This window comes from Curtobacterium oceanosedimentum, assembly GCF_020297365.1.
Taxonomy (GTDB): Bacteria; Actinomycetota; Actinomycetes; order Actinomycetales; family Microbacteriaceae; genus Curtobacterium.
Map to the genome: position 1 here is coordinate 1 of NZ_JAIXIG010000013.1, position 57,671 is coordinate 57,671.

Below are 57,671 nucleotides of genomic sequence, written 5' to 3' on the forward strand. Positions count from 1 at the left end.
CGGGCTCGGTGGGCTCGGGGGCCGGGGTCTCGGCCTCCTGCTCCGTGCTCGGGGCTGCCTCGGGCTCCTCGGCGTCTGCTGCGGCGGCGTTCGCGTCACCGGACTCGGACGACTCCGAGCCGGAGTCGGACGAACCGGAGTCCGACGAACCCGAGCCGTCGCCGATCTTCACGAGCGGGGTGCCGACCTCGACGGTCTCGTCCTCCGGCACGAGGATCTCCTCGACGACGCCGGAGATCGGAGACGGGATCTCGGTGTCGACCTTGTCGGTCGAGACCTCGAGCAGCGGCTCGTCGACCTCGACCCGGTCACCGACGTTCTTCAGCCATCGGGTCACCGTGCCCTCGGTGACGCTCTCGCCGAGCGCCGGGAGGTTGACGGATTCGCTCATCGGGTGGACTCCTCTTCGCGGGGGATTGCAGTGGTGGTTGGTGTCATTGTCACAGTGCGCGGACCGGTGCCGGTCACAGCGCGTGCAGCGGCTTGCCCGCGAGGTGCAGGAACGCCTCGCCGAGGGCTTCGTTCTGGGTCGGGTGGCCGTGCACCAGGGGCGCGACGTCCTCCGGGTAGGCCTCCCAGTTCACGGCGAGCTGTGCTTCGCCGATGAGCTCGCCGACGCGGGCACCGATCATGCTGACGCCGACGACGGGGCCGTCCACGACGCGCACGACCTTGACCGAACCGGAGGTCCCGATGATGTGGCTCTTGCCGTTGCCGGCCAGGTTGTACTCGTAGGAGTCGACCTTGTCGGCGCCGTACTGCTCCTCGGCCTTGGCCTGCGAGAGACCGACCGACGCGACCTCGGGGTCGGAGTAGGTGATCTTCGGGATGTTCTTGTCCTCGATGACGACCGGGTTGAGCCCGGCGATCTCCTCGGCGACGAAGATGCCCTGCTGGAAGCCGCGGTGTGCGAGCTGCAGGCCGGGGACGATGTCGCCCACGGCGTAGACGTTCGGCAGGTTGGTGGCGAGGCGCTCGTTCGTGGTGACGAACCCGCGGTCCATCGCGACGCCGACCTCGTCGTAGCCGACGTTCTGCGTGACGGGGCCACGGCCGACCGCGACGAGCAGGACGTCGCCCTCGAAGGTCTTGCCGTCCTCCAGGGTGACGACGACGCCGTTCTCGTGCTGCTCGACGCCCTGGAACCGGACCCCGAGCGAGAACTCGATGCCACGCTTGCGGAACGCGCGCTCGAGCTGCTTCGACATGGACTCGTCCTCGGCGGGGACCAGGTGCGGCAGGCCCTCGACGATGGTGACCTCGGCGCCGAACGACTTCCAGACGCTCGCGAACTCGACGCCGATGACGCCGCCGCCGAGGATGACGACCTTGTTCGGGACGTAGTCCATGCGGAGCGCGGTCTCGGACGTGATCACGCGGCCGCCGATCTCGAGCCCGGGCAGGGACTTCGAGTACGAACCGGTGGCGAGCACGATGTTCTTGCCGGTGACGGTCTGGTCGCCGACCTGCACGGTGTTCTGCGAGGTCAGGCGGCCCCAGCCGTTCACGACGGTGATGCCGCGGGCCTTGATCAGGCCCTGCAGGCCCTTGTACTTCGAGTTGATGACGCCCTGCTGGTAGTCGATCACCTTCGGCACGTCGACGCCGGCGAACTCGGCGATGACGCCGTACTTCTCGGCGTCCCGCGTGCCGTCGGCGATCTCCGCCGCGTGCAGGAGCGCCTTCGTGGGGATGCACCCGCGGTGCAGGCACGTCCCTCCGAGCTTGTCGCCCTCGATGAGCGCGACGCTCATGCCGAGCTCGGCGGCCCGGAGCGCTGCGGCGTATCCACCGCTCCCGCCACCGAGGACCACGACGTCGTAAGTCTGTTCCGTCACCTGGTGCAACTCCCTCGTGCGTGTCGGGCCGATCGGGCCCACTGGACACCGCGGGGAGCGGCGTCCGACGGTCGGACCGCATGGTTCCGGTCCCGTCCCGTGCAGTACCGGTGGGCGGCGCGTCGGTGCGCCGGTCCCACCGGTACCAAACCTACTACTCGGACTGGAGGTCTTCTGCGAGGGCCACGAGGGTCCGGACCATCACGCCCGTCGCGCCCTTGCCCAGCCAGCCGTAGCCGCCGCCCTTGTTCTCCGACGGACCCGCGATGTCGAGGTGCGCCCAGGGGACACCGTCGCCCACGAAGCGCTCCAGGAACTTGCCCGCCAGGAGCATGCCGCCGGCCGGGTTGCCCACCGTGGCGTTGACGATGTCGGCGACCTCGCTGGCCAGCCGGGCGTCGAGTTCCTCGGGGAGCGGCATCGGCCAGATCGGCTCGGCCACACGCTCGGCCACCGCGCGCAGCGTGGCGACGAGGTCGTCGCTGCCCATCAGGCCCGTCGTGCGGTCACCGAGTGCGACGACCTGGGCGCCCGTGAGCGTCGCCACGTCGACCAGCGCGTCGGGCTGCTCGAGGGACGCCGCGGCCATGCCGTCACCGAGGACCAGGCGGCCCTCGGCGTCGGTGTTCGTGACCTCGACCGTGGTGCCGTTCTTCAGCGTGAGGACGTCACCCGGGCGGGTCGCGGTGCCGGACGGCATGTTCTCGGCCAGGGCGAGCCAGGCGGTGACGCGCACGTCCAGCCCCAGGCGCGCGGCGGCGACCGTCGCGGCGAGCACGGTGGCGGCGCCGGTCATGTCGGTCTTCATGCCGAGCATCGAGGCGGCGGGCTTGAGCGAGAGGCCGCCCGAGTCGAAGGTGATCCCCTTGCCGACCAGGGCGAGGTGCTTGGTGGCCGACTCCGGCGCGTACCGCACGACGACCATGCGGGGCGGGCGGGCCGAGCCGCGACCGACGCCGAGGATGCCGCCGAAGCCCTGCTCCTCGAGTGCGTGCTCGTCGAGCACCTCGACGGTGAGCGGCAGGTCCGAGGCGAAGCCGGTCGCGACGTCGGCGACGTCCTGCGGTCCGAGGTCGCCGGCCGCGGTGTTCACCAGGTCGCGCACGAGCGACGCGGCGTCCGCCACGATCGCGGGGCGCACGGCGGCGTCGGCGGCGACGTCGGCCGGGGCGACGACCTCGATGCGCTGGTCACCGCGGGCGGGTGCCTTCGTGCCGGCGCCCTTGTGGCGGGTGAAGGCGTAGGCGCCGAGTGCGGCACCCTCGAGTGCGGCGTCGACGAGCTCGGCGGAGTCCGTCGGCAGCGCGAGCGTGATCGAGTCGACCTGGGGGAGCTGGCGGACGGCGCTGCCGGCGGCGGCACGGATCGCCGCCGCACCCGTCGCGGACCCGAGGCCGATCAGCGCGACCGACCGCGCACCGACGCCGGTGGCGGGCAGGCGGACGAGCTGGTCCTTCGCCCCGGTCACGCCGATGGCGGCCAGGTCGAGGCCCGCGAGGGCGTCGACGGCTCCAAGCGCGCTCGGCGCGAGCGAGGCGCCGGAACCGGTCGCGTCGCCCGACCCGGTCGGTGCCGGATGCACCCCGACGACGAGCACGTCGGCGGTGGTGGTCTCGGGGGCGGAAGTGGTGGTGGAGAGCGTCGGTCGGACCATGCCCCAACCCTACCGACGGGCTGTTCGCTGTCGGCGTCGTCACCACGCACCGGGGACGTCAGGGGGCCCGCCTAGCATGGGGACGGTGAACCACCCCGAGGAGCTCTACACGTTCGACGCTGACGCCCCGACCGTGCCCGCCGGGCTGCACCTGGTCGCCGGGCTCACCGGCTTCGCCGACGCCGGATCGGCCGTCGCGCAGGTCACGACCGCGGTCCTCGAGGACCTGGAGACCGAGCTCGTGGCCGAGTTCGACCCCGACGCGCTGCTCGACTGGCGGGCCCGTCGCCCGGTGATCACCTTCGAGCACGACCACATCGCCGCCGTCGAACCGCCCCGACTGGCCCTGCACCTGGTGCGCGACGAGATCGGTCAGCCGTTCCTGTTCCTGTCGGGCTACGAGCCGGACTTCCAGTGGAACCGCTTCGTCGACGCCGTCACCGGACTCGCCGCCGAGCTGCAGGTCGCCGACACCACGTGGGTGCAGTCGATCCCGATGCCGGTCCCGCACACCCGGCCGATCAGCCTCACGGTCTCCGGCACGCGTGCCGATCTGGTCGAGCAGATGAGCGTCTGGAAGCCCGAGACCCAGGCACCGGCGAACGTCCTGCACCTGGTCGAGCACCGGCTCGCCGGCTCCGGTGCGCAGGTCACCGGGCTCGTGCTGCTCGTCCCGCACTACCTGTCCGACACCGAGTTCCCCGACGCCGCGGTCGCCGCGCTGTCGGGCATCGCCGCCGCCACCGGGCTCATCTTCCCGACGGACGCCCTGCGCGAGTCGGGCCGCGAGTTCCGCAACCGCGTGGACGAGCAGGTGCTCGGCAACGCCGAGCTGCAGCGCCTGGTCTCCGTGCTCGAGGAACGGCACGACACCTACATGGAGGGGAACCCGGTCGCGTCGCCCCTGACGGGCGTCGACGGCGAGGTCCCCACCGCCGACGCGATCGCCGCCGAACTCGAGCGCTTCCTGGCCGACCGCCGGACCCAGGGCGACACGACCGACTGACGGTCGGGGTCCCAGCGTCCCCACGGGGCGGTCTGGAGGCGCGGTGCGGGCCCGCGCCGTGCCTCCAGACCGCCCTGCGGTCGCCTGCACGACGCGACGCGCGTGGGCGACGGCCGTCGCGTATCGACGTCGGCGGCGTCGGTAGCCTGGTGCGGTGAACTCCCGTCGTGCCTTCCTGATCTGGGGCGTCGCGGTGCTCGCCTACGTCCTCGCCGTCGTGCAGCGGTCCTCGCTGGGGGTTTCGGGTGTCGACGCGCAGGACCGGTTCGCCGTGTCCGCCGCCGTGCTGTCCACCCTGGCCGTCGTGCAGATCGCCGTCTACGCGGGACTCCAGATCCCGGTGGGCATCGCCCTCGACCGGGTCGGCCCGCGCCGCCTGGTCCTGCTCGGCGCCGCGCTGCTCGTCGTCGGGCAGGCGGTCGTCGCGGTCTCGCCGTCGATCGCACCGGCCATCGTGGGGCGGGTGCTCGTCGGCGCCGGCGACGCGATGACCTTCATCTCCGTGATCCGCCTGGTGCCGATGTGGTTCAGCGGGCGCATCCTGCCGCAGATCTCGCAGTGGACGGGCAACCTCGGACAGATCGGGCAGGTCCTGTCGGCGTTCCCGTTCGCCGTGCTGCTCCACTCGGTCGGCTGGACGCCGGCGTTCGGCGTCGCCGCGGCAGCGAGCGCGGTCGGACTCGTGCTCGCCGCGGTGTTCGTGCGGAACGGTCCCGTGCCCGTCCGGACCGACACGATCCCGCTGCCGCACTCCTGGGGCGCGGCCTTCGGCACGTTCGGGCACGCGCTGCGCCGTCCCGGCACGCAGCTCGGGTTCTGGTCGCACTACGTGACGCAGTCGTCCGGCACGGTGTTCTCGCTGCTCTGGGGCGTGCCGATGCTCCGCGGGCTCGGGTACACGCCGGGTGAGGCGGCGGGGTTCCTCACCGTCATCGTGGTCGTCGGGTTCGTCGCCGGTCCGGTGCTCGGGGTGCTGTGCGCCCGCTTCCCGATGCGCCGCTCGAACCTGGTGCTCGGCGTGGTCGTGCTGCTCGCGGTCATCTGGACGGCGATCCTGCTGTGGCCAGGGCACCCCCCGACGTGGCTGCTCGTCCTGCTCGTCGTCGCGATGGGCATCGGCGGTCCGGGTTCGCTCATCGGGTTCGACTTCGCCCGCACCTTCAACCCCGTCGGCTCGCTCGGGTCGGCGAACGGCGTCGTCAACGTCGGCGGCTTCCTGGCGGCCTTCGTGATGATGTACCTGATCGGCGTCCTGCTCGACCTGACCGCGCGCGCCACCGGCCAGACGGTGTTCGCCTGGGACAACTTCCGGATCGCCCTCACCGTGCAGTACGTCGTGGTCGGGTTCGGGGTCGGGATGCTGCTGCACGCACGGCGCCGGACCCGCCGCGTGCTGCACGCCGAGGAAGGAATACGTGTGGGCCCGCTCTGGGTTGCACTCGTTGCACGCCTGCGGAAGCGGCACGTGCAATAATGAACCCGGACCCGTTCGGGACCCCTGTCTGTCGGAACACTTCGGTGCGCCGGTGAACTCGGGGGACTTGACATGGGTCCTCGTGCTGCCCGGAACGGTGGACTCGTACGACGCGGGGGACTGCGCCGCGGGACCTGGGCGGCGAGGGAGGCCACGACCCCACGAACGTGGCACGACGAGAGAGGTGATCGCATGGCTGCCCGGAGCACGACGATCGATCCCACGAAGGACACCGAACCCGAGGGCGCGGTGGCGCAGGACGCCGCCGACGCCGAGGGGACCGCCGCGCCGAAGAAGCGCGCCACCAAGGCGCCCGCCGCGAAGGCCCCTGCCAAGAAGGCCCCCGCCAAGAAGGCTGCCCCGAAGGCGAAGAAGACCGACGCCGTCGACGAGGCCATCGCCGCCGACGAGCCCGTCGAGGAGCCGGTCGACGAGACCGAGGAGTCCGACGACAAGACGGCGAAGCCGGACGCCGCGGCCGCAGTCGCCGCCGGCGCGCTCGTCATCTCGCAGACCGACGACGACGAGGCGCCGGTCTACTCGACCACCATCACGGGTGCGACCGCCGACCCCGTGAAGGACTACCTCAAGCAGATCGGCAAGGTCGCGCTGCTCAACGCCGAGCAGGAGGTCGAGCTCGCGATGCGCATCGAGGCCGGCCTGTTCGCGGAGGACAAGCTGCAGCACGCGACGGGGCTGTCGAAGCCCGCCGAGCGTGAACTGCGCTGGGTCGCCCGCGACGGTCAGCGTGCGAAGTCGCACCTGCTCGGCGCGAACCTCCGACTGGTCGTCTCGCTCGCGAAGCGCTACACCGGTCGCGGCATGCAGTTCCTGGACCTCATCCAGGAGGGCAACCTCGGTCTGATCCGTGCGGTCGAGAAGTTCGACTACACCAAGGGCTTCAAGTTCTCGACCTACGCGACGTGGTGGATCCGCCAGGCGATCACCCGCGCCATGGCCGACCAGGCCCGCACGATCCGCATCCCCGTGCACATGGTCGAGGTCATCAACAAGCTCGCCCGCGTGCAGCGCCAGATGCTGCAGGACCTCGGCCGCGAGCCCACTCCGGAAGAGCTCGCCCGCGAGCTCGACATGACCCCGGAGAAGGTCGTCGAGGTGCAGAAGTACGGCCGCGAGCCGATCTCGCTGCACACGCCCCTGGGCGAGGACGGCGACTCGGAGTTCGGTGACCTCATCGAGGACACCGAGGCGGTCGTGCCGGCCGACGCGGTGGGCTTCACGATGCTGCAGAAGCAGCTCGAGAGCCTGCTCGACTCCCTGTCCGAGCGCGAGGCGGGCGTCATCCGCATGCGCTTCGGCCTGGGCGACGGCCAGCCGAAGACCCTCGACCAGATCGGTGACACGTTCGGCGTGACGCGTGAGCGCATCCGCCAGATCGAGTCGAAGACGATGGCGAAGCTCCGCCACCCGTCGCGGTCGCAGTCGCTGCGCGACTACCTCGAGTAAGCCGGCATGCGCTTCTTCATCCCGATCCTGATCGGGCGGATCCTCCGTGCCCTCGCCCGTGCGCGGGGCGGCGGGTCCGCCTACCCGGGCTTCATCGTCCTCAAGCTCGTGCCGGACTTCCTGCAGCACGTGACGAAGCAGTTCCCGAACGGCGTCGTCTTCGTGCTCGGGTCGAACGGCAAGTCGACGACGACGCACATGATCTCGGACATCGTCCGGGCGCACGGGCTCCGCGTCTTCACGAACCCGTCCGGGGCGAACCTGCCGCAGGGCATCGCTTCGGCGCTGCTCTCCGAGGTCTCGCTGACCGGCAAGCTCAAGGCGGACATCGGCATCCTCGAGGTCGACGAGGCCTTCGCGGTCGAGCTCGCCGGCATCCTGTCGCCGTCCACGGTGACCATGCTCAACGTGCAGGTCGACCAGCTCTACCGGTTCTTCGAGACCGAGCGGGTCGCGACGATGATGCTCGACACCGCCGCACTGTCGACGGCGAACGTCATCACGAACCGCGACGACCAGTTCCTCGACGCCTACGCGGGCGTCGCCGGTCAGCGGGTGCTGCGCTTCGGTGCGAGCGCCGAGGTCGTGGCCGCGGCCCCGAACGGGCTGCAGAACGCCGACGACTTCGACCGGCGTGACGCCGTGCCGAACACCGCCGACGCCGAGGTCGTCGTCAACACCGGCGACGGCGCCACACTGCGCTTCGCGGGCACCGACATCCCCGTGCGCCTGCCGGCCCGCGGCCTGCACTACGCGGTCGACGCGGCAGCGGCCACGGCGACGGCGAGTGCCGCGCTGGGCGAGCAGTTCCGCGCCGACGCCGTGACGAAGGCCTTCGGCACCATGAAGCCGGCCTACGGCCGCGGCGAGCGGCTGCCGATCGCCGGCGAGTCCGCCGAGTTCACGATGTTCAAGAACGCCGCGAGCCTGCAGCTCAACCTCGACGCCCTGCCCGACCAGCCCGAGCAGGTCCTCATGGCGATCGACGAGGGCACGCCGGACATCTCGTGGATCTACGACATCGACTTCTCGAAGCTCGACCACGTCGACGTCGTCTCCGGCGACAAGGCCTGGCAGATCGCGATCGCGCTGGAGCACGCCGGCGTCCGCATCGGCCGCGTGGAGCCCGACGTCGAGGCGGCGATCCGCCACATGGAGCAGCTGGGTTCGACGACCCGTGGGACGAAGAACTTCATCGTCAACTACGAGATCATGATGATCGCCCGGAAGGCCCTCGGCCACCCGGACATGGAGAAGACCGCATGACGGCCGACCGGCTGACCATCCTGCACGTCTACCCGCGCCAGATGGGTGTGTCGGGCGACCGGGGCAACGTCGCGGCGCTCGTGCGGCGTGCCGAGGCCGCCGACATCGCGACCGAGGTCGTCGAGTACGCCCCCGGTGACGTGCTGCCCACCGAGGCCGACGTCGTCGTGATCGGCAACGGTCCGCTCAGCGCCATGCGCTCGCTCGGCGCCGACGTCACGCGCGTCGGTGCGGCGATCCGCGAGTTCGCCACCGCCGGGGTGCCCGTCGTCGCCGTCGGGGGCGGGTTCGACCTGGCCACCAACGCGGTCGTCCCGACCGAGGGCACGCCGATCGACGGGTTCGGCGTGTTCGACGCCCGGGCCGTCCGCGGCGCGGAGCGCCGGGTGAACTACTTCGTGCTCGAGACCCGGTACCCGCTGCTCCCCGGAGCGCCGAAGCGCCTCGCGGGCTTCGAGGACCACGCCACCCGCATCGAACTGGCGCCGGGCGTCAGCCCCTTCGCCGACGTCATGTCCGGTGGTGGCAACCAGGCCGAGACACCGGTCGAGGGTGCGATCGTCGGGAGCGCCTTCGGCACGCACACGCAGGGCCCGATCCTGCCGCTCAACCCGCAGTTGACCGACGCCGTGCTCGCCGCGGCGACCGCGCGGCTCGGACGTTCGTACGAGCCCGACCCGGAGCGGACCGCGACGATCGACCGGTACGCGCGCGAGGCGCGGGCGACGGTCGACCGCTACGTCGACAAGGCGTTCAAGCGCATCGCCTGACGGTGGTCGGTCCCGACCACACGACAGACGGGAGGCCCGGTGCCAGCTGGCACCGGGCCTCCCGTCTGTCTGCGGTCGCGTCGGCGAACGCTACTTCGACTCGTAGAGTCGGCTGCTCTCGTCGTGCCACTCGATGGCGGTCGCCGCGAGCTTGTCCTTGAACTCGGCGCCGTGGTGGGCGCAGAAGTACAGTTCGCCGCTGGCCATGGTGGCGCGGATGTAAGCCTGTGCCCCGCAGCTGTCGCAGCGGTCGGCAGCCGTGAGCTGGTGGCTGCTGACTTCGTCGATGGAGAGGTCCTGCACGGTCTGGGTCATTGCTGTGCTCCTCACGGATTGCAGGTGGTGCGGGTTGGTTGGACCATTTCAACACGTGATGCCTGGGAGTGGCGCATTGTGGTGCCCCGTTTCGCTCAGCGCGGATCGGCTGTCCCCAGTGCGAGTGTCCCCGCGCTGGGTGTCGGTGCTGCTCGGTAAACTCGCCCGGTGAGCTCCGACTACTCCGCACGCCATCTCTCCGTCCTCGAGGGGCTCGAGGCGGTCCGGAAGCGTCCCGGCATGTACATCGGGTCGACCGACTCCCGCGGGCTCATGCACTGCCTGTGGGAGATCATCGACAACTCGGTCGACGAAGCCCTCGCCGGACACGGTGACGAGATCGGTGTCGTGCTGCACCCGGACGGCTCGGTCGAGGTCCGCGACACCGCGCGCGGCATCCCGGTGGACGTCGAGCCGAAGACCGGTCTGACCGGGGTCGAGGTCGTGTTCACGAAGCTGCACGCCGGGGGCAAGTTCGGGTCCGGTTCGTACGCGGCGTCGGGTGGTCTGCACGGCGTCGGCGCCTCGGTGGTGAACGCGCTGTCCGAGCGCCTCGACGTCGAGGTCGACCGCGGCGGCAAGACCTACGCCATGTCGTTCCACCGCGGCGAGCCCGGCACGTTCGACGACTCGGCGGGTGTCGGGCCGGACGCGCCCTTCTCGCCCTTCACCTCGGGCAGCGAGCTGCGCGTGGTCGGCAAGGTCAAGAAGGGCGTCACGGGCTCACGGATCCGGTACTGGGCCGACCGGCAGATCTTCACGTCCGACGCGCGGTTCAGCACCGACGACCTGGTGACGCGCGCCCGGCAGACGGCGTTCCTCGTGCCGGGGCTCGGCATCACCATCACGGACGCGCGCCCGGCGTCGATCGAGGCAGCGGCCACCCGCGCCGAAGCGACCGGCACGCAGGTCGCGGCGGGTCCGGTGGTCGAGCGCTTCCGGTACGAGGGCGGCATCGGCGAGTTCGTCGAGCACCTCGCCGTGGACGCCCCGCTCACCGACGTCTGGCGCATCCAGGGCACCGGGACCTTCACCGAGACCGTGCCGATGCTCGACGACAAGGGCCACATGGTCTCCACGTCGGTCGAGCGCTCCTGCGAGGTCGACCTCGCCCTCCGGTGGGGCAGCGGGTACGAGACCGTGTTCCGCAGCTTCGTCAACATCATCGCGACGCCGAAGGGCGGCACGCACCAGGCCGGCTTCGAGTCCGGTGTGGTGAAGGCCGTCCGCGCCCAGGTCGAGGCGAACGCCCGCAAGCTCAAGGTCGGCCAGGACAAGCTCGACAAGGACGACGTGCTGGCCGGGATGACCGCCGTGCTCACCGTCCGGCTGCCCGAACCGCAGTTCGAGGGGCAGACGAAGGAGATCCTCGGCACCCCAGCGGTCCGCAAGATCGTCGACCAGGTCGTGTCGAAGCGCATGACCGAGATCCTCACCTCGACGCAGCGGACCGAGAAGGCGCAGTCGGCCGCCCTGCTCGAGAAGGTCGTGTCCGAGATGAAGACCCGCATCTCGGCTCGGGCGCACAAGGAGACGCAGCGACGGAAGAACGCGCTCGAGAACTCCTCGCTGCCGACGAAGCTCGCGGACTGCCGCTCCCAGGAGACCGAGGGCACCGAGCTGTTCATCGTCGAGGGGGACTCGGCCCTGGGCACGGCGAAGCTCGCCCGCAACAGCGAGTACCAGGCGCTGCTGCCGATCCGTGGCAAGATCCTCAACGTGCAGAAGGCGTCCGTGTCGGACATGCTCTCGAACGTCGAGTGCGCGTCGATCATCCAGGTCATCGGCGCCGGCTCCGGCCGCACGTTCGACATCGACCAGGCCCGCTACGGCAAGATCATCATCATGTCCGACGCCGACGTCGACGGCGCCCACATCCGCACGCTGCTGCTCACGCTGTTCTTCCGGTACATGCGCCCGATGATCGAACAGGGCCGGGTCTTCGCCGCGGTGCCGCCGTTGCACCGGGTGGTCGTCGTGAACCGTGGCAAGCCGAACGACACGCTGTACACGTACTCCGAGCAGGAGCTGCAGACCGTGCTGAAGAAGCTCGAGCGGACGGGCAAGAAGTACCAGGAGCCGATCCAGCGCTACAAGGGCCTGGGCGAGATGGACGCCGACCAGCTGGCGGAGACCACGATGGACCGCGCGCACCGCACCCTGCGCCGGGTGAACGTGACCGATGCCGAGAGCGCCGCGAAGGTGTTCGAGCTGCTCATGGGCAACGACGTGGCCCCGCGCAAGGAGTTCATCCTGGCCGGCGAGGGTCTGGACCGCGACCGCATCGACGCCTAGCGCGCGCAAACTCACGCGCTGAGCGACAGCCCACGCGGCCGCGAGCCCGTGAGGTGTCGCTCAGCGCGAAACCGCGCCGCGACCGCCGCGACGCCGCAGCCGCGGCCACGGCCGGCGCCGCCGCCGCCTACGCCTCGCCGGCGGTGCCGTCGAGCGTCGCGGCGCTGCCGCCGATCGAACCGATGACGGCCTCGAGCGGCGCTCCCGACCCGTCGCGCTTCGACAACCAGTCGGGCAGGGTCCGAGCGGCCCCGTCGGTGCCGACGGCGTGCGGCGGCGCGATGCCGGCCCACGCCACGGTCAGGCCGTCCTCGCCCTTCAGGAAGGCGTGGGCCCGGACACCCTGGGTGGCACGGCCCTTCGCGGGGAACTCCGACAGCGCGGAGACCTTCGCCCGGCCGGCATCGGTGCCCGGCAGCGCGGTCGAGGTGGTGGACACCGTGGCGACCACGGCGTCGTCGGAGCGGGCGACGGAACCGAACCAGATGATCGACGCTCCGGACGCCACGGCGACCCCGGCGACGCCACCGGCGGGCAGCCCCTGCGCGCGGACGGCGGACGCGGGGAACCGCAGCAGCTGCGCGTTCGAGGTGATGAACACCAGGTCGTCGGACTCCGGCGCCTGGGCAGCGCCGACGACGTGGTCGCCGGGCTTCAGCCCGATGGCCACGAACTCCGGCTTGTCGGGCCACGCACCCGGCACGACGCGCTTCACGACACCCTGCGCGGTGCCGATCGCCAGCGAGTCGTCGGACGCGCCGGACAGGTCGACCAGGGCCACGACCGTCTCGCCCTTGGTGAGCGCGAGGAAGTCGGTGACCCGGACGCCGGCGTCGAGTCGGACCGCTGCGGGCGGCACGGCGGGGACGTCGACGGGGGAGAGCCGCAGCACCCGGCCGGTCGACGTGAGCGCGCCGATCTGCCCGCGCACGGTGCTCACGACGGCGGAGCGGACGGCATCGTGCTTCGAGCGCTTCGGCACCCGCACGATGCCGAGCTCCGAGGTCGGGATGTCGACGCGGATGAGCCGCCCGGTGGTCGAGAGCAGCACGCGGCAGGGGGAGTCGGCGATCTGCAGGGACTCCGGGTCGACGGCGGCCTTGCGACCGCCCTTCACCGGGGCGTCGGCCTCGGTGAGCAGCGTGCGGCGCGGGGTCGCGAACCGGTCCGACACCTCGGTGAGCTCGAGCGCGACCTGCGCGCGGAGCCGCTCGTCGGACGCCAGCAGCTCTTCGAGGGCGGCGATGTCGGCGAGCAGCTGGTCGCGCTCGGCCTCGAGCTCCATGCGCGAGAACTTCGTCAGGCGGCGCAGGCGCAGCTCGAGGATGTACTCGGCCTGCACCTCGGACAGGTCGAAGACGTCGCGCAGGCGGTTGCGCGCCGCTTCGGAGTCGTCCGAGGTGCGGATGACCTGGATGACCTCGTCGATGTCGAGGATCGCGATGAGCAGCCCCTCGACCAGGTGCAGCCGCTCCTTGCGGCGTGCCAGCCGGTACTGCGACCGGCGGGTGACCACGTCGAGCCGGTGCTGCACGTAGACGTCGAGCAGTTCGCGCAGCCCGAGCGTCCGCGGCGACCCGCCCACGAGCGCGACGTTGTTGATGCCGAAGCCGTCCTCGAGCGGGGTGTGCTTGTAGAGCTGCTCGAGCACGGCCGTGGGGTTGAAGCCGCTCTTGATGCCGATGACGAGCCGCAGCCCGTGGTTGCGGTCGGTCAGGTCGTTGACGTCGGAGATGCCGACGAGCTTCTTGCTCTGGACACCGTCCTTGATCTTCTCGATCACGCGCTCGGGACCGACCAGGTACGGCAGCTCGGTGACGACGAGGCCGACCTTGCGCGGCGTGAGGTTCTCGACGCTGACCTTCGCGCGGGTGCGGAACGAGCCGCGGCCGGTGGCGTAGGCGTCGCGGACGCCCGAGAGCCCGACGATGGTGCCGCCGGACGGCAGGTCCGGACCCGGCACGAACTCCATGAGCTCTTCGAGGCTGGCCTGCGGGTGCAGGAGCAGGTGCTTCGCCGCCTCGACGACCTCGCCCAGGTTGTGCGGCGCCATGTTCGTCGCCATGCCGACCGCGATGCCCGAGGCGCCGTTGACGAGCAGGTTCGGGAACGCCGCCGGCAGCACGCCGGGCTGCATGATCTGGTTGTCGTAGTTCGGGACGAAGTCGACGACGTCCTCGTTCAGGCCCTCGGTCATCGTCATCGACGGTTCGGCGAGCCGGGCCTCGGTGTACCGGGCGGCCGCGGGGCCGTCGTCGAGCGACCCGAAGTTGCCGTGGCCGTCGACGAGCGGCACACGCATCGTGAACGGCTGGGCCATGCGCACCAGGGCGTCGTAGATCGCGCCGTCGCCGTGCGGGTGCAGCTTGCCCATCACCTCGCCGGTGACGCGGGCGCTCTTCACGTGCCCGCGATCCGGCCGGAGCCCCATCTCCGCCATCTGGTACAGGATGCGACGCTGGACCGGCTTCAGGCCGTCGCGGGCGTCGGGCAGCGCCCGCGAGTATATGACGGAGTACGCGTACTCGAGGAAGGAGCCCTGCATCTCCTCGGAGACGTCGACGTCCTCGATGCGCTCACCGTCGGGCAGGCCGACTGCGTCCGTGCGTGCCATGGCACCTTTCTGGGAGAATCGGTGGAATGGGAACCAGCGTACCGACGGCCCCCGACGCCGCCGCGAACCTCGCCGACGTCTTCCCGAGTTGCCTCGTGGCACTCGGCGCCGCGGACGGCGCGTGGGTCCGGGACAACGGCCTGGAGGCCCGGATCGCCCTCCGCCCCGCCCGTTCCGCGATCGTCGTGCTGGTCGACGGCCTCGGCTCGGTCGCGCTGTCGGCGCGCGCGGGGCACGCCCGCTGGCTCGTCGCCGCGAGGGGCACCGGCACGGCGAAGAAGCTGCGGAGCGGGTTCCCGACGACGACCGCGGCAGCGCTGAGCACCCTGACGACCGGACGTCCGCCCGGCACGCACGGCGTCGTCGGCTACAGCGGCTGGAACCCGGGCACCGGGGCCGTCATGAACCTCCTCGCTGGCTGGGACACCGAGGTCCCGTCGGACTGGTTCCTGGCCGAGACGCTGTTCACCCGCGCGGCGGAGCTCGGTCTCGACCCCGTCGTCGTGGGGCCCGACCGCTACCGCACGTCCGGCATGACCGCGAACGTGCTCGGGGGTGCACGGTACGTGTCCGCCGACTCGATCCCCGACCGCATCGACGCCGCGCTGACCGCGACGGCCACCGGTCGCGCGCTCGTGTACCTGTACGTCCCGGAGCTCGACTCCATCGGGCACAAGCACGGCTGGCAGTCCGACCGGTGGACGGCGGCGCTCGAGCTGCTCGACGGCGAGCTCGCACGGCTCGACGCCCGATCGGCCTCGGACGTCGGGCTGCTCGTGACGGCTGACCACGGCGTGCTCGACGTGCCCGAGCACGCGAACATCGCCATCGACCCGATCCTGCTGACCGACGTCGTCGGCGTCGCGGGCGATCCACGGTGCCGGCAGCTGACCGTCGCGCCCGGCACCGACGTGCGCGGCCTCGTCGGTGCCTTCCGTGCCCGCTACGGCAAGAAGGCGTACGTCGCGAGCCGCGACGAGGCGATCGAGGCCGGCTGGTTCGGGCACGTCGACCCCGCGGTGGTCCCGCGCATCGGCGACGTCGTCGTGGTGGCGCGGGGTTCGTGGGCGTTCAACGACGACCGCGACGTGCGCGAGGGTGACGTGCCGCGGCGCATGGTCGGCCAGCACGGAGCCCTGTCGGACGAGGAGACCATGGTGCCGCTCCGACTCGCGGGCGCGTTCGCGCAGTAGGTCCGACGCCGGACCTCCGTGCGGCCGTGGAGTGGGTGCCGGCTCAGGCGGGGTCGTCGTCCGGGCGGGTGCCGAAGACGATCTCGTCCCAGCTCGGCATCGACCGGCGGCTGCGCTTCTTGCGCTCCGACCGGCTCTCCGGCTCCGGCGCGGACGCCGGGCGGGTGTCGGCCGACTGCGGCGCGGTGTCGCCGTCGGTCTCGTGCTCGAAGCCCTGCAGCGGCACGTCGACGACGCTGATCGAGGTCCCGCGGGCGGGTTCGTCGCGCTGTTCGCCGAAGGACGCGGCCTCGCGCTCCCCGCGGCGACGACGGAGCGCCTCGAGCAGGTCGGCGGTCTCGTTGCCCGGCGCACGCTCCTCGACCGCGGCCTGGCCGATGCGGGGCAGCGGGGCGCGGAGGGGTGCGCGGTCGGCGGGCTCGGCCTCGGCAGCCGGCTGCTCCGGCTCGTCGACGCGGAAGGCACCGGAGTCGAAGCGCGTGCCGTCGTCGTCCTGCTGCTCGTACTCGACCGCACGCAGGCGCGGCGCGATGCCCTCGTCGTCGGTGTGCGACAGCCGGTGGGCGTCCCCGTTGTCCGGGACGAGCGTCGACGTCTTCGGGTCGAAGCGCCACTGGGCGTCGTGCTCGACCTCGGCGGCGGTGTAGCGGACGCGCACCTGCCAGCCGCTCTCCGGGTGCTTCCAGGAGCCCCAGGTGATCGCGGTGGCCTCACCGGCCTCGAGCTTCGCGGTGATCGCGGGGCCGAAGGTGTCGGGCGACTCCTCGTCGACCGGCGTGACCGGGACGCGGTGCGAGGCGTCGAGGATGAACGCGCGCTCCGCCAGGACCGGGCCCTCGAAGCGGCGGACGTACTCGACGTCGACGTCCAGGGCGGACGCGACGTCCGCGGCGTCGGCTCCGCCGCGGATGCGCGCCTGCACGTCCTTGGGGGAGACACGCTTCTGCGGTCCGGCGTCCGGGTTCGCCTGGCGCACCTGTCCGGCCAGCGACGACGTGACGGGCAACCGGAACTCGGTGCCGCCGTCGGTCGCCAGGAGGAGTGCGCCGGCCTCGACTCCGATGACTCTCACGTCTTGCATGGTTCCGCCTTCCCAGCGACGCGTGCGGTCGTGCGTCGTACCCCGGAAGTATGCAGCGGTCGTGCACGGAACCCGGGGAGGCGCACGGCGTGCCGCGGACTCGTCACGGGCCGGTCCGGCACCGGCGTCGACTCCGCCGGTGACGGGCAACGGGTGTCGGGAATGTCCGGACGCTCCGCCGGGTTGCAGCGCCATGACGACCCGCCGCAGCGCTCGGTTTGCACTCCGGCGGGACGTGGTGCAAACTGTCGCCGCCGATCACCCGGCGACGACCTCTCGATACGAGAAATGGATGGGCATGGCCACCGATTACGACGCCCCCCGGAAGACCGACGACAACTCCGACTCGGAGTCGATCGAGGCCCTCAAGGAGCGCGTTCCCGACAAGATGTCGGGGGTCGTCGACGATGATTCCGACAACCCCGGCAGCTTCGAACTCGCCGGGCAGGACCTCAGCGACGTCGACCTCGACGTCGTCGTGCTGCCCCCGCAGGTCGACGAGTTCACCTGCGTCGAGTGCTTCCTGGTGAAGCACCGCTCCCAGCTCGACCACGAGTCGAAGCTCGGCCCCGTCTGCATGGAGTGCGCGGCACTCTGACCCACGGACCACGAACGGCCCGTCACCCCTCGCGGGTGGCGGGCCGTTCGCCGTTGCACACGACGTGCGCACGTGTCGGACGGGAGGCCCGTGGCGGCGCCGCCCCGGGCCTCCCGTCCGGTGGTTCCCGCGTCAGGAACGCAACGCCGCGACGACCGCTTCCGGGTGCCGCGTGCTGACCAGCCAGTAGGGGGTCGGGTCGGCCTCGTCGCGGACCTCGACCTTCACGACCCCGCGCACGTACCCGCGGAACAGGGTCCACGCCCGCGCGTCGAGCGCCGGGCCGCGCTGCTCGGTGGCAGCGGCGCCGTCGAACGCCTCGGCCGTGCCGACCAGTGCGCGGGGGAGCCGTGCCCGGCCCGCGCGGAACTCGGAGTCGGTGACCTCGATCGTCGGGGCGAGCACCCAGAGCAGCACGAGCACGCCGATCTCCATGCCGGCGGCCACGAGGACGCCGGCCAGGACGCTGATCGGCAGGAAGACGAGCAGGGAGGCGGGGATCACGAGGGCCGTCGCCAGGTACAGGGCCGGCGGCGCCCAGAGTCGTTCGCGGTACGGGGTCACGGGGTCCATTCGATCACGGACGAACGAGGTCACGGAACGGTCACGGTCTGCACTACCCTCGACACGTGACCGAACCAGTCGACGTCCTCTGGACCGGGGAGCACGCTCCCGGCCACGCCCACCCCGGCGACGCCGGAGCCGACCTCGTCTCCACCGAGGCCTTCGTGCTGCAGCCGGGCGAGCGACGCCTGGCGGGCACCGGACTGCGGATCGCGCTGCCCGAGGGGTACGCCGCGTTCGTGGTCCCCCGCAGCGGCCTGGCGGCGAAGCACGGCATCACCATCGTGAACGCGCCGGGGACGATCGACGCCGGGTACCGCGGCGAGGTCAAGGTCGCACTGCTCAACACCGACCGGACCGAGCCCTACGAGGTGCACGTCGGCGACCGCATCGCCCAGATGATCGTGATGCCGGTGCCGCGCGTGACGTACACCCGTGTCGAGGACCTGCCCGAGAGCGTCCGCGGACAGGGTGGATTCGGTTCGTCGGGCTACGGTGACCGGAGCGGCGCCGTGACCGGCGCCGCCGACGACGTTCAGGAAGGAACGCGCGCATGAAGTTCGGCCGACGCAAGCGTGACGAGGTCGAGGTGGCGGACGCCGTCGCCGACGAGGTCGAGGTGGCGGAGACGTCGCCCGAGGTCGACATCGCGACGGACGCCGACGCCGACCTCGACGAGGTGGACGCGGTCGCCCCGACGGGCAAGTCCGCCCCCGAGGACCGCGCCGAGAACGGCCCGCACGACGAGACCGAGGCGAACCTGGTGCGCCCCTACGTCGACCTGGGGGGCGTGAAGGTGCTCCCGCGCGAGGGGCTGCACCTGCGGCTCGAGGTCGAGGAGGGCTCGCAGCGCGTCGTCGCGGTCGGGCTCGACTACGACGACTCCACCCTGCAGGTCCAGCCCTTCGCCGCACCGCGGTCGACGGGACTGTGGCACGAGATCCGCGCGCAGATCGCCGAGCAGATCGAGCGCCAGGGCGGCGTCGTGACCGAGGTCGACGGCCCGTTCGGCCCCGAGCTGCGGGCCTCGGTGCCCGTCGCCGTCGACGGTGACGGGGGAGCGGCCGGCTCGCGCCCCGCTCGGTTCGTGGGTGTCGACGGTCCGCGCTGGTTCCTGCGCGGCGTGATCGCCGGCAAGGCCGCCGAGCAGCCCGACGACGCGGCCGACATCGAGGAGCTCTTCCGCAGCGTGGTCGTCGTGCGCGGCACGACGCCGATGCCGCCGCGCGACCTCATCCCGCTGCACATGCCGAAGTCGACGCAGTCGGCCGTCTGACGACCACCCCACGCCCGACCTGACCCCGCCTGGAGGCACGGTGCCGGACCACGACGACACCACACGACCCGCAGACGGGCCGGCCCCGACGTTCAGCGCGCAGTTCCGTGACGCGGTCCGCAACGCGGGCATCGCCCGGGTCGCCCCCGGCGAGGCGCCGTCCGGCCGGGCGCTGCTCGGCGCCGTCGGTGGCGTGCGCGGGCTCGCCGAGTCGGTGCTGCCCGGCTTCGCGTTCCTGATCGTCTACGCGATCACCAAGGAGCTCGTGCCGAGCGTCGTCATCCCGGTGGCCGTCGGCCTGGTGTTCGTGGTGCTGCGGCTGCTGCAGCGGCAGTCGATCACGATGTCGTTCGCCGGCATCCTCGGCGTGGCCGTCTCGGCAGGGCTCGCGCTCATCACGGGCCGGGCGGAGAGCAACTTCATCCCCGGGATCGTGATCAACTCGGTGTGGCTCGTCGGGCTGCTCGTCACGCTGGCGATCCGGTGGCCGCTCATCGGACTCGTCGTCGGGTTCCTGCTGCCGGCCGACGAGGACGGCTCCCACGTGCACTGGCGTGCCGACCCGGTGCAGCGCCGCGTGCTCACCGTCGCGACCTGGATCTGGGTCGGGCTGTTCGCCCTGCGGCTCGCGGTCGAGGTGCCGCTGTACCTGACGGCGCAGGTCGAACTGCTCGCCGCGGTCAAGCTCGTGCTCGGGGTCCCGCTGTACGCCGCCGTGCTCTGGGTCACCTGGCTGCTGGTCCGTTCCGTGTTCGTGCGACGGGACGACGCCCCCGCGGTGTAGCGTTGTCTCGACATCGAGACAGTTTTCCCGAGGGCGCGCTCGCGCTCCCGGGATTAGGTTTGCCTTGCTGGTGGGACGGTCCACGGCCCGCGAGGATGAGGGCAAACCGATCAGTAGGGAGGCGGCACGGTGGCTGCAGTCAATAGCTTCGGCTCGAAGGACACACTGTCGGTTGGGGGTGTCGACTACGCGATCCACCGGATCGACACGGTTCCCGGTCACGAGAAGTTGCCGTACAGCCTGAAGGTGCTGCTCGAGAACCTCCTCCGCACCGAGGACGGCAAGAACGTGACCGAGGCGCAGATCCGTGCCCTCGGCTCCTGGCAGCCCCAGGCCGACCCGGACACCGAGATCCAGTTCTCGCCGGCCCGCGTGGTCATGCAGGACTTCACCGGTGTGCCGTGCATCGTCGACCTCGCCACCATGCGCGAGGCGATGGCCGAGATCGGTGGCGACCCGAACAAGATCAACCCGCTGTCGCCGGCCGAGATGGTCATCGACCACTCCGTCATCGCCGACCTGTTCGGCAGCACCGACGCCCTGCAGCGCAACACCGACCTGGAGTACGAGCGGAACGGGGAGCGCTACCAGTTCCTGCGCTGGGGCCAGACCGCGTTCGAGGACTTCAAGGTCGTCCCGCCGGGCACCGGCATCGTGCACCAGGTGAACATCGAGTACCTGGCGAAGGTCACCTACACGCGCGACTCCGACGGCGAGACCTACGCGTACCCGGACACCCTGGTCGGCACCGACTCGCACACCACCATGGTGAACGGCCTCGGCGTGCTCGGCTGGGGCGTCGGCGGCATCGAGGCCGAGGCCGCGATGCTCGGCCAGCCCGTCTCGATGCTCATCCCCAAGGTCGTCGGCTTCAAGCTCTCGGGCGAGATCCCCGCGGGCGTCACGGCGACCGACGTGGTGCTCACCATCACGCAGGAGCTCCGCAAGCACGGCGTCGTCGGCAAGTTCGTCGAGTTCTACGGCGAGGGCGTCAGCGCCGTCCCGCTCGCGAACCGCGCGACCATCGGCAACATGTCGCCCGAGTTCGGCTCCACCGCCGCGATCTTCCCGGTGGACGACGTCACGCTCGACTACCTGCGGCTGACCGGTCGCGACGAGGCACAGATCGCCCTGGTCGAGGCCTACTCGAAGGCCCAGGGCCTGTGGCACGACGCCTCCGTCGAGCCGAACTACTCCGAGTACATGGAGCTCGACCTGTCGACGGTCGTGCCGTCGATCTCCGGCCCGAAGCGCCCGCAGGACCGCATCGAGCTGTCGAAGGCCAAGGACCAGTTCGAGGTCGACCTCGCCAACTACGCGAGCATCGACCACAGCGAGGCGGACAAGGCCGTCGCCGACACGTTCCCGGCGTCGGACCCGGTGGCCGCTGCCCCCGGTGACGAGCACGCGGTCGACGACCAGCAGGACGCCCCCGCCTCCGAGGTCCCCGTGCACGCGTCCAGCGCGCCCGGCACGGTCTCGAAGCCGACCTCGGTCGCCGTGGCGGACGGTGCCCCGTTCACCATCGACCACGGTGCCGTCGCGATCGCCGCGATCACGTCCTGCACGAACACGTCGAACCCCTCGGTGATGATGGCCGCCGGCATCCTCGCGCGGAACGCCGCCGAGAAGGGCCTCACCGCGAAGCCCTGGGTCAAGACCACCCTGGCCCCCGGGTCGAAGGTCGTCACCGACTACTACGAGAAGGCCGGTCTCACCACCTACCTCGAGCAGCTCGGCTTCTACACGGTCGGCTACGGCTGCACCACCTGCATCGGCAACTCGGGCCCGCTGCCCGAGGAGATCTCGCAGGCCGTGCAGGACAACGACCTCGCCGTCACCGCGGTGCTCTCCGGCAACCGCAATTTCGAGGGGCGCATCAACCCCGACGTCAAGATGAACTACCTGGCGTCGCCGCCGCTGGTCATCGCGTACGCCCTGGCCGGGTCGATGCACTTCGACTTCGACAAGGACGCCCTCGGTCAGGACCACGACGGCAACGACGTCTACCTGACCGACATCTGGCCCGACGCGGCCGAGGTGCAGCAGGTCATCGACGAGTCGATCGACACCGAGATGTTCACCCACGAGTACGGTTCCGTGTTCGAGGGCGACGACCGCTGGAAGAACCTGCCGACCCCGACGGGCGACACGTTCGAGTGGGACCAGGAGTCGACCTACGTGCGGAAGCCCCCGTACTTCGAGGGCATGACGATGCAGCCCGACGCGGTGTCGGACATCTCCGGCGCCCGGGTGCTCGCCAAGCTCGGCGACTCGGTCACGACCGACCACATCTCGCCGGCCGGCTCGATCAAGGCGGACAGCCCGGCGGGCAAGTACCTCGCCGAGCACGGCGTCGACCGCAAGGACTTCAACTCCTACGGCTCGCGTCGTGGCAACCACGAGGTCATGATCCGCGGCACGTTCGCGAACATCCGCCTGCGCAACCAGCTGCTGGACGGCGTGGAGGGCGGCTACACCCGCGACTTCACGACGCCCGACGGTGCGCAGTCGTTCATCTACGACGCCTCGCAGCACTACCAGGAGCAGGGCATCCCGCTCGTCATCTTCGGTGGCAAGGAGTACGGCTCCGGGTCGTCCCGTGACTGGGCGGCCAAGGGCACGAACCTGCTCGGTGTCCGCGCCGTCATCACCGAGAGCTTCGAGCGCATCCACCGCTCGAACCTCATCGGCATGGGCGTCGTCCCGCTGCAGTTCCCGGCGGGCGAGACCGTCGAGTCCCTCGGGCTCGACGGCACCGAGGTCGTCTCGATCTCCGGCCTGACCGAGCTGAACGAGGGTCGCACCCCGAAGACCGTGCACGTCACCGCGACGCCGAGCGAGCACTCGCCCGCCGGCAAGCAGACGGTCGAGTTCGACGCGGTCGTCCGCATCGACACCCCCGGTGAGGCCGACTACTACCGCAACGGCGGCATCCTGCAGTACGTGCTCCGTTCGCTCGTCTGAACGACATGAGCACGGGTCGCTGACGCGACCGCACGACGGACTGGAGGCCCGTGGCGAACCCGCCACGGGCCTCCAGTCCGTCTGCCGCTCGCGCGCATAGAGTGGGCCGACAGCCCCACGAAAGGAGCGCCCGTGAGCCTGCTCGCCAGCATCACGTCGCCGCGCGACCTGAAGCGTCTCTCCGATGCGCAGATGACCGACCTCGCCGCCGAGATCCGCCGGTTCCTGGTGGCCGAGGTGGCGAAGACCGGCGGGCACCTCGGGCCGAACCTGGGCGTCGTCGAGCTGACGCTCGCGATGCACCGCGTGTTCGACTCGCCGAACGACCCCTTCGTGTTCGACACGGGGCACCAGTCGTACGTGCACAAGCTCGTGACCGGGCGCCAGGACTTCTCGAAGCTGCGCGAGCGGGGCGGCATCGCCGGCTACCCGCAGCGTGGGGAGTCCGAGCACGACATAGTCGAGTCCTCGCACGCGTCGTCGTCGCTGTCGTGGGCGGACGGCATCTCCCGCGCGTTCGGGCAGACCGGGCAGACCGACCGGACCGTCGTCGCGGTCGTCGGGGACGGCGCGCTCACCGGCGGGATGACGTGGGAGGCGCTCAACAACATCTCCGACGACAACGACCGGCGGCTCGTCATCGTCGTCAACGACAACGGCCGCTCCTACGCGCCGACCATCGGGGGCATGGCCCGGTTCCTCAGCTCCGTCCGCACCCGTCGCGAGTACCGGGCGCTGTACGAGGGGACGCAGGCCATGGCAGCCCGCTTCGGCGGACCCGGGCGAGCGGTCTACCGGGGATTGCGCGGTGGCCTGCACGGCTTCCTGTCGCGCGTGACGAACAACGAGGCGCTGTACTCGAACCTCGACATCAAGTACATCGGCCCGGTGAACGGGCACGACCAGCGGGCGATGGAGGCGGCGCTGCGGCAGGCGAAGGCCTACGGCGCACCGACCATCGTGCACGCGATCACCGAGAAGGGCCACGGGTTCGAGCCGGCGCTGCGCGACCAGGCCGACCAGTTCCACGCCGTCGGGCACATCGACCCAGAGACTGGAGAGTCGCTCGACACCGCCTCCGGGCCGTCCTGGACCTCGGTGTTCGCGACCGAGCTCGCCGCTGTCGGCGACGAGGACGAGCGCATCGTGGCCATCACCGCCGCGATGCTCCGCCCGACCGGGCTGCACCTGTTCCAGCAGCAGCACCCCGACCGCGTCTACGACGTCGGGATCGCCGAACAGCACGCCGTCACCACGGCCGCCGGGCTGGCGTACGGGGGACTGCACCCGGTCGTGGCGCTGTACGCGACCTTCCTGAACCGGGCGTTCGACCAGGTGCTCATGGACGTCGCGCTGCACCGGGCCGGGGTGACGTTCGTGCTCGACCGTGCCGGCATCACCGGTCCCGACGGCCCGTCGCACCACGGCATGTGGGACCTGGCGTTGCTGCAGGTCGTGCCGGGCATCCGGATCGCGGCGCCGCGCGACGCCCCGACCCTGCGCGAGGAGTTCCGCGAGGCGGTCGCCGTCGACGACGCCCCCACGGTGCTGCGGTGGTCGAAGGGCCAGGTCGGTCCGGACATCCCCGCGCTGCGGCGGCTGGACGACGGCGTGGACGTGCTGCGCGACGCGCCGGAGTCGTCGCCCGACGTGCTGTTCGTGGCCGTCGGCGCGATGGTGCCGACCGCGCTCGAGGCCGCGGCGCTGCTCGAGGCGCAGGGCATCGGCGTCACGGTCGTGGACCCCCGCTGGGTGGTGCCGGTCCCGGTGTCGCTCATCGAGCTGTCGCGCACGCACCGGCTCGTGATCACCATCGAGGACGGCGTGCGGGTCGGTGGCGTCGGGACGCGCCTCCGCCAGGACCTGCGAGCGGCCGGTGTCGACACCGGGGTGAACGAGCTCGGGCTGCCCGACGCGTTCATCGACCACGCGACCCGGTCGCAGATCCTCGCCGACGCGGGGCTCACGGCGCAGGCGATCGCCCGTGACGTGATCGACCAGGTCGTCGGGACGAAGCTGCCGCAGGCGAAGCCCGCGCGCTCCCGCGAGTCCGCCGCGTCCGACCGCTAGGCGCGGCGCGGCCGGTGCGCCGAGGCTCCGCGCGGCGCTCGCGCGGCGTACGCGAGGTTCGCGCCCCGCTGCGGTCGTTGCGCCCCGGTGAGTCGGGGCGCAACGGCCGTGCGGGGGCGCGACGCTGTGCGGCGCGCGGTTCGGGATCGTCTGGCACAACCGAAGTCACCCCGAACCACGCGATTCCGCGGTTCGGGGTGACTTCGGTCGTGCGACGGCGCGGGACCGCTAGCGGGAGGCGGGGCCGACGATCGGCGGCTGGTGGAACGTGCCGCCGAAGACCCGCTCGGACGCACCGGAGCGGTCGAGGTACGGGCTGATCCCACCGGCCTGGAACGGGTAGCCGGCGCCGAGGATGAGACCGAGGTCGATCTCCTCGACGTGCTGCACGACGCCGTCCTCGAGCATGCGGTGCACCTCGTCGGCCAGGGCGTCCTCGAACCGGTGCTGCATCGTCGTGGCGTCGACTGGTTCGGCTTCCTTCTTCGACGGAGCGACGAGCTTGACGGCGGCGGGGTCGTACCCGGTCGCGTTGCCCTTCTTGTCGCGGGTCAGGATCGTGCCGTGCTCGGCGATCTTCTTCAGCCCGTCACCGGGGTAGAAGCGCTCGGGCCACGCGGCGTGGTGCGAGTCGAGCACGTGTGCGCCGACGGGCAGACCGACGAGTTCGAGCAGCTCGAACGGCGACATCGGCAGGCCGAGGGGCGCGGCACCCTGGGCGACGGTGTCGAACGAGGTGCCCTGCTCGACACCCCGCATCGCCTCGCCGAGCACCCGTGCGAGCACGCGGTTCACGACGAAGCCGGGCTGGTCCGCGGTGATGATCGCGGTCTTCTTGAGCGTCTTCGCGACGGCGAGGGCCGTGACGAGGGCCTCGTCGGAGGTCTTCGCGGCACGCACCACCTCGAGCAGCGGCATGACGGCCACCGGGTTGAAGAAGTGGAACCCGACCAGGCGCTCCGGGTTGGTCAGCACCGACGCCATCTCGTCGACGGAGAGCGACGACGTGTTCGTGGCGAGGATGGCGTCCGGGGCGATCACCTGTTCGATCTTCCGGAAGACCTCCTGCTTGACCGTCATCTCCTCGAAGACGGCCTCGATCACCCAGTCGGCGTCGGCGAAGGCGTCGTACGACACCGACCCGGAGACGAGCCCGTTGATGCGGTTCGCGTCGTCCGGTGAGATGCGGCCCTTCTCGAGCAGCTTCGCGACCTCGCCGGCGATGCGGGCGACCCCCGCGTCGACCCGTTCCTGCGACACGTCGGTGATGACGACGGGGACACCGAGGCGACGGGCGAAGAGCAGCGCGAACTGCGACGCCATCAGCCCGGCGCCGAGGACGCCCACCTTCGTTAACTTCTTCGCCTCGACGCCCTCGGGAGCGCCGACGGGCTTCTTCGCGCGCTTCTGCACGAGGTCGAACGCGTACATCGACGCGGCGAACTGGTCGCCCGAGATGAGGTCGGCGAGGGCCTCGTCCTCGTCGGCGAAGCGGTCGTCGAGCGACCCGGACTTCGCCGCGGCGACGAGGTCGAGCGCACGGAACGGCGACTTCGGCACGGTGCCGATCTTCGACGCGACCTGGCCGCGGGCGACCTTGACGACGGTGCCCCACGCGGCCTTCTCGAGCATGCCGGGCTCGTTCTTGCGGACGACCTTGGTCGTGCCGCTGATGACGCCGTCGGCCCACGCGACCGACGACGGCAGGAACGTGACGGACGGGATGAGCGCGTCGCCGATGCCGATCTCCACCGCTGCCGCCCCGTCCATCAGGCGGTTGTTCTTGAGCGGGTTCTCGACGATGACGCGGAGTGCCCGCTCCGGCCCGATCAACCGGGGGAGCAGCGTCGCGCCGCCCCAGCCGGGGATGATGCCGAGGAACACCTCGGGCAGACCGATGCCCTGCGCGGCGGACGAGAAGACCCGGTACGTGCAGTGCAGGGCGATCTCGAGTCCGCCACCGAGCGCCAGGGTGTTCACGAACGCGAAGGACGGCACACCGAGGTCGGCGAACTTCCGGAGTGTCGCGTGCCCGAGCGCGGCGAGCTGGTGGGCGGCCTCACGCGACGGCACGGCGGCCGCCTGGGAGAGGTCGGCGCCGGCGGCGAAGCAGTACTCCTTGCCGGTGATCGCGACGCCCTGGATCGTGCCGGCCGAGGCCTCGGTGCGCAGGGTGTCGAGCACGCCGGACAGCTCGCGCAGGGTGCGCGGGCCGAGGGTGTTCGGCCGCTTGTAGTCCTTGCCGTTGTCGAGCGTGATCAGCGCGAGCGTGCCGCCCGAGGGCATCGTGACGTGCTTGACGTACGAGTGCGTGACGACCTCGTCCTCGCTCAGGGCGGTCAGCAGGTCGTTGTCGACGATGGTCATGGTCAGGCCGCCTTCCGTGCCGCGGACTTGCTGAAGTTCGGGTTCTCCCAGATGACGGTGCCGCCCTGGCCGAGCCCGATGCACATCGTGGTGATGCCGTACTTGACGTCCGGACGCTCGGCGAACTGCGCCGCGAGCTGGTTCATCAGCCGGACGCCGCTGGAGGCCAGCGGGTGCCCGACGGCGATCGCGCCGCCCCAGGCGTTGACGTTCGGGGAGTCCTGGTCGATGCCGTAGTTGTCGAGGAACGCGAGCACCTGGACGGCGAACGCCTCGTTGATCTCGAACAGGCCGATGTCGTCGATCGACAGACCGGCCTTCGACAGGGCCTTGTCGGTGGCGGGGACGGGACCGACGCCCATGACCTCGGGCTCGACGCCGGCGAAGGCGAACGAGACCATGCGCATCTTCGTCGGCAGGCCGTGCTGCTTCGCGCCGTCCTCCGACGCCAGCAGGCTCATGGTGGCGCCGTCGTTCAGGCCCGCGGCGTTGCCGGCGGTGACCCGTCCGTGGGGCCGGAACGGCGTCTTCAACGCGGCCAGGGCCTCCAGGGTGGTGCCCGGACGCGGCGGCTCGTCCGCCGACACGATGTCCCAGCCGTCGCCCTTGTTGACCTCGACCGGGATGACGTCCGGCTGCAGCTTGCCGGCCGCCCAGGCGGCCGCGTAGCGCTGCTGGGACTGCACGGCGAAGGCGTCGGTGCGGTCCTTCGTGATCGCGGGGAAGCGGTCGTGCAGGCGCTCGGCGGTGGCACCCATGACCAGGGCGTCGCTCGAGACCATGCGCTCCGCGACGAAGCGCGGGTTGGGGTCGGCGTTGAAGCCCATCGGGTGTCGGCCCATGTGCTCGACACCGCCGGCGATCGCGACGTCGGCGGCGCCGAACGCGATCGCGCCCGCGAGCGTCGTGACGCTGGTCATGGCACCGGCGCACATGCGGTCGATCGCGTAGCCCGGCACCGACTTCGGCAGCCCGGCGAGCATCCCGACGGTGCGGCCGAGGGTCAGCCCCTGGTCACCCTGCTGGGTGGTGGCCGCAACGGCGACGTCGTCCACCGCCGCGCCGTCGAGCTGGGCGTTCCGGTCGAGCAGACCGCGCATCGCGTGCACCGCGAGGTCGTCGGACCGCGTCTTCCAGAACACCCCCTTCTCACCGGCTCGTCCGAACGGTGTCCGCACGCCGTCCACGAACACGACGTCTGATGCCTTTGGCAATCCGGGCCTCCAGATCCTCTTCGATCGGGCCGGAACGCTGGTCGCTCCGGCCGGGCCGGGCAGCGCCCGGCGACCCTCCCGACGCTATGCCCCCAGCCTGGGCGGCCGCATGCCGGTTGGGCAGTTCCTACGACGCCGCGTCGTCCGTCGCGGTGGGCCGCTGTGCAGCAGCGACAAAGGCCGACGCGATGATCGAGGCGAGTTCCTCGACCTGCCACGGGCGGGCGTCGTGCTCGGCGAGGGCGGCCCCCACGAGCTCGGTCGACGGCGGCGAGGGCGGGGCCCAGGACACGAGCCGCAGGGTCTCCGGCGTGAGCAGGTTCTCGAGCGGGATGTCGAGCTCCTCGGCACGCTTCGTCACCGCGGCACGCGCGGCCTTGTAGCGGCGGTCGGCTGCCGGGTTGCGGTCGGCCCAGGCGCGGGGCGGCGGCAGGGTCGCCTCGCCGGCAGCACGCAGCCGGGGCAGGTCCTCGGTGGTCCGGCCCTCGTCGACGGCGGCCCACCACCGGTCGAGCTCCGAGCGGCTGGCGCGCCCCGTGAACGACTTCAGGGCGCCGAGCGCGGCACGGGACTCGGGCGCGGCTGCCGCGGCGGCGACGATCGCGGCGTCGGGGATCGTGCGGCCCGGCGCGATGTCGGCCTCGCGTGCGTAGGCGTCGCGGGCGAGCCAGAGCGACCGGGCGATCGCCAGGGCCCGGGCACCGCGCAGGGCGTGCATGCCGGAAAGCCGACGCCAGGGTTCGGCACGCGGCGGCTTCGGCGCGCGGTGCAGGACCGCGTCGAACTCCTCCTGCGCGATCCGGGTCTTGCCGGCAGCCTCGAGCTGCTCGGCGAGGGCGTCGCGCAGGTCGGGCAGCAGCTCGACGTCGAGCGAGGCGTACACGAGCCACGACTGCGGCAGCGGGCGGGTCGACCAGTCGGCGGCCGAGTGCGCCTTGGCGAGCGTGATGCCGAGCAGCTGCTCGACGACGGCACCGAGGCCCACGCGGGGGAACCCGGCGATGCGCGCGCCGAGTTCGGTGTCGAAGATGCGCGTCGGGACGAGGCCGACCTCCTGCAGGCACGGCAGGTCCTGCGAGGCGGCGTGGAAGAGCCACTCCTGGTCGACGATGGCGGCCTGCAGCTCGGAGAAGTCGCCGATCGGGATCGGGTCGAACAGGAACGCTCCGGCTCCGCGGCGGAACACCTGGATGAGGTAGGCGCGCTGCGAGTACCGGTAGCCGCTCGCTCGTTCGGCGTCGACGGCGACCGGGCCGTGGCCGGCGGCGATCGCGGCCACCGCTTCGAGGTACTCCTCGCGCGTGTCGATGACCTTGACGGCCTCGTGCGACGCCTCGAAGGCCGGGCCGGCGGGCGCTGCGGCGGCCGGGTCGGCAGGCGCGACGGGCGCGGCGGAGCCAGCGGGCGCGGCGGCGGGCGCGGCGGGGCCAGTGGGCGCGGCTGCGGCCGGGTCGTCGGGTTCGGTCACTTGGCGAGCCTCCTCGGGGCCAACAGGGTCACGCCGTCCGATGCGGGAGGCAGACCGGCGAGCATGGCGACGATGTCCTGCCATGCTCGGACGTGCGCGGTGAGGTCGTCGCCGCGGGGCGTCCACGATGCGCGGAGCTCCAGCTGTGCGCCGTCGCCCTGTGCGGCGAGGTCGCCGTACCCGCGCGAGATGATCTTGGTGGCCGTGCCCGAGGCGTGGTCGTACGTCGCGCCGTGCGACTCGAGCGCGTCGACGAGCCAGCTCCAGGTCACGTCGGCGACGAACTCGTCGACGCCGATCTCCGGTTCGAGCGGGGCCTGCGCGAACGAGACGACGCGGAACGCGCCGCCCCAGCCCTCGGGTTCTTCGGGGTCGTACAGGGCGATGAAGCGCCCGGTGCCCAGGTCCGACTCGACCCCGTGCGCGGTCCCGGACACGTCCGCCGCCAGGGCGATCGAGAACGGTGCGATGCGGGTCGGCGAGGGGATCTCGGTGATGGTGGTCTCGGCGCGGCCACTGCCGCCGGACACGAACGCGCGGAGCCGCGCGAAGGCGTCGGGCTCTCGGGTTTCGGACACACATGCAGACTAGGCTCCGGCCCATGTCCCGATCCGCGCGACCCGCCGAGGACGTCGTCCAGGAGACCGCTCGATCGGCCGGGTTCATCGCGCTCGGCGCCGGTCTTGCCGCCGCCGCGGTGGGGACGGCCGTCATCGGAGGCTTCGTCGCCGCCGTCGCCCGTGCCGTCGTCACCCCCGACCGCAAGCGGAACGAGCGCGTCCCGATCCACGCCGTCGACACGGGCAGCAAGACCGTCACGATCGAGCGCACCGCGGACACCGAGCTGCAGGGTCGCTACTCGCTCTGGTTCGGCGGCGGCACCGGCCACATGCGCGTCGGTGAGGTGCTCGGCACGACCGAGACCACCGTCACGCGCCGCATCATCGCGATCGACGCCGGAGACGCGACGGCCGCCCGCCGCGGTCGCTGGGGCGGCTGGTTCTACCTGACCCCCGGCGAGCTCGACGTGCCCGTCGAGGACGTCGACATCCCGACCCCGAACGGCCCCGCCCCGGCGTGGGTCGTCCGCGCCGACGACCCGGCAGCGCCGTGGGCCGTCCTGGTGCACGGCCGTGGCGTCACCCGCGCCGAGACGATCCGCGCCGTGCCCGTGTTCCGCGCGGCCGGCTACTCGGTCGTTCTCGCCTCGTGGCGGAACGACGGTGTCGCCCCGCCGAGCGTCGACGGCCGCTACGGTCTCGGCAGCACCGAGTGGGAGGACATCGACTCCGTCCTCCGCTGGCTCACCGCGCAGGAGGCCCAGAGCGTCGTGCTCATGGGCTGGTCGATGGGCGGTGCGGTCGTGCTGCAGACCCTGCTCCGCTCACGCTTCGCCGGCCTGGTCGACGGCATCGTGCTCGAGTCCCCGGTGGTCGACTGGCACGCCGTGCTGAAGTCGCAGAGCCAGCTGCTCCGCCTGCCCCGTCCGGTCCGCAAGGTCGCACAGCGCCTGCTCCGCACGCCCGTGCTGCACCGACTCGCCGGACTGCAGCGGCCCGTCGACCTGCGGGAGCTCGACATGGTCACCCGCGCCGACGAGCTCACCGTGCCGATCCTGCTGCTGCACAGCGACGACGACGGGTTCGTGCCGTCCTCGGCCTCGCACGAACTGGCCCGCGCCCGACCCGACCTGGTGCGGCTCGAGATCCAAACCACGGCCCGGCACACCAAGCTCTGGAACCACGACGCCGACTGGTTCGACGCCCGGATCCTCGCGTGGCTGACCGAGGTGGTCCAGCGGCGCGGGGCGGCCAGCGCGCGGTAGACGCGACCGAAGGGCGAACGGGAGGCGCGGTGCCGGCTGGCACCGCGCCTCCCGTCCGTCGTTGCGTCCGTTCGGTCGCTTGGTGAGCAGAAATGGTCGGGTCGCGATCACGCACCCGACCATTCCTGCTCACGAAGGGGGTGGTCCGGCCGGAACGTCACGGTCTTCATTCGCTCGCTCTCACTGATCGCTTCCTGCTCCCTCGTCGGGCGGTTCGCGAGTCTGCCGGAGCTTGCCGACCGAATCGATCACTTCGTCGAAGAGCGCGGACGAGCGCTCATCTCGTGGGCGTACGCATCTGCTTCGGTCTTGTAGATCTCGCCCCATGCGATGCTCGGAGGCATGGCACGGACAGGCAGATCGACGTCAGGGAGACAGATCTGCACGAAGTGCGGGAAAGTGGGGAAGGTCCCGAGGTCCTCGTCTTCGAAGCGACTCCAGAGCAACAGCTCCCCGACACCCAGCGGGTGGCCGAGCTCCTGACCGTTCAGCGGCGGATCGCAGCTGACCATCAGCGCATGGTGACCGTTCGGGAGCTCGATCGGTCGTTCCACTTCGCACCGGAAGACGGACGAGAACCGCTTGCTGTCCATGGACGAGAGGAAGAAGACTTCTTGCATCTCAGAACTCCGGGTTGATGCCGCTGACGCGATCGAACTGGATCGTGCCCTTCTCGATGCCGTTCGGGAGGGGCCGCGCGACGTTCCTTCGAGCAGGAACCGCCCTGATCCCGCGGTGATCGGGCGCGGTCTTCGCTGACGGTAGCCCTGCGACGTCGCGGGCGGCCAGCGTGCAGCGTCGGCTGCTGTCGCGCGAACTCCTCGAGACGAGTCGCCGGTCGGCGCGGCTGCGCTGGGCTGTGCGTCAGGTCGGAGGTCATCCGGTCTCCTCTGTCGCCTCGGCCTGGGGCGAGAGGCCGCCCACGCTCATGGCGGCGAGGACGTCGGTCCCGCCGGGCGTGAACGCCGTGATTCCGACCGAGGTGTCAGCCTGCACGAAGCAGAGCCCCATCTGCTCGTCGCCGAGCGGCACGAGCGCACGGGCGAACCCGTCGAGTCCGCGCACGTCGAAGCCCTTCTCGGCGGCCATCGTGTACTTCGTCAGGAAGGTCCGTGCTGTCGACAGCGCGCCCTGTTCGAAGATGCGGACCCGTTCGTCGGCCGGACACTGCGATGCCACCTCGAGCGCCAGTCCCGCCCCCGGAGCGTCTGATGCGCGGAGCCGCGAGCACAGTTCCTGGACAGTGATGTGGACGAGACCGACGGATCGGTCGATCGCCGTGGCCGCCACGAGCGTTCGGTCCGTCGCGCGCAACACGACCGTCACGAGTTCATCGCCGTGCTCGACCTGGCAGATCAGGACGAGTTCGTCCCCGAGGGCTTCGAGCGGGTTGATGAACGGTACGAGGGTCGGTTGCTTCTTCGAGTAGGTCCGCCGGATGACCGCTGCGAACGACCGTGCGGACACGTCGGAGACGAGCACATCGGTGTCCGGACCGACAGCGTGAAGGACCGCGACGACACGGTCCGGCAGCTTCGCGGTCGATTCGTTGGTGACCGTTCGGAGATGGCGAATCGAGATCTCCGGGGGCGCGCCCATCACCGTCGGATCTCCGCGGACGACGGGCTGTGCCGGTGCCGGACCTCGCCGTCGGGCAGGGCGTCGATGTCGACCCGTGCGCGCCCCGGTTCGCTGTAGTGCCAGGACGGACCTCGGCGGTTCGGCCAGCCCTCGAGCAACGCACCCGAGGCGAACCGGATGGCGATCCGCCCGCCCGTCACTGCACCGTCCGACACGACCTCGGTGTGCAGCGCGAGGAGGCCGAGCAGGGACGGTTCGTCACCGGGATCGAGGAACGCGTGCTCCCCGTCAGCGCCGGTCAGCGCGAAGTCGGTCTCGAACCGGAGCGACGCACCGCTCGAGAAACGGATCGTCACGTCTGGTCCGATGCTCATGAGGTCGACGGTGTCGCCGGCGATGTCCAGCGCGAAGGGTCGACCCGGAACCCGCACCCTCAGAGCTTCTTCCGCACCGGGGCTCGTACTGCCCTCCAGCGGATCGACACGAACCGGGCGACCCTTCGGCCCAGAGAAGTGCCAGGACTCGAACCCAGCGTCGGGACCGGCGACGAGGGTCACTCCATCAGCGAAGAACAGCGTGAGCGTGTCGCCCTCGACCGAACGCCGATCGAGTTCTCTGCCGAACAGCTGCAGGATGGGGAGCAGCGAGTCCTTGCGCTCCGGATCGACGACCACGCTGCCCCGTGATCGGTCCGTGATGGTGAACGCAGATTCGAGCTGCACGCTTGCGCCGTCGGTGAAGCGTAGGTCGAGCCGGAAGTCGACGCCGATGAAGTCGAGGGTGCCCGCTCCCTCGACGGTCGTCGCGAACTCGCTGGGTTCTGTCGTGTCACGGGTCATGATCATCCACTCGTCCGAAGTCGTGCGCGTTCGTGCCTGGAACAGGAGCCGACCCGTCCGGGGGAGTCCATCCGGCATCGCATCTGCGACCTTTCCCTTCTTCATCCAGATCGATCCGCCAGATCCTCGGCCCGGTCAGTCGGACTCCGCGGATCGCTCGCGCCTGGCTCTGCAACGTCCGTGATGCCGACGAATCCAGGTGCACGCAGCAGATCCTCACCAGATCACGCAGGCGGGAGGAGAGCGGATCACGAGCCGAAGAGCTGGCGTGACGTCGGGGTCGGTCGATAGCGCAATTCTTCGAACGCCGGTAACCAGGGCGCGAGGTCTTCATGTGCACGGACGGCTTGCTCGAGAACCATCGGTGACCTGATCTTCCGCCGTGGGATCGACTCGGCTTCGTCCTCCGTGGCCGGGCGCTGACGCGAGTCGTGGAAGTCAGTCACCCAGACGCCGTTGGTCTCGGCAGCACCGTAGGTGAAAGCAGGAAGGAAACGGTCCGGATCAGACGGTGAGCTGCCGACGATGGTCCACATTCCTGGTCGAACCCGGGCGTCGAACGTCAAGGTAGCGAAGAGAGGGGCCGCCGTCCGTGCTCTCGCGACTTCTTCAGGCGTCGGAGACGCACTGACCGGACAGTCGAACACGACCACGTACAGCGCGCGCGTGGTTTGGTCCACCACGTGCGCAATGTACGCGCGGCCATCGCCGAGGGGGATGGCGAGGAAGTCACCGGGCTTCACATCGTTGGTCGTCAACCTGTTCCTCTCTCGATGCGATGACACACACGCGGAACGCCGTTGCGGCGATCTCCTCCCGGGGATCGACGAGGGCGAGGTCAGCTCGACCCTGCTTCTCCGGGGTCGCTCTCCACCGGGAGGGAGATGAACAGCTCGCCACCGCCGAGAGCGGTCGCTCTGACCGGCGGCGTCCCTGGACCGGAGTAGTGCCACGACTCGTAGTCGTCGTCAGCGTGCGCTCGAAGCGTCGTTCCCGATGCGAACTCGATCCGGAGCGTGCTCCCGTCGATCTGCGCTGCCGAGACGCTCTGTGTGTGCAGGTGGAGTGCTGGGAGCAGGGAATCCTTGTCCTCCGGATCCACGGACACGGTCACGCCATCGGTACCGGCCACCGTGAACGGGGTCTCGAACGAGACCATGCTCCGGTTCGAGAACGCGAGGGTGAGCCTGAAGTCGACCCAGATGAGGTCGACGGTCTCCCCGACGAGTGCGAGGTGGACGTCGTCAGCGGTCAGTTCGGCCATCCGAGGTACTCTCCCTGGTGATCACTGGGAACATGGCTGTCGGGCTTCGAACCGGGTTTTCCCGTACGGGGATCGAGCCATTGGCCGTAGTCGTTGCTGTAACGGCTGTAGCCGTTCGGATACCGATCGGTCGGATCCATCACCCGGATCATGTTGGCATCATCATGCATGTTCGGGTTCGCAGCTGACGCCGGATCCTGCGCGACGAGCCCGCGGTTGGTCCGAGCCGGGCCGATGTCCCAACCAGCAGGGATGTCGTAGGTCGTCCCCTGCGGCGTCACGACGAAGGTCCTGCCGCTGGACGGGAGGACGTTGACCGGCGGCGTCGGGGGCAGGTCATCGAGCTTCGCCACCGACGTCGGCAGGTTCACCTTCGACATCGTGCCGCCGGTCGCCGCCGACGTCGCCGCACCCTCGGCCGCGTTCCGGAGCAGACCACCGGGAGTCACGGGCTGGCCACTCGCCGCGTAGGTCGCGACGTTCTCGGCCGCACCTTCTGCTGCGTTCTTGACGAGCTGCTTGCCGATCAGGGACACCGCGCCACCGCCGACGGCGCCGAACGCACCGCTCACGGCGACCTGCCCCCAGTTGACCTCTCCGGTGGTGGCCTTCTGGATGATGGTGTCGGCACCGGCGCCGATGAGCATCATGCCGACCGGACCGCCGACGCCGGTGGCGACGAGCACACCGCCGGCGACGACCATCGCGCCGCCGGCCACGTACTCCCAGTTGTCTGCGAACCAGTCACCGGTCGCGGCTGCGGCACGGGCGAGCGGCCCCTGCTGCGCCGCCGCGTAGGCCTCGAGCTCCGCGTCGGTGATCGGCGCGAGGCCGAGCGGGTCGATCGCGTGCAGCGGGTCGTTGCCGGCGAACGAGTACGGGTTGCCGGCCCAGGCTGCTCCTGCTGGCGCGCTGACCGGGTCGACTGACAGGAAGCCGCGCGACGACGGGTCGTAGGCACGCGCCCCCATCCACTCGAGGCCGGCGACCTGCAGCGAACCGTCTGCGCCGAGGGCGATCCCGCCGGGCAGGCCGGAGCCGCCGAGGTCGGCGAGCGTCTGCCACGGATCGGCGTCGTCGGCTGCTCTCGTGGTGCGTCGACCGCTGGTGGCCCACCCGTCGTCCACCCCGGTGAGACCACCGGGAGCGCGGACGACCGGGGTGTCGCCGACGGCCAGGAGGGTCGGTGCCCAGGCGGCGGTGTCCCAGTCGATCGGGACGCCGTCGACACCGGCGAGTTCACCGAGGGCGTCGACGTGCAGGTCGGTCGTGGTGCTGCCCGCCGCGGTGGTCTCGGTCACGCTCGTCAGGCGCCCCTGGGGGCTCCAGGCGTAGTTGGTCGTGCGGTTCCCGGGCCGGATCGCCCGGGTGCGACGACCGGCACCGTCGTGGGCGTACTCCACCTCGGGCGAGCCGTCCGCGGCGTCGACACGGGTCAGCTGACCGGCGGCGTCGTACCGGAATCGTCGAGCGGATTGGTCCGTCCGTTCCTCGGTCAGACGACCAGCGACGTCGTAGACCCAGTCCGTGCGACCACCGTCGTGGACGGCGGCCACGAGCTGCGCGGCATCGTCGTGCTCGTAGGTGGTGCTCCCATCGGGTCCCTCGACGCGGGTGATGCGCCCGTCGGCGTCGCGTTGGATCGTGCTGGTGTCCGTGCCGTCCGCGTCGATGCGCGCGTGCCGGACCATGTGTCCGTTCGCGTACTCCCAGGTCTGCAGCTGATCGCCGGCGCGGGCCTGCAGGAGCCGCCCCGTCGCGTCGTGCTCGTACCGGACCTCGCCGAAGGCCGAGTGGTCGACGCGGACGACCCGTCCGGCCGCGTCGTGCTCGTACCGGATCGTGGACCCGTCAGGGGACAGCACCGAGGTGCGGAGTCCGTCGGCGTCGTGGGTCCACCGGGTCTCGCGCGCACCGGTGGCACGTCGGACGAGCTGGCCCAGTCGGCTGAACTCGAGGACGTGGGTGGTGGGGGAGTCCGCACGGGTCTCGTCGGTGATCGTCACCGTGCGAGCTCGCGCATCGCGGTCGATGCGGCCGATCAACCGGTCACCGGCGAACTGCGCCGATTCGCGTCCGGCCGCGTCGTACTCCCACCGCAGGACGCTGCCGTCCGGGTCCGTCTGGGTGAGCTGGCGCCCGGCCGCGTCGTAGGTCGCGATCGTCGTGCGACCGAGCTGATCGGTGGACGAGGCCACCTTGTCGAGCTGCGTGTACGTGCGGACGGTCACCCCGCCCAGCGGATCGACGGTGCGGACGAGTCGTCCACGCTGGTCGTACTCGTAGCGGGTGGTGCCGCCGAGCCCGTTCACCGCGGCGACGAGCTGTCCGGCGGCGTCGTAGCGGAAGGTCCGCTGGCCGAAGCGGGTGTCGCGCGCCGACACGACCCGACCGACGCGGTCGTACCGGTACCGGGCGGTGCCGACCCCGGGGACGTCGGCGTGGACGACCCGACCCTGGCGGTCGTACTCGGTGCGCGCGACCTCACCGGTCGGCAGGGTGCGCGCGACGACCCGCGAGTCGGCGTCGTAGGTCAGCGTGGTGCGTGCGCCGGCGGGGTCGATCGCGACGACCGGGCGGCCGCACGCGTCGTACTCGTACCGGGTCGTCCGGCCGGCTGGGGTGGTCACGCCGACGACACGTCCCGCCAGGTCACGTTCGATGCGGGTGAGGCCGCCGTCTGCGTCGACGAGCTCGACCGGTCGGCCGCAGGCGTCGTACGTCGTGAGCTCGGCGGACGCGTCTGCGTGCTCGAGCCGGGTCGGACGGCCGAACGCGTCGGTCGTCACGGACACGGCATCGAAGGCGTCACGGACCGTCGCGACCCCGTCCGCGCGCGAGCGGCTGACCTCGGTGCGGACTCCGGTCGGGTCCACCGTCGCACCGAGTGCTCCGCGTGCGTCGTACTCTCGCTTCCACGTGCCGCCGGCCGGATCGACGACGGCTTCGAGCCGGGAGAGGGCATCGTGCACGAACGACCACTCGGCACCGTCGGGCAGGGTCATCGTCGACACGTTGCCGAACGCGTCGAAGTCCTTGGTGATGACGCGACCGAGCGGGTCCGTCGTCGACTCGACCTCGCCGTGCGGACCGTACGTGACCTCGGTGCGGGCTCCGGTCGGGTCGATCGTCGCCGTGACCCGACCACCGGCGCCGTGCTCGAACCGCCACAGCCCGCCGTCCGGGTCCTCGCGCGCGGTGAGCAGTCCGGCGGCGTCGTAGCGGTACCGGGTCCGGTTGCCGAGCGGTGTGACCGCCTCGACGATCCGACCTCCGCCGTCGCGGACCAGCCGCGCGGTGTCGCCGACGGCGTTCTCGACACCGACGAGCTCGCCGGACGCGTCGTGGTGGAACGTGACGACGACGCCGGTCGGATCGGTGCTCCGGACGAGCAGTCCGTCCCGCCACTCGAGCTCGGTCCGGCCGCCGACGGGATCGACGACGGTCGACGGGTTCCGGTCATCGCCCGCGTAGGAGTACTCGACGACCCCACCGTCCGCGGTGACCACGGTCGTCAGACGGTCCTGTTCGTCGTACCCGAAGGTCAGGTCGGCGCCCTCCGGTGTCACGGTCCGGACGCGCCGTCCCCGCTCGTCGTACCCGTGGACCGTCACCTGACCATCGCGCTCGGTCACCGAGACGAGGTTGCCGTGCGGGTCGTACGACATCGACTGGCGGCGCCCGTCGGTGTCGATGATCCCGACGACGCGGCCCCTGCGGTCGGCGATCCAGGTGTTCGTGTGCGCCCCGTCGACGTCGGAGACCGAGGTGACCCGTCCCGGCAGGTACGAGAACCGGACCCGGCGTCCGAACGGTGTGCGCTGCTCGACCACCCGGCCGCGGTCGTCGTAGGTGTTCTCGCACTCGACGACCCCGGTCGCCGCGGTCACCCGGTCGATCAGCCCGTCCGCGTTCCAGCGGTACTGCCGCGCGCCGACGGCGTCGGTCACCCGGACCAGCCGGCGGGCGTCGTCGTAGTGGTACTCGACGCGGCGCCCGTCCGATGCCGTCACCGACGCCACACGGTCGGCGGTGTACTCGACGTCGACGAACCGTCCGAAGACGTGCGCGAGCCGCGTGATCCGGTCCTGCTCGTCACGTCGGACGGTCACGGTGGTGCCCGCTCCACGATCACTGCTCAGCCACAGCCCCGACGGCGTGAACGCCCACCGACCGCCGGCGTTGTCCTGGACGACGAGTGAGCCGTGCTCGGCCCGGAGCCACAGGTCCTCGCCGACGCCGCGGGCCCACCCGGCGCCCTGCCGCGGGAAGTCGACCTGGCGACCGTCGTCGAGCACCACCGAAGCGGCTTCGTCGCCGAGCTCGAGCCGGACGTCCAGGATCGACGACCATCCGAGCCCGAAGACCCCGGTGTGACCGTCGAGCGAGTTGTACATGCGCGTGAGCCGGAGCGACGCGGCCTGCCCCGCGAACGACAGGTCGGTCTCGGGCTCGAGGAAGTTGCCGGTGGCCGTGTTGACCGGGTCGTCGGCGAACCCGTTGGTCGGGGGCGTCCCCATCGCCGAGAACGGTCCGATGGTGAAGTCGTCACGTCCGGCGTCGATCCCCGCCGCGGACAGGGCCGCCGCGATCGCCGCGTCCGACAGCGTCGCGGGCCCGGCTCCACCACCGGCGGCCTCGAACTGCGCGGCGACGGTGCCCGCCCAGTCGGCGTCCTGCCCGTTCGCGGTGAGCCAGTCGTTGACGGCGGTCAGCAGCGACTGGGCGTTCAGCGTGCCCCAACAGGGGTTGCACTCGGCCTCGTAGTCGGCCAGGGCGTTGCGGAACGTGGAGACGGCGCCCGACAGGTCGGAGTCGAGCGCGCGGGTGGTCGCCTCGAAGGAGCGGAGGTCCGCGGGGACGGCCGACGACGTCCCACCGCTGGCCCCACCGCCCGCGGGGATCTCGCGGCCCTTCACGCTGACCTCGTCCGCCTGCAGCTGCGGCTCCGGCTCGGGCTCCGGCGGCTTCGGGTCGTCGCCGCCGCCGAACCACGTCGAGATCTCGTGCCCGGCGCCGACGAAGAAGTTCTCCTCGCGCTCACGCTTGCGGGCTTCCCACTCCTTCGCCTGCTTCCGCCGGTCGTCCTCGTCCTTCGCAGCATCGCGGAGTTCCTGCACGAAGCCGGACAGGCTCTGCAGCGACTCGACGAGCTTCGTCGCGCTCCGCGAGGCGATGTCGGCGTTGTCCGCGAAGACCTCGGAGAAGTACCCCCGGAACTCCGCACCCGCCGTCGTCACGGACGACGACCGCGAGCCGGACTGGCCCCCGATCGCCGACGCGAGCGCCGTCGACGCCGACTTGAGTGCATCCGCCGCGCTGTACGAGTAGCCGGTCGGATCGTTCCCGTGGATCTTCGCCATCGTCATTCCCCCCAGATGTTGACGGCCTCATCCTGTCACGGCGCGAGCGTGAGGTACCAGAGAACGGCCTGCGTGCCGAGGGCGTGACGGACGGGAGGCCCGTGGCGGTGTCGCCACGGGCCTCCCGTCCGCCATCGCGTCGCGTCTACGCGACCGTCGCCTGCACCTGCCGCTGCACGCGGCCGAGCATGCCCACCATCCCGCGGATCCGCAGCGGGCTGACCGCCTCGGACAGCCCGATCGTCAACGGGTAGTCCGTGGGCACGGCGAGCACCTGCGACACGGTCAGCCCGGACAGCCCCTGCGCCAGGATCGAGGCGAAGCCGCGTGTGGTCGGCGCCTCGCGCGGAGCCGTGGCGTGCATCCGGACGACGTCGGCCGCGTCGCCGTCCTCGCCGACCGTCACGGTGATGAAGACGGGGGACTGGCACTCCTCGACGCGTTCGAGCTCGTCCTCGTGCCCCTGCAGCCGCTCGGGCAGCGCGGGCAGCTCGTTCGAGAACTCGAGCAGGAGCTGCAGGCGGTCCTTCTGCCCGAGGGCGAGGAAGTCGTCGCGGATCTCGGCGAGGGTGTCCGGCAGTGGTGCGTCGGCGGTGCCGGTGCCGGCGTCGGTGCTCGCGCTCATCGGCCCGCGACCGTTCCCGGCTCGGTGCCGACGGCGATCGGGACGCGCACGGCACTGCCCCACTCGGTCCACGAGCCGTCGTAGTTGCGCACGCTGTCGTACCCGAGCAGGTACTGCAGCACGAACCAGGTGTGGCTCGACCGCTCCCCGATGCGGCAGTAGGCGATGACCTCGTCGGCGTCACCGATGCCGGCGCCGTCGCGGTACACGGCGTCGAGCTCCTCGCGGGACTTGAACGTGCCGTCGGCGGCGGCGGCGGTCGCCCAGGGGATGTTCACGGCGGTGGGCACGTGGCCGGCTCGCAGGGCGCCCTCCTCCGGGTAGTCGGGTGCCGTGGTGCGCTCACCGCTGTACTCGGGTGCACTGCGGACGTCGATGAGCGGCTTGCCGAGGTGCGCGAGCACGTCCTCCTTGAAGGCGCGGACGGGCTCGTCCTGGCGCTCGACCACGGGGTAGTCGACGGAGGTCACGGCGGTCGCGTCGGTGGTCAGGGCGCGGTCCTCGGCGATCCACTTCGCACGACCGCCGTCGAGCAGGCGGACGTCCTGGTGGCCGAACAGGGTGAAGACCCAGAGGGCGTACGCGGCCCACCAGTTGTTCTTGTCGCCGTAGATCACGACCGTGGTGTCGCGACCGATGCCCTTGCCGCCGAGGAGCTCGGCGAACGCGGCACCGTCGATGTAGTCGCGCTGCACGGGGTCGTTGAGGTCGGTGTGCCAGTCGATCTTCACCGCGCCGGGGACGTGCCCGGTCTCGTAGAGCAGGACGTCCTCGTCGGACTCGACCACGACGAGGTCGGGTGCACCGGTGCCGGCGTCGAGCCGCGCCTGCAGCCACTCGGTGGAGACGAGGCGCTCGGGGTGCGCGTAGGCGGCGAACTTCTCGGACGGGTCGACCGGTGCGGTCATCGGGGTACCTCCAGGTGATGCGGGGGAGCGCGGTGCAGGCACCGGACTAGGATCGGGCGTCGGTGCTCTGGGCAACGGTACGCGGACGTGCCGTGCGCCTGGTCCAACGTGACACCGCACGTCTTGCTTCCCGGAAGGGTCCCCGATTGCCCGCTCACCTCGTCGACCGTGATCCCCAGGTGACCCCGCAGCAGATGGCTGCGGCGCTCGTGCCCCCGCCGCAGTTCGCGGGTGCGTCCTTCGACTCGTACCGGCCGGACCCCGACTACGCCTCGCAGGCATCGGTCCGCGACGCCGTCGCCGCGTTCGTGGCCGCCGGTCCCGCCGACGCCCCGCGGCGCGGGCTGTTCGGCCGCCGTAAGCAGGCAGCCGAGCCGGCCGCCAAGTCCGGCGTGTACCTGGACGGCGGGTTCGGTGTCGGCAAGACGCACCTGCTCGCCGCCGCGTACCACGCGGCGTCGGGACGCAAGACGTTCGGCACCTTCATCGAGTACACCGCGCTCGTGGGTGCGCTCGGGTTCCAGGGCACCGTCGACCTGCTCCGCGGCACCGCCCTGGTGTGCATCGACGAGTTCGAGCTCGACGACCCGGGCGACACGATGGTGATGACGCGGCTCATCAAGGAGCTGACCGAGACCGGCACCCGGTTCGCCGCCACCTCGAACACGCCGCCCGGCGCCCTGGGCGAGGGTCGGTTCGCCGCGCAGGACTTCCTGCGCGAGATCCAGGCGATGTCGGACCGGTTCGACACCATGCGGATCGACGGCCTCGACTACCGCCGTCGCGCGGTGGACGAGTCCGCCCGCACGGTCGACGACGTCGCGGGAGCGCTGCCCGCCGGGACGACGACGCTCGACGACTTCCGGGCCGTGGTCGCGCACCTGGCGAGCGTGCACCCCTCGAAGTACGTCGCCCTCGTCGACGGGCTCGACGCGGTGGGCCTGACCGACGTGCAGGCCTTCACCGACCAGACCGACGCACTCCGCTGGGTCGCGCTCGTCGACCGCCTGTACGACGCGCAGGTGCGGATCGTCGCGTCCGGCACGCCGCTCGACCAGGTGTACCCGCAGACGATGCTCGACGGCGGCTACCGCAAGAAGTACCTGCGCGCCGCGTCGCGCGTGGTCGCGTTGTCGCGCGCGGTCGACTGAGCCACCTGACGGACGGGAGGCGCGGGGCGGCACCGCCACGGGCCTCCCGTCCGGCGCGTCCGGCGTGCCGACAGGGCTGTCGGACGTCGCTTCCGGCATCCGGAAACAGACCGTTCACACGGGAGCCCCACGCGTTACATCCGCGAAACAGACCGTGCTCCCTCGTGAAACGTCGCCTCGCCAGACTCGGTGGCACCCGAGGCGGTCCACGAGCCGCTCGTGCAATCGAGAGGTGAACAGATGCTTGATCAGGGCAACACGACGTTCGTGTTGGTCATGGCGGCGCTGGTGTTGTTCATGACACCCGGCCTGGCCTTCTTCTACGGCGGCTTGGTGAAGGCCAAGTCCGTCATCTCCATGATGATGATGTCGTTCGGCGCGATCGCGCTCGTGAGCGTCCTGTGGGTGCTCTACGGCTACGCGATCGCGTTCGCCAACCACGGTGACAACGCCGCGGTGTCCGGCGTGGTCGGCTTCTTCAGCATCGACTGGAACCTGCTCGGCCTCGGCCAGGCGTTCGAGGAGGCACAGTCCTCGGACATCCAGGCGGCCTACCCGTCGATGGCCTTCGTCGGGTTCCAGGCGACGTTCGCGATCATCACCGTCGCGCTCATCTCCGGCGCCATCGCCGACCGTGCCAAGTTCGGCGCGTGGATGATCTTCGCCGGCGTCTGGGTCACGGTCGTCTACTTCCCGGTCGCCTCGTGGGTCTTCAACCTGACCTCGGGCTGGGCCGCCACCTGGGGCGTCATCGACTTCGCCGGTGGCACCGCGGTGCACATCAACGCCGGTGCCGCGGGACTGGCCCTGGCGATCGTGCTCGGCAAGCGCGTCGGGTTCGCCAAGGGCGCGCACAAGCCGCACAACCCGCCGTTCGTCCTGCTCGGTGCCGCGATCCTGTGGTTCGGCTGGTTCGGCTTCAACGCCGGCTCCGAGGGTGCCGCCGACGGCATCGCCGCCATCGCCTGGGTCAACACGCTCGCCGCCCCGGCCGCCGCGATCCTCGGCTGGCTGCTCATCGAGAAGCTCAAGGACGGCAAGGCCACGTCCGTCGGCGCCGCCTCCGGTGCCGTCACCGGCCTCGTCGCCATCACGCCGGCGTGTGCCGCGCTGACCCCGGGCTGGGGCATCGTCCTCGGCTTCCTGGCCGGCGTCATCTGCTGCTTCGCCATCGACTGGAAGTACCGCCTGGGCTTCGACGACTCGCTCGACGTCGTCGGCGTCCACCTGGTCGGCGGCATCGTCGGCACGCTCTTCCTCGGCTTCTTCGCCAACGACAGCGGCCTGATCTACTCGGGTTCGTTCGAGCAGCTCGGCAAGCAGGCCGCCGCGGCACTCGTCGTCGGGATCTACTCGTTCGTGCTCGCCTTCGTGATCGGGTTCGCGATCGAGAAGACCATCGGCTTCCGGGTCAAGACCGAGGACGAGGTCGCCGGCATCGACACCGCCGTCCACGGCGAAGAGGGCTACGTCCTCTACGAGCAGACCGACGACACCCCGGTGCGCGTCCGCTAGACACGCTCCACCACCGCACGACGACGGGCCCCGCGCAGACAGCAGCGCGGGGCCCGTCGTCGTGCGGGTCGCGTGGTCGACGCGACCACGGACGGGAGGCGCGGTGTGGGTCGGACCGGTGGGGAGCCTCCAGTCAGGTGGTCGCGTCAGCGACGCGACGGTTCTGATGGTTCCGTCGGTTCCGACGGTTCCGACGGTTCCGTCGGTTCCGTCGGTTCCGTCGGTTCCGTCACCAGGCGTAGTCCTCGGGCGAGGTGTCGTGACCAGGGAAGATCTCGTCGAGGCGGTCGAGCGCGCGCTGGTCGAGACGGATGTCGACGGCGCGGACGGCCGACTCCCACTGCTCCATCGTGCGGGGCCCGGTGATCGGCGCCGTCACGCCGGGCTGGTGGAGCAGCCAGGCGAGGGCCAGCTCGCCGGGTGTGTGCCCGAGCTCCTTCGCGAACGACTCGTACGACTGCAGCTGGTCGCGGTGGGCGTCGACGTACTCGGCGCTCCGACCGGACAGGCGCCGCGAGCCGTTCTCGGTCTTCTCGATGACGCCACCGAGCAGGCCGCCCTGCAGGGGCGACCAGGGGATGACGCCGAGGCCGTACTCGCGTGCGGCGGGCAGGACCTCGCGCTCGACGTCACGGACGACGAGGTTGTAGATCGACTGCTCGCTGACCAGACCGAAGGTGTTCCGGCGCTTCGCCGCCTCCTGCGCCTGGGCGATGTGCCACCCGGCGAAGTTCGACGAGCCGACGTAGAGCACCTTGCCCTGCTGCACGGCGACGTCGATCGCCTGCCAGATCTCGTCCCACGGGGTCGCACGGTCGACGTGGTGGAACTGGTACAGGTCGACGTGGTCGGTCTGCAGGCGCTGCAGGCTGGCGTCGAGCGACCGGCGGATGTTCAGCGCGCTGAGCTTGCCGCCGTTCGGCCAGTCGACCATCTCGCCGTAGACCTTCGTGGCGAGGACCGTCTTCTCGCGTCGGCCGCCGCCCTGGGCGAACCAGCGCCCGATGATCTCCTCGGTGGCACCCTTGCCGACCGAGCCGCCGTAGCCGTTGGCGGTGTCGAAGAAGTTGACGCCGAGCTCGTGGGCCCGGTCCATGATGGCGTGCGAGTCGTCCTCGCTGGTCTCCGGGCCGAAGTTCATCGTTCCGAGCACGGCGCGGGAGACGGACAGGCCGGTGCGACCGAGGTGTGTGTAGTCCATGGGGACGGTCTACTCGTGACGCGCTGGTGGTGCCAGGCCCAGGGAGTGCCGGTCAGCGGTGGGGAGAGTAGTCAGGGTGCAGCACTCGAGAGGAGCACCCCATGCCAGCGAAGGACGAGATCCCCAGCACCCTGCAGCGGTCGCCGGAGCACGCGCAGGCGATCTTCGCCGAGACCCTCGACTCGGCGGAGGAGTCGTACGGGCCCGGCGAGCGTGCCCGCCGCACCGCGTTCGCGGCGGTGAAGCACGAGTACGAGAAGGTCGGCGACCACTGGGAGGAGAAGGAGTCCTCCGGTCCCTCGGACTCCGGCGCGGCCGGCTCCCGCGGGGACGGGCAGACCCAGGGCGGTGTCGACGCCAACGCGACGAAGGCGCACCTGATGGACGTCGCGAAGCGCCTCGACATCAGCGGGCGCTCGAAGATGGACAAGGGCGAGCTCGTCGAGGCCATCAAACGGGCCAACGACCGGGCGACCGCCGCAGCGCGCGACTGACCTGTCGAGCCGACCGGGCTCGATCGTGCGGCGCGTGCCGTGCATGCCGCGCTGGGCATGCGGGATCGGGGTGGAGGGGTAACGTGCCGACCGTGAACATCCCAGCTCTCCGCGGCAGCCGGATCCTCGGGTTCGGACACCACCAGCCCGAACGCGTCCTGACCAACGACGAACTCTCGACCATGGTCGACACGAACGACGAGTGGATCCGCACCAGGACCGGCATCGTCACGCGGCGGATCGCCGGTCCCGACGACACCGTGACCTCGATGGCCATCGAGGCCGGACGCCGCGCCCTCGCCGACGCCGGCGTGGCACCGTCGGCCGTGGGGCTCGTCGTCGTCGCCTCCACCACCCACCAGGACCGTGCGCCGTACACCGCCGGTCGGGTCGCCGCCGCACTCGGCATGACGAACGGGCCCGCACCGATCGACATCAACACCGCGTGCAGCGGCTTCGAGTACGCCCTCGCCCTCGCCGACCAGTCCATCCGCGTCGGGACGTCCGACGTGGCGCTCGTCATCGGGTCCGAGGTGCTCTCGGGCATCGCCGACTGGACCGACCGTTCGACCTGCGTCCTCGTGGGCGACGGTGCCGGTGCCGCCGTGCTCGGCGCGTCGGAGACCCCGGAGATCGGACCGGTGTCGTGGGGGAGCGTGCCGCACCTGCTCGACGCCGTCCGGGTCGAGGGCTCGCCGGGGCGGTTCAACCAGGAGGGCCGCTCGGTCTACCGCTGGGCCATCACCGAAGCCGAGGGACACGCTCGCAAGGTCGTCGAGGCCGCGGGACTCACGCTCGACGACATCGAGGTGTTCGCGTTCCACCAGGCGAACCTGCGGATCATCGAGCCGCTCGTGACCGCGCTCGGCGGGGAGTCGAAGTTCGTCGTGCGTGACGTGGTCGAGTCGGGGAACACCTCGGCGGCGAGCGTGCCGCTCGGGCTGTCGAAGGCGTGGGAGCGGGGGGATCTGCCGGAGGGCGTCCCGGCGCTGCTGTTCGGCTTCGGTGGGGGGTTCGCGCACGCGGGGCAGGTCGTCACGACGCCCGTGCGGTCGTTCTAGTCGGGCGGTCGGGCCGGTTGCTGCGTGGGCGGTGGCTGGCCGGGCGTCGGGCTGGCCGGGCGTCGTGCTGGTCAGCCTGGCCGGGCGTCGTGCTCCTCGGCATGACCAGCGGACTCGCCGAGGTCGCTCGGTCCGGCGGCTGGTTCGTCTGGCTGGGCTGGGGTCGGCGTGAACAGTTCCGTCCGCTCAGCCGGTTCTGCACGGCTGCTTCGGCCCGCGCGTTCGGGCAGGTGCCATCAACCGGCGGGCGTCACCGCTCGGCGGTCGGCCCGCCCTGGCCCGGCTCGGTCCACAGCTCGTCGTCCTTGCCCGTGCCGCGCTTCCACGGCAGGGCGCGACGGGTGCGCTCGGCTGGCGGGGTCACCGTCAACACGACCGGGAAGTGCGCCGGCGGCATCCCGAACCCGGTCCGCGAGGCCTGGATGACCTTCCGCCCGAGCGCATGGTTCCCCAGACCCCCCACGGCAGCGCCGATGCCGAAGGGCAGTGCGCGCCCCACGACCGAAGTGCCCTGCCGGACGGCGAAGCGCTTGATGAACTGGTCACGGACCTGGCCCCCGATGCCGTTGACGACCTGCTTCGGCAGCGACGACGTCACGAGCTCGCCCCAGAACGCCGTCCGTGCCGGTCCGCCGGTCGCCTGACCGGCGAGCTGCTTGATGAGCTGGGTGCCCGGCGCGCCGAGGATCATCGCCATCACGAGCGTGCGGGATCGCTCCGGGTCGTCCAGGGCGATGCCGTGCACCTCGGTGATGGACTGGGCGAAGAGCGCCGTGGTCTCGAGGAAGCCGACCGTCTCCGCACCGCTGAGCCCGAGCGCAGCCACCATGCCGACGCCGGGGATCACCGCGCTCGCTCCGACCGCCGCCCCGCCGGTGGTCACAGCGGTCAGGTACTGCCGCTCCAGGATCTGGATGACCTCGGCCGGGGTGGCGTCGGGCTTGCGGCGACGGATCGCAGCGACGTGTGCGACGACCACCGGCCGCTGGACACTGATCACGCGGTCCAGCCACTTCACCCATCCGGAGGGTTGCAGCTGCTGCGTTCGGCTGTCGGACATCTGGGTGGGGGAGACCGGGGCTGTCGGCATGGGCACGATCGGCTGGTCCTTCGGGGCGCGGGCCATGTGCACACCGTACGCCGACAGTGTGGGAGGCTCGCCAGGTGGACGAGCAGACCCCGGGGACAGCGGTCGACGTGGCCCGTCGGGCCGCCGGGTTCCTGAACGAGCGCGAGGTCGCGGCGCTGGCCCCGGACGTGCTCGTGCTCGATCCGGCCTCGGCGCTCATCGGCAGGGACGTCTCCGTGGGGACCGGGACCGTGGTCCACCCCTCGGCGACGCTGGAGACCCGCGCGGGTGGCTCTGTCGTCATCGGGTCAGGGGTGCGGATCGGTCCCGGGCCGGTGACCATCGTGGCGACGGCAGCGAGCGTGCGCATCGCCGACGGGGTCGAACTCGGACCGGGGCCGGTGACGATCGTCGCGACCGGCTCGGACGTCGAGATCGGGAGCGGAGCACGTCTGACCGCCGGGTGTCTCGTCGAGGCGCCGTCGACGATCGGCACCGGTGCGCAGGTGCTCGGGCCGGTCTCCGTGCGCGACGTCGTGCTCGGCGCTGGCGGCGACCACCACGAGCCGGATCCGGACCGGCGCGGCGGTGTGGTGAAGGGCGCGGGTCTGGTGCGGGTCGGCCGGGGCGAGGTCGTCGTCGGTGGCAGCGCGGAGCCCCTCGTGGTTGAGCGCCAGCGGACGTACCACCCCGGCGCCCCGCACACGGCCGACTGAACGATCAGTGGCACGGGACACCAGCCCGTCGCAGCGCAGCCCGGACACGGTCCGGGTGCATGAGGTCCGACCACGACAGCCGCACCACCGCACGGACCTCGGGGAAGGACCGGACGAAGTCCTCCCGCCGCTTCTCCCGCCAGTGCGCATCGGCGGTCGAGCGGCCGTCGAGCATCGCAGGGTCCTCGTACTTGCCCCGTCCGTCGACCTCGACCACCACGCCGTGCTCGGGGAACCAGAAGTCCACGATCGCCGAACCACCGCCGGCCCGAGCGAACACGTGCTGTTGCACCGGTTCTGCGACGCCGAGCTCCCGGAACCGCACCCGGCACACCGACTCCGCCGGCGATCCCGACAGCGCCGACCCCATCCTCACAGCGATCCCCGCCTTGGTGCGTGCCGACGTCAGCGCGCCGTGCTCGGTCTGCAACTCGGTGGGTGTGGCGGTCCGCCGAGCGAGGGCGGCGTCCACCACCGCGAGTGACTCGAGCAGCGGTCGGGTCGCCGCCACGTCCACCGCGGTCCGCGCGGCGGTGGTCGTCGGGATCGAGTCGCGGTCGAGCAGGACCGTCGGTGGCCGCCCGGCGGCGCCGTGGCGGACGAACCAGGCAGAGACCCGGGTGTGCGTCGTCGTCGGATCGCACACGTGCACCTTCGGAGGCGGCGTCCCGACCAACGGGAGCGCCAGGACCGCGGCCGCCGACAGGTGGGACACGGCATCGGTGGCGCGCAGACGGTGGAGCGATGCGCGGACCAGGACGTGGTGTTGCTCGCCCGGATGGAGCCCCTCGAGCGCGTCGACGCCGATCAGGACCCCGGGTCGGAGCCGTCGGAGGCGACCGCGGTGCACGTCACGCTCGAGTGCTCGTCGCTCCGCGCCGGTCGTTCCGGTCGTCCGGATGAGTTCGATCTCGCTCGCTCTGCCCATGCATCCAGGCTCCGTGAGCGACGCCGTCGGGATGACCCGGGAACGACCATCTGTGCAGACGCACGCCCGACGAACGCCCTGTGGAGGAGTCAGCTGGGTCGGTGCGTGGACATGTTCCGACGATGCACCAGTCGAACATCCGGTGGGCTGTCGTCGCATGCGCTCGCACAGGATGCCGGTGCATGTTGCGACGATGCACGCGGCGATCGACTCGTGGGATGTCGCAGAACGGGTGCAGGCCCCCGCAACCCCCTACGCCGCGGCGAGCTCCGCCCGCAGCGGCAGGTCCTGCCCCTCGAGGATGAGCTGCGCGCCCACCGCCGTCCGGGCGTTCACCACGACCGGCGCGAGCAGGTTCACGGTGGTGCCGGACGCCCCCGGGTTCGCGACGACGAGCAGCATCGCGTCGGCGGGATCGGTCAGCCCGAGCACGTCGGCCTGCTCGTCGGACAGCTCGGGCGCGTACGCGGGCAGGTGCACCGCGGCGTCGAGCAGGAACAGGCGTGCGCCGTCGCCGACCAGGGTGAACAGCCCGTCGGCGCCGTCGACCGGCGTCAACGTGAACGACGGCGCGGCGGCGAGCCCGAACGGCGGGACGGCGAAGGTCAGGGCGATGCTCATCGGAGGTAGTCCATCAGGGTCGGCTGCAGGACCTTCGCGGTGACGGCGAGGGCTGCCTGGTAGTTGGTCTGCTGCACCTGCAGGTCGAGCACGGCCTTCGCGAGGTCGACGTCCTCGATGCCGGCGCGGCGGTTCTCGAGCGACACCGTGGTCGACTTGAGCGACTCCTGGGCGCCGAGGGCGGCGGCGTGCCGGACACCGACGTCGGCCTGGGCGCCGCGGAGCGTGCCGAGTGCCTGGTCGACGTCACCGATGCGAGCGTTCACGTTCACCCCGTTCTGCAGGTCACTGACGATGGAGTCGACCACGGCGAAGACCGACGAGGCGCCGGACCCGAACGCGGCCGCGGCTGGGGTGTCGACCCGCACGGTCGTGTCGTCGCCGACACGGCGGGTGACGTCCGTGCCGGACGCCGCCCACCCGGTGGCCGGGTCGTACGCGGTGGCGGCGGTCGAGGCACCGGCGAACACCCAGCGGGTGCCGTAGGTGGTGTTCGCCCGGGCCTCCAGGTCGGCTGCGAGCGACCGGAACTGCGTGACGAACGCGTCGCGGTCGGTGTCGCTCATGGTCCCGGTGTTCGCGGCCTGCACGGTCAGGTCCCGCACCCGGTTGAGCACCGAGTAGACGCTCGACAGCGCGCTGTCCGTGGTGGCGAGCCAGCCGACGGCGTCGTTCGCGTTGCGTGTGTACTGCGCGGCGGCGGCCTGCTCCTTGCGCACCTGCATCGAGGACGCCGTGCCGACCGGGTCGTCGGAGGGCTTCTGGACGGCCCGCAGTGTGGTCGCCTGCTCGGTGGCCTCGGCGACCCGGGCGGCGCCGGCCTGCAGCCGTGCCGAGGCCGCGGCCATCGACATCTGGGTGGTGACGCGGGTGATCACGATCAGCCCCTCCCGACGAGTCCGACGCGGTTGATGATGGTGTCGAGCATCTCGTCGACGGCGGTCAGGACGCGTGCCGCGCCCTGGTACGCGTGCTGGTAGCTCAGCAGGTTCACGTTCTCCTCGTCGAGGTCGACACCGGCGCTGGACTGCTGCTGGGTGCGCGCGTTGGTGAGCGCGAGTCCGGTCAGCGTCGACTCCGTCGTGGCCGACCGGGAGGCGGTGCCCACCCCGGTCACGAACGTCGCCCAGACCTGGTCGGCGCCGTCGGACGACGCCCCGAGTCGCGCGAGCGCGTCGGCGAACGAGTCGTCGAGTTCCCCCGCCGCGTTCCGCGTCGCCAGGCCGCTCGCGTCCGTGGGGACGACGCTGAGTGCCTGGGCAGCGGGGACGCCGGCGCGCAGGGCGAAGAACGGAGCGCCGGTCGCCCCGGTCGACGTGCTGCCCGCGGCGTGGACCGCGTTGACGGTGGCGGCGAGCCGGGTCGCGACGGCGTCGTACGAGGCGGACGCCTCGGCCAGCGCGCCACCCGTGCCGGTGCCGGACGCCGGGGCGAGGACCGCGAGTGCACCGCCGATGGAGCCACCGCTCAGCCCGACGGCCCCGGCGGTGCCGGAGGTCCACGTCAGCGTGACGGCGGCACCGTCGGCGAGGCGCTGGCCGCCGCCGAGGGCGACCGAGCGGGCGTCGGTGCCCTGCACGAGCGGGTTGCCGCCGAGCAGGACGTCGACCGTGCCGTCGGCGTTCGTCCGGGTGGTGCCGCCGGCGAGGGTGGCGATCTGCTCGGTGAGGCGGTCGCGCTGGTCGAGCAGCTCGTTCGCGCTGCCGCCGGACGCCAGGGCGGTGCGGATGCGTCCGTTCAGGTCGGCGACCCGGCCCGCGGCGTCGTTGAGCTGGGCGACCTGACCGGCCACCGCGCCGTGCACCGACGACCACTGGGCGTCGACGGCCTGCGAACCGGTCGCCAGGGCCGCGACGACGGTGCCCGCCGCGCCGAGCACCGCGCTGGCGGCACCCGGGTCGTCGGGGTGGCTGGCGAGCTCGCTCCACGAGGACCAGAAGGCGTCGAGCTTGGCGCTCAGACCGTTCTTGCCGGGCTCGTGCAGGCCGGTCTCCAGGGCGGACAACGCGGTGGCACGGGCATCGGCGTACGCGGACGACCCGGCGGCGACCCGCACGCCGGCGTCCAGCGTCAGGGACGCCAGGCGGGCGATGCCGTCGACCGAGACGCCCTGGCCGGCGAGCGCCGCGGTGCCGCGGACGAACCCGGTCTGGGCCGCGGGGACGGAGCTCTGCGTGACCCGCTGCCGGGTGTAGCCGTCGGTGCCGGCGTTGGCGATGTTCTGTCCGGTGACGTCGATGCCGGCGCGGGCCGCGGCGAGCCCCGAGTAGGCGGTGGCGAGGGAGCCGAAGGTGCTGACCACGGTGCTACAGGCTCCCGTCGAACAGTCGGGCGCCGTCGGAGCCGGAGCCCGAGGTGCCGGAGGCGTCGTAGGTGGCGGCCCCGGACACGGTGCCGGCCAGGGTCTCCTCTGTGGCCAGGGCGGCGGCGCGCAGGAACCGGTCGTTCTCGTCGCGCAGGGCACCGATCTGCGTGGTCAGCTCGACCATCGCGGTCAGGTGGGCGGTGAGGATCTCGCCCCACGGGCCGTTCGGCGCGGCGGCGACGACCTCGCGCAGGGGAGCGTCGGCCGCGACACCCCACTCCTCGGCGACCTCGGCGCTCTGCGCGGCGCGCTCGAGCCCGGTGCTGCGGAGCCGGTCGAGCACCTGCTCGACCTCGCGACTGGCGTGCGACACCCAGCGGGAGCGGCCCGCGGTGAGCAGCAGCTGCTCCTCCTCGAGCTTGAAGGTGAGCAGTTCGAGCAGCTCGCGTTCGCGCCAGAGCACGGCGGACAGGTCGTTCACGCTCATCAGCTCCTCCCGGGTGGTGGTGGTTCGGGGTCGGTCTCGGTCCGTCATCCTGCGGACACCGGGACCTATCGACTCGGTGGTCCGAGCCGTAAGCCATGGTCTCGAGTGTGCGCCCGCTGTACTCCGTGTCCTCGTGGGCGGTGACCCCTGTCGGGGGACAAGAACGATCGTTCCCGTGCCCCGGTCCCCCCAAATGCCGACCGGGATCAGGCCCGGAGACCCCCGCACTGGGGACGCACGAGCCCCCACTCAGCGCATTGCCAGCCGATACATTCAGAACGCACCCCGGGGGACACCCGGAACCGCGCCCGAGTCACGCGGTGTGCACCGCCCGGAGGGACCCGGGCGGGTCATCGGCGTACGCACCGGCCCGACCGAGGCCGGCGTCCGTCGCGCCCACGGACGGGTGAGCCGACACCGTCAGTCAGGTCGACCAGGGGATGAGCATGCACCGCACCGAACGCAACGCGATGATCGTGGAGCACCTGCCACTCGTGGGCTACATCGTCGCCGACGTCCGTTCCCGTGCCACCCACCTCGACCGCGACGACCTCGCCGCCGTCGGTTCGCTCGCACTCGTCGCCGCCGCCGACGCCTTCGACCCGACGCTCGGGGTGCCGTTCGGCGCCTACGCCCGCACCCGCATCACCGGCGCGATCGCCGACGACATGCGCTCGTCGGACTGGGCCTCGCGCGGCACCCGCAAGCGCATCCGGGAGACCCTCGCCACGCAGGAGGCCCTGTCCGCCCGACTCGGTCGGACGGTCGGGGCCCAGGAGATCGCGGACGCCATGGGCGTGGACCGGCAGACGGCCGTCGACGCGATGAGCGACGCCGCCCGGACCGTCGCGCCCCTCGACGAGACCGTGCACGACCTGGTGGCGGCCGACCTGCCGCTGCCGGGCGACGACCTGCTCGAGACCGAGAAGCGCCGCTACCTCCGCGCAGCGGTCGAGGCCCTGCCGGAGCGCATGCGGTTCATCGTCGAGGCGGTGTACTTCGGCGACCGCTCGGTGACCGACGTCGCGGCCGAGCTCGGCATCACGCACTCGGCGGTGTCGCAGCAGCGTTCCGAGGCGATGCGACTGCTGCACGACGGCCTCGCCGCGCACTACGGCGACGGCACGACCGTCGAACCCGCCAGCCGCACGACCGCCGCCCGCCGCAGCGCCTACCTCGCCCGCGTCGCGACGAACGCCGCCGCCGGAGTCGCCCGTGCCGTGCACGACGCCGCACCGGGGACGGCCGTGGCGGCGGGCTGAAGCGTCGGCGGGAGACTTTTCCGCCGATCCCCTAACGACTCCCGGCAACCGGTCGAGAGTCATCCACGTCAGCCCACGGACGGGCCGGCGTACGACCCAGATTCACGGAGGAACACACCATGGGTATGTCCATCAACACCAACCTCTCGGCACTCAACACGTACCGGAACCTCAACGCGACGCAGAACGACCTGTCGAAGTCCCTCGAGAAGCTCTCGACCGGTCTCCGCATCAACCGCGCCGCCGACGACGCCGCCGGTCTGTCGATCTCCGAGGGGCTGAAGTCCCAGGTCGGTGGCCTCACGGTCGCCGCCCGCAACGCACAGGACGGCATCTCCGTCGTGCAGACCGCTGAAGGTGGCCTCACCGAGACCCACTCGATCCTCCAGCGCATGCGCGACCTCGCCGTCCAGGCCGGTAACGACTCGAACAACGCTGACTCGCGCGCGGCGATCACCACCGAGGTCGGGGAGCTCCAGAAGGAGCTCGGCCGCATCTCGAGCTCGACGAACTTCAACGGCATCAACCTCCTCGACGGCACCGCTGGTACCGCCGGGGACGGCAAGCTGACCTTCCAGGTCGGTGCGAACGCCGGTGCGTCGTCGAAGATCGAGGTCGACCTCGGCAAGGCGAACGTCAAGAACATCGCGGAGAACCTGACCGTGACCGCTGGGACCGACGCCGACGGCGCAGCCGTCCCGGCGAAGATCAGCTTCGCGAGCAACACGGCGGCGCAGGCTGCGATCACCACGATCGACGCCCAGATCAAGACCGTGTCCGAGGCACGTTCGAGCATCGGTGCAGTCCAGAACCGCTTCGACCACGCCATCAACGTGACGAACGTGGCCAAGGAGAACCTCACCGCTGCCGGTTCGCGCATCACCGACGTCGACATGGCGCAGGAGATGGTCAAGTACACGCGTGACAACATCCTGAGCCAGGCCGGCACGTCGATGCTCGCGCAGGCGAACCAGAGCACGCAGGGCGTGCTCTCGCTCCTGCGCTAGCACCCCTGACGCCGCTCACCGGGACCGGTCGTCCCGGTGGGCGGCGTCGTCCGCATCCGATCGCCACCGCACACCGGCAGGGAGCCACCGATGTCGTCCGTCTCCTCGGGGAACAGCCTGGCCATCGACGGCCTGGTCAGCGGTCTCAAGACGACCGACCTCATCAACTCGCTGATGAGCGTCGAGGGCGTCCCGCAGACCCTGCTCAAGAACAAGCTCACCAGCACGAACTCGTTCATCTCGTCACTGCAGACGATCAACGGGCTGGTCCAGGGGCTCGCCACGAAGGCCGCGGACGCCGCGAAGGCCACCTCGCTCGACCTGTTCACCGCCACGAGCTCCGCGCCGAGCGTGACCGCGGTCACGGGCACCGGAGCGGGCGCCGGGTCCATCAGCTTCACCGTCGGCTCGACCGCTTCGGCCCAGGTCGGCGTGACCGCCGCGATGTCGACGTGGTCGTCGGAGGCGCAGCCGATCACCGTCGTCGGGGCGGACGGCAGGTCGACCACCGTGACGCCGAAGTCGGGATCGCTCGACGACGCCGTGTCCGCGCTGAACGCCTCGGGCGCCGGCGTCACCTCGACGAAGGTCTCGGCCGGCACCGACGCCGACGGCAACCGCCTCTACCGACTGCAGCTCACCGCGGCGAAGACCGGGGCCTCCGGTGCGTTCCAGGTGTACCGCGGCGGCGCCGACGCCGTGGCGGCCGGTACCGCGACGAACGTCCTGACCGAGACCGGTGCGGCCGTCGTCACCACCGCGAAGGACGCCAGCGTCACCCTGTGGGCCGGCACCGCGGCCGCGCAGACGGTCACGAGTGCCACGAACACCTTCAGCGGACTCGTGCCCGGACTCGACGTCACGGTGTCCCAGGTCACCAGCGAGCCGGTGACCGTCACGGTCGGGCAGGACACGACGAAGGCCCAGGGCGTGGCGTCGGGACTCGTCGACGCGATGAACGCCATCGCGTCGTACTACCGCACGAACACCGCGGTGACGAGCACGACGAGCGTCACGTCCGGCACCACGACGACCAAGGCCGGCATCCTGCTCGGCGACGGCGCGTCCCGCGAGGCCGTGCAGCGGCTGGCCAGCACGATGTCGGCCCCGGTCGACGGGAAGTCGCCGTCGACGATCGGCATCGTGATCACGAAGGACGGCAGCTTCA

The 57,671-nt window shown here is 71.2% G+C and carries 48 protein-coding genes (1 of these 48 running past the window's edge); 22 read left to right on the plus strand and 26 right to left on the minus strand.

The annotated features are described in order from the left end of the window. From LEL83_RS07590 to LEL83_RS07600, 3 genes are all read right to left on the minus strand, one after another. Positions 1-391, minus strand: a 391-nt coding sequence (locus tag LEL83_RS07590; protein WP_308009891.1) for a biotin/lipoyl-containing protein, incomplete at its 3' end; no start/stop codon positions are given. Positions 392-464: 73 nt separating this feature from the next. Beyond that, positions 465-1,838: a dihydrolipoyl dehydrogenase gene (gene lpdA, locus LEL83_RS07595; protein ID WP_225558350.1), complete on the minus strand. Its 1,374-nt coding sequence runs from the start codon at positions 1,836-1,838 to the stop codon at positions 465-467. 154 nt (positions 1,839-1,992) lie between these two features. After that, complete coding sequence (locus LEL83_RS07600) at positions 1,993-3,492, minus strand: leucyl aminopeptidase (RefSeq protein WP_225558351.1); 1,500 nt, start codon at positions 3,490-3,492, stop codon at positions 1,993-1,995. A 76-nt stretch (positions 3,493-3,568) separates the two neighbouring features. Here LEL83_RS07600 and LEL83_RS07605 point away from each other — a divergent pair, with 76 nt between their 5' ends. The 5 genes from LEL83_RS07605 (at position 3,569) to LEL83_RS07625 (ending at position 9,475) form a co-directional block, all read left to right on the plus strand. Beyond that, a complete protein-coding gene (locus LEL83_RS07605) occupies positions 3,569-4,498 on the plus strand; it encodes a proteasome assembly chaperone family protein (protein WP_198658443.1) in 930 nt (309 codons plus the stop codon). A gap of 154 nt (positions 4,499-4,652) precedes the next feature. Next, on the plus strand, positions 4,653-5,972 hold the full coding sequence (locus tag LEL83_RS07610; RefSeq protein WP_198658444.1) for an MFS transporter: 1,320 nt from the start codon (positions 4,653-4,655) through the stop codon (positions 5,970-5,972). Between the two features lie 192 nt (positions 5,973-6,164). Beyond that, complete coding sequence (locus LEL83_RS07615; protein WP_198658445.1) at positions 6,165-7,439, plus strand: RNA polymerase sigma factor; 1,275 nt, start codon at positions 6,165-6,167, stop codon at positions 7,437-7,439. 6 nt (positions 7,440-7,445) lie between these two features. Beyond that, a complete protein-coding gene (locus LEL83_RS07620; RefSeq protein WP_198658446.1) occupies positions 7,446-8,705 on the plus strand; it encodes a MurT ligase domain-containing protein in 1,260 nt (419 codons plus the stop codon). Further along, positions 8,702-9,475, plus strand: a complete 774-nt coding sequence (locus tag LEL83_RS07625; RefSeq protein WP_225558352.1) for a type 1 glutamine amidotransferase — start codon at positions 8,702-8,704, stop codon at positions 9,473-9,475. Before LEL83_RS07620 ends, LEL83_RS07625 begins: the two co-directional genes overlap by 4 nt. A gap of 90 nt (positions 9,476-9,565) precedes the next feature. Here LEL83_RS07625 and LEL83_RS07630 read toward each other — a convergent pair whose 3' ends face one another. Beyond that, complete coding sequence (locus LEL83_RS07630) at positions 9,566-9,790, minus strand: DUF7455 domain-containing protein (protein WP_070418799.1); 225 nt, start codon at positions 9,788-9,790, stop codon at positions 9,566-9,568. Positions 9,791-9,958: 168 nt separating this feature from the next. Here LEL83_RS07630 and LEL83_RS07635 point away from each other — a divergent pair, with 168 nt between their 5' ends. Then, a complete protein-coding gene (locus LEL83_RS07635) occupies positions 9,959-12,085 on the plus strand; it encodes a DNA gyrase/topoisomerase IV subunit B (RefSeq protein WP_225558353.1) in 2,127 nt (708 codons plus the stop codon). Positions 12,086-12,212: 127 nt separating this feature from the next. Here LEL83_RS07635 and LEL83_RS07640 read toward each other — a convergent pair whose 3' ends face one another. Beyond that, on the minus strand, positions 12,213-14,699 hold the full coding sequence (locus LEL83_RS07640) for a DNA gyrase/topoisomerase IV subunit A (protein WP_225558354.1): 2,487 nt from the start codon (positions 14,697-14,699) through the stop codon (positions 12,213-12,215). Between the two features lie 26 nt (positions 14,700-14,725). Here LEL83_RS07640 and LEL83_RS07645 point away from each other — a divergent pair, with 26 nt between their 5' ends. After that, the gene (locus LEL83_RS07645; protein ID WP_225558355.1) at positions 14,726-15,892 is read left to right on the plus strand and encodes an alkaline phosphatase family protein; all 1,167 of its coding nucleotides are present in this window, start codon (positions 14,726-14,728) and stop codon (positions 15,890-15,892) included. A gap of 43 nt (positions 15,893-15,935) precedes the next feature. Here the strand turns inward: LEL83_RS07645 and sepH are convergent, their stop codons facing one another. After that, positions 15,936-16,964 carry a septation protein SepH gene (gene sepH, locus LEL83_RS07650; protein ID WP_198658451.1) on the minus strand — a complete coding sequence of 343 codons (1,029 nt, stop codon included), beginning with the start codon at positions 16,962-16,964 and terminating at the stop codon, positions 15,936-15,938. Between the two features lie 307 nt (positions 16,965-17,271). Between sepH and LEL83_RS07655 the strand changes: the two genes are divergently transcribed. After that, a complete protein-coding gene (locus tag LEL83_RS07655) occupies positions 17,272-17,571 on the plus strand; it encodes a DUF4193 domain-containing protein (protein WP_198658452.1) in 300 nt (99 codons plus the stop codon). A 132-nt stretch (positions 17,572-17,703) separates the two neighbouring features. Here LEL83_RS07655 and LEL83_RS07660 read toward each other — a convergent pair whose 3' ends face one another. Next, positions 17,704-18,144 (minus strand): DUF3093 domain-containing protein, encoded by a 441-nt coding sequence (locus LEL83_RS07660; RefSeq protein WP_225558357.1) that lies wholly within the window; start codon positions 18,142-18,144, stop codon positions 17,704-17,706. A 56-nt stretch (positions 18,145-18,200) separates the two neighbouring features. On the opposite strand from LEL83_RS07660, the gene dut reads away from it, so the two are divergent. The 5 genes from dut (at position 18,201) to dxs (ending at position 25,232) form a co-directional block, all read left to right on the plus strand. Further along, positions 18,201-18,692 (plus strand): dUTP diphosphatase, encoded by a 492-nt coding sequence (dut, locus tag LEL83_RS07665; RefSeq protein WP_198658454.1) that lies wholly within the window; start codon positions 18,201-18,203, stop codon positions 18,690-18,692. Continuing rightward, complete coding sequence (locus LEL83_RS07670) at positions 18,689-19,411, plus strand: DUF3710 domain-containing protein (protein ID WP_225558358.1); 723 nt, start codon at positions 18,689-18,691, stop codon at positions 19,409-19,411. Before dut ends, LEL83_RS07670 begins: the two co-directional genes overlap by 4 nt. A gap of 40 nt (positions 19,412-19,451) precedes the next feature. Further along, positions 19,452-20,195: a DUF3159 domain-containing protein gene (locus LEL83_RS07675; protein WP_225558359.1), complete on the plus strand. Its 744-nt coding sequence runs from the start codon at positions 19,452-19,454 to the stop codon at positions 20,193-20,195. Between the two features lie 129 nt (positions 20,196-20,324). Further along, positions 20,325-23,162 carry an aconitate hydratase gene (locus LEL83_RS07680; protein ID WP_225558360.1) on the plus strand — a complete coding sequence of 946 codons (2,838 nt, stop codon included), beginning with the start codon at positions 20,325-20,327 and terminating at the stop codon, positions 23,160-23,162. A 132-nt stretch (positions 23,163-23,294) separates the two neighbouring features. After that, positions 23,295-25,232, plus strand: a complete 1,938-nt coding sequence (dxs, locus tag LEL83_RS07685) for a 1-deoxy-D-xylulose-5-phosphate synthase (protein WP_225558361.1) — start codon at positions 23,295-23,297, stop codon at positions 25,230-25,232. Positions 25,233-25,460: 228 nt separating this feature from the next. Here the strand turns inward: dxs and LEL83_RS07690 are convergent, their stop codons facing one another. From LEL83_RS07690 to LEL83_RS07705, 4 genes are all read right to left on the minus strand, one after another. Continuing rightward, positions 25,461-27,599 (minus strand): 3-hydroxyacyl-CoA dehydrogenase NAD-binding domain-containing protein, encoded by a 2,139-nt coding sequence (locus tag LEL83_RS07690; RefSeq protein ID WP_225558362.1) that lies wholly within the window; start codon positions 27,597-27,599, stop codon positions 25,461-25,463. 2 nt (positions 27,600-27,601) lie between these two features. Continuing rightward, positions 27,602-28,813 carry a thiolase family protein gene (locus LEL83_RS07695; RefSeq protein WP_198658458.1) on the minus strand — a complete coding sequence of 404 codons (1,212 nt, stop codon included), beginning with the start codon at positions 28,811-28,813 and terminating at the stop codon, positions 27,602-27,604. A 127-nt stretch (positions 28,814-28,940) separates the two neighbouring features. After that, positions 28,941-30,281, minus strand: coding sequence for an HRDC domain-containing protein (locus tag LEL83_RS07700; RefSeq protein WP_372454447.1), 1,341 nt, complete (start codon positions 30,279-30,281; stop codon positions 28,941-28,943). After that, positions 30,278-30,859, minus strand: a complete 582-nt coding sequence (locus tag LEL83_RS07705; RefSeq protein ID WP_198658459.1) for a DUF3000 domain-containing protein — start codon at positions 30,857-30,859, stop codon at positions 30,278-30,280. The genes LEL83_RS07700 and LEL83_RS07705 overlap by 4 nt, the downstream gene beginning before the upstream one ends. A 23-nt stretch (positions 30,860-30,882) precedes the next feature. Here LEL83_RS07705 and LEL83_RS07710 point away from each other — a divergent pair, with 23 nt between their 5' ends. Further along, positions 30,883-32,106 (plus strand): alpha/beta hydrolase family protein, encoded by a 1,224-nt coding sequence (locus LEL83_RS07710; RefSeq protein WP_225558363.1) that lies wholly within the window; start codon positions 30,883-30,885, stop codon positions 32,104-32,106. A 248-nt stretch (positions 32,107-32,354) separates the two neighbouring features. Here LEL83_RS07710 and LEL83_RS07715 read toward each other — a convergent pair whose 3' ends face one another. From LEL83_RS07715 to LEL83_RS07750, 8 genes are all read right to left on the minus strand, one after another. After that, positions 32,355-32,726: a hypothetical protein gene (locus LEL83_RS07715; RefSeq protein WP_225558364.1), complete on the minus strand. Its 372-nt coding sequence runs from the start codon at positions 32,724-32,726 to the stop codon at positions 32,355-32,357. A gap of 256 nt (positions 32,727-32,982) precedes the next feature. Then, positions 32,983-33,573, minus strand: coding sequence for a hypothetical protein (locus tag LEL83_RS07720; protein ID WP_225558365.1), 591 nt, complete (start codon positions 33,571-33,573; stop codon positions 32,983-32,985). Positions 33,574-33,704: 131 nt separating this feature from the next. After that, positions 33,705-34,526 (minus strand): DUF6188 family protein, encoded by an 822-nt coding sequence (locus tag LEL83_RS07725; RefSeq protein WP_225558366.1) that lies wholly within the window; start codon positions 34,524-34,526, stop codon positions 33,705-33,707. A gap of 248 nt (positions 34,527-34,774) precedes the next feature. Beyond that, positions 34,775-35,284 carry an Imm26 family immunity protein gene (locus LEL83_RS07730; protein ID WP_225558367.1) on the minus strand — a complete coding sequence of 170 codons (510 nt, stop codon included), beginning with the start codon at positions 35,282-35,284 and terminating at the stop codon, positions 34,775-34,777. A gap of 80 nt (positions 35,285-35,364) precedes the next feature. Further along, on the minus strand, positions 35,365-35,790 hold the full coding sequence (locus LEL83_RS07735) for a DUF6188 family protein (RefSeq protein WP_225558368.1): 426 nt from the start codon (positions 35,788-35,790) through the stop codon (positions 35,365-35,367). Beyond that, positions 35,778-41,153, minus strand: a complete 5,376-nt coding sequence (locus LEL83_RS07740) for a DUF6531 domain-containing protein (RefSeq protein WP_225558369.1) — start codon at positions 41,151-41,153, stop codon at positions 35,778-35,780. Before LEL83_RS07740 ends, LEL83_RS07735 begins: the two co-directional genes overlap by 13 nt. 145 nt (positions 41,154-41,298) lie before the next feature. Next, positions 41,299-41,778 (minus strand): SufE family protein, encoded by a 480-nt coding sequence (locus LEL83_RS07745; protein WP_225558370.1) that lies wholly within the window; start codon positions 41,776-41,778, stop codon positions 41,299-41,301. Beyond that, a complete protein-coding gene (locus LEL83_RS07750; protein ID WP_225558371.1) occupies positions 41,775-42,686 on the minus strand; it encodes a sulfurtransferase in 912 nt (303 codons plus the stop codon). Before LEL83_RS07750 ends, LEL83_RS07745 begins: the two co-directional genes overlap by 4 nt. A gap of 194 nt (positions 42,687-42,880) precedes the next feature. On the opposite strand from LEL83_RS07750, the gene zapE reads away from it, so the two are divergent. Then, positions 42,881-43,837 (plus strand): cell division protein ZapE, encoded by a 957-nt coding sequence (gene zapE / locus LEL83_RS07755; protein ID WP_225558411.1) that lies wholly within the window; start codon positions 42,881-42,883, stop codon positions 43,835-43,837. Positions 43,838-44,077: 240 nt separating this feature from the next. Continuing rightward, complete coding sequence (locus tag LEL83_RS07760; RefSeq protein ID WP_225558372.1) at positions 44,078-45,352, plus strand: ammonium transporter; 1,275 nt, start codon at positions 44,078-44,080, stop codon at positions 45,350-45,352. Between the two features lie 229 nt (positions 45,353-45,581). Here the strand turns inward: LEL83_RS07760 and LEL83_RS07765 are convergent, their stop codons facing one another. Then, positions 45,582-46,553 carry an aldo/keto reductase gene (locus LEL83_RS07765; RefSeq protein ID WP_225558373.1) on the minus strand — a complete coding sequence of 324 codons (972 nt, stop codon included), beginning with the start codon at positions 46,551-46,553 and terminating at the stop codon, positions 45,582-45,584. Between the two features lie 101 nt (positions 46,554-46,654). On the opposite strand from LEL83_RS07765, the gene LEL83_RS07770 reads away from it, so the two are divergent. Both LEL83_RS07770 and LEL83_RS07775 read left to right on the plus strand, forming a co-directional pair. Then, positions 46,655-47,047, plus strand: coding sequence for a ChaB family protein (locus LEL83_RS07770; RefSeq protein WP_225558374.1), 393 nt, complete (start codon positions 46,655-46,657; stop codon positions 47,045-47,047). A gap of 92 nt (positions 47,048-47,139) precedes the next feature. Beyond that, on the plus strand, positions 47,140-48,108 hold the full coding sequence (locus LEL83_RS07775) for a beta-ketoacyl-ACP synthase III (protein WP_225558375.1): 969 nt from the start codon (positions 47,140-47,142) through the stop codon (positions 48,106-48,108). Between the two features lie 250 nt (positions 48,109-48,358). On the opposite strand, the gene LEL83_RS07780 is transcribed toward LEL83_RS07775, so the two are convergent. Continuing rightward, positions 48,359-49,234, minus strand: a complete 876-nt coding sequence (locus LEL83_RS07780) for a hypothetical protein (protein ID WP_198658467.1) — start codon at positions 49,232-49,234, stop codon at positions 48,359-48,361. Between the two features lie 38 nt (positions 49,235-49,272). On the opposite strand from LEL83_RS07780, the gene LEL83_RS07785 reads away from it, so the two are divergent. Next, positions 49,273-49,893 carry an LbetaH domain-containing protein gene (locus tag LEL83_RS07785; protein ID WP_225558376.1) on the plus strand — a complete coding sequence of 207 codons (621 nt, stop codon included), beginning with the start codon at positions 49,273-49,275 and terminating at the stop codon, positions 49,891-49,893. 4 nt (positions 49,894-49,897) lie between these two features. Here LEL83_RS07785 and LEL83_RS07790 read toward each other — a convergent pair whose 3' ends face one another. The 5 genes from LEL83_RS07790 to LEL83_RS07810 all read right to left on the minus strand — a co-directional run bounded on the left by LEL83_RS07790 (position 49,898) and on the right by LEL83_RS07810 (position 54,234). Continuing rightward, positions 49,898-50,821 (minus strand): putative endonuclease domain-containing protein, encoded by a 924-nt coding sequence (locus LEL83_RS07790; protein WP_225558377.1) that lies wholly within the window; start codon positions 50,819-50,821, stop codon positions 49,898-49,900. 252 nt (positions 50,822-51,073) lie between these two features. Further along, positions 51,074-51,442, minus strand: coding sequence for a flagellar assembly protein FliW (gene fliW, locus LEL83_RS07795; protein WP_225558378.1), 369 nt, complete (start codon positions 51,440-51,442; stop codon positions 51,074-51,076). Further along, a complete protein-coding gene (locus tag LEL83_RS07800; protein ID WP_225558379.1) occupies positions 51,439-52,320 on the minus strand; it encodes a flagellin N-terminal helical domain-containing protein in 882 nt (293 codons plus the stop codon). Before LEL83_RS07800 ends, fliW begins: the two co-directional genes overlap by 4 nt. 2 nt (positions 52,321-52,322) lie before the next feature. Continuing rightward, positions 52,323-53,744, minus strand: coding sequence for a flagellar hook-associated protein FlgK (flgK, locus tag LEL83_RS07805; protein WP_225558380.1), 1,422 nt, complete (start codon positions 53,742-53,744; stop codon positions 52,323-52,325). Between the two features lie 4 nt (positions 53,745-53,748). After that, a complete protein-coding gene (locus tag LEL83_RS07810) occupies positions 53,749-54,234 on the minus strand; it encodes a flagellar protein FlgN (RefSeq protein ID WP_198658473.1) in 486 nt (161 codons plus the stop codon). 446 nt (positions 54,235-54,680) lie between these two features. Between LEL83_RS07810 and LEL83_RS07815 the strand changes: the two genes are divergently transcribed. The 3 genes from LEL83_RS07815 to fliD all read left to right on the plus strand — a co-directional run. After that, positions 54,681-55,496: a sigma-70 family RNA polymerase sigma factor gene (locus LEL83_RS07815; RefSeq protein ID WP_198658474.1), complete on the plus strand. Its 816-nt coding sequence runs from the start codon at positions 54,681-54,683 to the stop codon at positions 55,494-55,496. A gap of 119 nt (positions 55,497-55,615) precedes the next feature. Next, the gene (locus LEL83_RS07820) at positions 55,616-56,503 is read left to right on the plus strand and encodes a flagellin N-terminal helical domain-containing protein (RefSeq protein WP_225558381.1); all 888 of its coding nucleotides are present in this window, start codon (positions 55,616-55,618) and stop codon (positions 56,501-56,503) included. A gap of 90 nt (positions 56,504-56,593) precedes the next feature. Next, a protein-coding gene (gene fliD / locus LEL83_RS07825) for a flagellar filament capping protein FliD (RefSeq protein WP_225558382.1) crosses the window boundary here: on the plus strand, positions 56,594-57,671 show its 5' portion. It continues 326 nt past the right edge of the window; the window shows 1,078 of its 1,404 coding nt (coding positions 1-1,078); its start codon is at positions 56,594-56,596; its stop codon lies off the right edge, out of view.

Bases quoted from the DNA above. Each gene is read 5' to 3' on its own strand.
- LEL83_RS07600 (WP_225558351.1), bottom strand. From the start codon at position 3,492: ATGGTCCGACCGACGCTCTCCACCACCACTTCCGCCCCCGAGACCACC.
- LEL83_RS07605 (WP_198658443.1), top strand. From the start codon at position 3,569: ATGGGGACGGTGAACCACCCCGAGGAGCTCTACACGTTCGACGCTGAC.
- LEL83_RS07615 (WP_198658445.1), top strand. From the start codon at position 6,165: ATGGCTGCCCGGAGCACGACGATCGATCCCACGAAGGACACCGAACCC.
- LEL83_RS07620 (WP_198658446.1), top strand. From the start codon at position 7,446: ATGCGCTTCTTCATCCCGATCCTGATCGGGCGGATCCTCCGTGCCCTC.
- LEL83_RS07625 (WP_225558352.1), top strand. From the start codon at position 8,702: ATGACGGCCGACCGGCTGACCATCCTGCACGTCTACCCGCGCCAGATG.
- LEL83_RS07630 (WP_070418799.1), bottom strand. From the start codon at position 9,790: ATGACCCAGACCGTGCAGGACCTCTCCATCGACGAAGTCAGCAGCCAC.
- LEL83_RS07640 (WP_225558354.1), bottom strand. From the start codon at position 14,699: ATGGCACGCACGGACGCAGTCGGCCTGCCCGACGGTGAGCGCATCGAG.
- LEL83_RS07645 (WP_225558355.1), top strand. From the start codon at position 14,726: ATGGGAACCAGCGTACCGACGGCCCCCGACGCCGCCGCGAACCTCGCC.
- LEL83_RS07655 (WP_198658452.1), top strand. From the start codon at position 17,272: ATGGCCACCGATTACGACGCCCCCCGGAAGACCGACGACAACTCCGAC.
- LEL83_RS07660 (WP_225558357.1), bottom strand. From the start codon at position 18,144: ATGGACCCCGTGACCCCGTACCGCGAACGACTCTGGGCGCCGCCGGCC.
- LEL83_RS07670 (WP_225558358.1), top strand. From the start codon at position 18,689: ATGAAGTTCGGCCGACGCAAGCGTGACGAGGTCGAGGTGGCGGACGCC.
- LEL83_RS07690 (WP_225558362.1), bottom strand. From the start codon at position 27,599: ATGACCATCGTCGACAACGACCTGCTGACCGCCCTGAGCGAGGACGAG.
- LEL83_RS07710 (WP_225558363.1), top strand. From the start codon at position 30,883: ATGTCCCGATCCGCGCGACCCGCCGAGGACGTCGTCCAGGAGACCGCT.
- LEL83_RS07715 (WP_225558364.1), bottom strand. From the start codon at position 32,726: ATGCAAGAAGTCTTCTTCCTCTCGTCCATGGACAGCAAGCGGTTCTCG.
- LEL83_RS07725 (WP_225558366.1), bottom strand. From the start codon at position 34,526: ATGACCCGTGACACGACAGAACCCAGCGAGTTCGCGACGACCGTCGAG.
- LEL83_RS07735 (WP_225558368.1), bottom strand. From the start codon at position 35,790: ATGGCCGAACTGACCGCTGACGACGTCCACCTCGCACTCGTCGGGGAG.
- LEL83_RS07740 (WP_225558369.1), bottom strand. From the start codon at position 41,153: ATGGCGAAGATCCACGGGAACGATCCGACCGGCTACTCGTACAGCGCG.
- LEL83_RS07745 (WP_225558370.1), bottom strand. From the start codon at position 41,778: ATGAGCGCGAGCACCGACGCCGGCACCGGCACCGCCGACGCACCACTG.
- LEL83_RS07750 (WP_225558371.1), bottom strand. From the start codon at position 42,686: ATGACCGCACCGGTCGACCCGTCCGAGAAGTTCGCCGCCTACGCGCAC.
- zapE (WP_225558411.1), top strand. From the start codon at position 42,881: ATGGCTGCGGCGCTCGTGCCCCCGCCGCAGTTCGCGGGTGCGTCCTTC.
- LEL83_RS07760 (WP_225558372.1), top strand. From the start codon at position 44,078: ATGCTTGATCAGGGCAACACGACGTTCGTGTTGGTCATGGCGGCGCTG.
- LEL83_RS07765 (WP_225558373.1), bottom strand. From the start codon at position 46,553: ATGGACTACACACACCTCGGTCGCACCGGCCTGTCCGTCTCCCGCGCC.
- LEL83_RS07770 (WP_225558374.1), top strand. From the start codon at position 46,655: ATGCCAGCGAAGGACGAGATCCCCAGCACCCTGCAGCGGTCGCCGGAG.
- LEL83_RS07780 (WP_198658467.1), bottom strand. From the start codon at position 49,234: ATGGCCCGCGCCCCGAAGGACCAGCCGATCGTGCCCATGCCGACAGCC.
- LEL83_RS07790 (WP_225558377.1), bottom strand. From the start codon at position 50,821: ATGGGCAGAGCGAGCGAGATCGAACTCATCCGGACGACCGGAACGACC.
- fliW (WP_225558378.1), bottom strand. From the start codon at position 51,442: ATGAGCATCGCCCTGACCTTCGCCGTCCCGCCGTTCGGGCTCGCCGCC.
- LEL83_RS07810 (WP_198658473.1), bottom strand. From the start codon at position 54,234: ATGAGCGTGAACGACCTGTCCGCCGTGCTCTGGCGCGAACGCGAGCTG.
- LEL83_RS07815 (WP_198658474.1), top strand. From the start codon at position 54,681: ATGCACCGCACCGAACGCAACGCGATGATCGTGGAGCACCTGCCACTC.
- LEL83_RS07820 (WP_225558381.1), top strand. From the start codon at position 55,616: ATGGGTATGTCCATCAACACCAACCTCTCGGCACTCAACACGTACCGG.